Genomic DNA, 57,671 nt, shown 5'->3' on the forward strand with positions numbered 1-57,671 from the left:
AACAGTGCCAAACCTCTGTGATCCCACCGGATCAGCGGCTGTAGCCGTGCGGACTAGTACTTGCCGAAGAGGACCGCGGCGTTGTGTCCGCCGAATCCGTACGAGTTGTTCATGACGTAGTTGACGTCGGTGTATCGGGCTTTGCCGCTGACGATGTCGAGGTCGATCTCCGCGTCCTGGTTGTCGAGATTCAGGGTCGGCGGGATCACCCCGTCGCGCAGGCTCAGCACCGAGATCGCCGCCTCGAGCGCGCCGACCGCGCCGACCGAATGTCCGAGCGCCGACTTGGGCGCGTAGACGGCAGGATGCTTCCCGATCGCGGCGACGATGCCCTTGGCCTCGGCGATATCACCGAACGGTGTCCCCGTCGCGTGCGCGTTGACGTGATCGACCTCCGCACCCTCGACACCCGCGGTCTCCAATGCGCGCCGCATCGCGCGAGCATTGCCGCGCCCCTCCGGATCCGGCGCCACCAGGTGGTAGCCATCGGCGGTGAGGCCTGCGCCGAGCAACCGGGCCAGCGGCTTGGCCCCGCGGGCCAGCGCGTGCTCTTCGGATTCGAGCACGAGCAGCGCCGCGGACTCGCCGAAGACGAAACCGTCCCGGTCGCGATCGAACGGCCGCGAGGCCTTCTCCGGTTCGTCCACCCGCGCGCTCAGCGCACGCATGTTCGTAAAGCCGGACAGCGCAAGGGCATTGATGCGGCCCTCGACGCCGCCGGTCACGATGATGTCGGCCTCGCCGAGAATGATCGACCGCCAGGCATGCACCAGTGATTCGCAACCGGACGAGCACGCCGACACCGGCGTGACGACGCTCGCCCGCGCACCGAGCTCGAGCCCGAGCACCGCGGCTGGCCCGTTCGGCATCGCCATCGGAATCGCAAACGGCGAGACCTTGCGATACCCCTTGTCGCGCATGATGTCGTTCGAGTCGACGATGACCTCGGCGCCACCGACGCCGGTGCCGATGCAGATACCGAGCCGGTCGTTGTCAACGGTCGGGGCGCCGAGGGTGTCCCAGATGCGTTTGCCCATCACATAGGCCACCTGCTGGACATAGGACATGCGGCGCTTCTTGACTCGATCGAGTTCGGCGGTCGGGTCGGTTTTGAACTTCGCGCCGATGGTGATCGGCAGTTGATTGCTGTCGACTTCGGGATCATCGAGTGGCCGGACACCGCTCTCGCCCGCGAGCAAGCCTTTCCAGGTGGACTCCACATCGGCGCCGAGCGCGGAGGAGACCTCGACCGCAGTCACCACCACGCTGCGGAAACCTCCGTTGCGAGTGGAGAACTCGGTGATATCACGCATCTCTGTCGCGTGTCCTTTCATCTAGCTGTACCGCTGCAATGCCGCGAGACCGGCGTCGACCCCCGACGGTCGCGCACTGCCTCGGCAGCGGGCCTCGCTCCCGATCCGGGTTGGATGGCCTGTCCTGCAATCTATTTGGCGAGTCGGCGGTTGCGACATGTACGGAACTCTCACAGCGCACAGTCGTGCGTTGTGGGAATATGCCAACGACGCGAACGGGTTTGCCCCTTAAGCTGTGCACCTGACCCGCCTACCAGCATGTTCTCGACAAGCATCGGCGGCGACCCAGACACCTTCTGTCGGAACCCGACAATCGCCCGAAGGCGAAATCAGTTCTCGGGCCGCTCGGTAGGCCGCAGCAGCGACTCGGCGGCGACCTCCCGCGCGGCGTTGCGGAACGCGGTCAGCACGGCGCCGATGGCAGGCGAGCGCGCGGCGTGCGACCGAGTGGCCAGTTCGTAGATGCGGGCGGCGCGCACACCGGTGAGGGGCAGGCTGGACAGCGCCGGGTTGACCACCGAGTAGCGCGGCATCAGCGCGACCGCGTAGTTGGTCGCGACCATCGCCTCGATCAGCCGGAAATCGTTGAGACGCTGCGCTATTCGAGGCTGCACGCCGGTGACGGTCGCGATCGAGCGGAGCACGTCGTCGACCGGGAAGCCGCCGCGGACGCTGAGCCAGGTCTCGTCGGCCAGTTCAGCGGGGGCGATCGAGGTGCGGCCCGCGAAGCGATGGGTCGGGGCGACGACCACGTCGATGGGTTCGCGCATGAGCATCAGGCTGGTGCTGCGCGGGTCCGCGGTCGGCGGCGACCGTTCGTCGCGGTGGGTCAGCACCACGTCGTAGTCGGCGAGCAGCCGAGGCACCTCGCTCGGCGGCAGGTCGACGTCGCCCGCGAGGATGTCGACGCCGCTGTCGGCCATGGCGGGTAGCACCCTGGGCAGCAACAGGGCACCGCCGGACGGGAAGACCGCGACGCGCACGCGGCCGCGCGGCGAACCGCGATAGTGCGCCATCTCGATCATCGCCCGATCCATCGCGGCGAGCACCTCGTCGGCACGCACGACCAGGGCACGGCCCGCGTCCGTGAGCCGGATGCGACGGCCGTCGGGCTCGAGCAGTGCGACACCAGCCTCCTTGGCCAGCACCTTGAGCTGCTGCGAGACCGCGGACGGCGTCATCGACAGTGCGGCGGCGACCGCGGCGATGGTGCCGCGATCGGCGAACTCGCGCAACACCCGCAGCCGCTCGACCGACATCGGCGGGCCGATCGGCTGGTCAGCCACGACCGCGTCCGACAACGGAAGCGTCAATCATGAAGGAAATCTACAGTAATACTGCACATTAATTCGATTTTCCTGATGTTTCGCAGCCACCACGATTGAGGACGTGACCACTCGCGACCGCCTGCTCGGACTGACCGTCGTCCTGCTCTGGGGGCTGAACTTCCTCGCCCTCCGAGTCGGGCTCGACCACTTCCCGCCGTTCTTCTTCGCGGCGCTTCGCTTCGCGGTCATCGCACTCCCCGTACTGCTGTTCGTGCCGCGCCCGAAGGTCCGGTGGCGCTGGATCCTGCTGTACGGCACCGGTTTCGGCATCCTGCAATTCGCGTTCCTGTTCACCGCGATGCGGGTCGGCATGCCGACCGGGCTCGCGTCGCTGGTGCTGCAATCCTCCGCACCGTTCACCGTGCTGCTCGGCACGCTGTTCCTGCGCGAACGGATCCAGCGGTGGCAGCTGGCCGGTATCGCGGTCGCGATGTTCGGCATGGCGGTCATCGGCTGGGATCGGCTGGAACACGCCACCCTGCTTCCGGTGCTGCTCACGCTGGCGGCCGGATTCGGCTGGGCCCTCGGCAATATCGGCGTCAAGCAGGCGACGATCGAGTCCCCCGGGGTGAATACGCTGCACATGACGCTGTGGATCGCCGTCATACCGCCGCTGCCGATGTTCGCGCTGTCCGCCGCCACCGAGGGCCCGACCACCGGACTGCGTGCGCTCAGCGATTCCTTCTCCGGCAGCGGCTGGCCTGGCCTGGTGGCGCTTGCCTACACCGCGGCGCTGGCAACCTGCGTCGGCAGTGGGCTGTGGACCTACCTGATGAGCCGCTACCCGGCCGGGATCGTCGCGCCGCTGACGCTGCTCGTTCCGGTCGTCGGGATGACCGCCGCGTGGGCGTTTCTCAGCGAGACACCCACGCCCATGTCACTGGTCGGCGGCGTCATCGTGATCATCGGAGCCTTCGCCGCGACCTCGACCAAGCGCCCGCGGGTCATCGATCCGGTCTCCCCGGCACCCGAAGCGGAACAGGCCCCGCCCGAGCCCGTCAAACAGCTCGCCAACGCCTGACTCGGGCCCGCTGGTCGGCGAGACCGCGACGAAGCACCGTCGCGTCCCGCTGACCGTGGCGGCTTAGGGGCTGCGCCCGGTCGCGGAACGTGATATCTAGTTGCGAGCATGTTTTGTTGCCCGGTAATCCGTTGCGGCGCGATGGGTTCGCGTTGCGACGCGACGGAATCGCGCTCGGCCGAGCGGAAGTTCGGGTAGGGCGGGTACAGCTGGGTCGGCCTGCCGCTTTACAGTAGTGACAGCTTGTAACTAAGGGTCTCGAGGCAAGACACAGAGCGGCGCATGGCAAGAAATCGATGGACCGTATCGCGGAGAACAGCACTCCGGGGCACGGTCGCGGCGGGGGTCGCGGTAGCAGGGGGCCTCGTTGGTGGTGCGCTGAGCGCGACACCCGCCATGGCCGGACCGGAGGGTAGACGGGTCGCGGTGCTCGGCGGCGGTGTCGCGGGCTTGACCGCGGCGCACGAGCTGAGCGAACGCGGCTTCCAGGTCACGATTTTCGAGCGCCGCGCCTGGGGCGGTAAAGCGCGCAGCGTGCCGGTGCCTGGCACCGGTGCCGGCGGGCGCCCCGATTTGCCCGGCGAGCACGGTTTTCGCTTCTTCCCCGGCTTCTATCAGCACCTGCCCGACACCATGCGGCGAATTCCGTTCCCCGGCAATCCGAATGGCGTGTGGAACAACCTCATCGCGGTGCCGGAGGCGCGGTTCGCCCGGCGCGACGGCGACGACTTCCGCCTACCGGTCGGCCCACTCGCCCGAATGCCGTTCTCCCCGGACAGCTTCCGCGAGACGCTCGGCGCCGCACTGGCCACCTCGCTGAAGATGCCACCCAACGAGGGCATCTACTTCGCCGACCGCCTGCTCGTCTTCAACAGCAGCTGCGATGCCAGGCGTTACGGCCAGTGGGAGCACACCTCCTGGCACGACTACGTCGACGGCCACGCCCGCTCGCACGAATTCCGCGCGCTGCTCTCGCGCACGCTGACCAGCATCATGGTCGCGGCGAAGGAAGACGTCGCCAGCGTCCGCACCATCGGCACCATGGGCGAACAGTTCCTCGGCAACCCGGCCGAGGTCGGCAACGACGGCGCGCTGGACCGCGTGCTGAACGGGCCGACCAATGCCGTCTGGATCGAGCCGTGGCTGCAGCGGATGCGCGAGCTCGGCGTTCGCTTCGAGCTCGGCGCCGAGGTGCGCGGGCTCGACATGCGCGGCGGGCGGATCGCCGCGGCCAGGATCGTCGACCAGGGCGGCGCGGCGCGCACCGTCGAGGCCGACTACTTCGTGGTCGCCATGCCTGCCGAGCAGGCGCGGGCACTGTGGTCGGCCGATGTGCTCGCGGTGCGCCCCGAATTGGCCGCGATGAACCGGCTCTACTCCGACTGGATGAACGGCATCCAGTTCTATCTGCGCAGGCCTGCCGCCATCTCGCAGGGCCACACCGCCTATATCGATGCGCCGTGGGCACTCACCTCGATCACCCAAAACCAGCTGTGGACACGCAAACTCACCGAATTCGGCGACGGCAGCGTCCAAGACTGCCTCTCGGTCGACATCTCCGACTGGAACTCGCCGGGCCTGCTCTACGGCAAGCCTGCCAAGGAATGCACCCACGAGGAGATCGCCCGCGAGGTCTGGGCCCAGCTCACTGCCCATCTCAACGATCGCGGCGACGTGCTGCGCGATGCCGACCTGCACTCGTGGTTCCTCGACCCCGGCATCACCTGGCAGCCCGACCAACGCCGCAACGCCAACGCGGATCCACTGCTGATCAACACCGCAGGCTCGTGGGACTACCGCCCCGAGCCGCACGGCGCGCTCGAAAACCTGTTCCTAGCCGGTGATTACGTGCGCACGAACATCGACCTCGCCACCATGGAGGGCGCGAACGAGTCCGCACGCGCCGCGGTGAACGCGCTGCTCGAGGTGGCCGGCTCGAATGCCGAACGCTGCCAGCTGTTCACCCTCTACCGCGCGGCCGAGTTGGAGCCGCTGCGCCGCATCGACGCGGATCGCTACGCCGCACGCCAACCCAACATGTTCGACGTACCGGTCTGAGGTGCTGGACGGCGAAAACCTCTGCGGTGCAAGCCCCAGCGTTACACGACCGCCTCACCCAACCACCACGGAGCGAGTCTTACGAGCGACCCGTTCGCGGCCGTCTCGCGTCTCAGCGGTCGAAGCGCATGCGCCGCAGGCGCGAGTCTCGACCGCTGAGACGCGAGACTAAGGGGCCGCGAACCACGCCGCGGCCACGCGGCCAATAATGCAGGGTATGGGCGAGAGTACCGACACGATCACCGATCCGGCCGAACTGCGGGCACTGCTCGGTGAGGTGGGATCTCGCGCCGCCAGCAAGGAGCGCGTCACGCTGCACCCGAGGGATCGCGACTGGATCGCCGCGTCCCCGTTCCTCGTGATGAGCACCAGCGACGCCGACGGCAACTGCGACGCGTCACCGAAGGGCGACCCGGCAGGCTTCGTGCGGGTGCTCGACGACCGGACCGTCGCGATCCCGGAACGCCCAGGCAACCGCCGGGCCGACGGCTACCTCAACATCCTCGCCAATCCCCATGTCGGCCTGCTGTTCGTCATCCCTGGCCGCAGCCAGACCTTGCGGATCAACGGCCGTGCCCGGCTCGTGCGCGACGCACCGTACTTCGATGACATGGTGGTGCGCGGCCATCGCCCGATCCTCGCGGTCGAGGTCGACATCGACCAGATCTTCTTCCACTGCGCCAAGGCTTTCCTGCGCAGCCACCTGTGGCAGCCGGACGAGTGGCCCGCCGACAACCTCCCGAGCTGGGCCCGCCTGGTCAAGGAGGTCCAGACGGACACCACCGAAACCCTGGAGGAACTCGAACGCCACTACGCCCCCGCGAACTACAACGCGAAGCTTTATCAGGGCTGAGCCATCCAGCGGATCGGCCCCGACCAGGTGCGCAGCCGACGGGAGATACCGGCTCGATACCGCAAGACCTGGCGAGTGGGCTACGCCACTGGACCGGACCGCGCTCGTCGTCGGCCGCGAACATAGACTCGCGGCGTGGCAGACATTTCGGTGCGTGGGCGAATCGCGCTGCGGGCCGCGGCGGCAGCGTCGTGGGCCTCGCAAAAAGCGGGACGCGGCAAGGGATCGATGATCGGCGGGCTCATCGCGCTGCAGATCGACAAGACGATCATGAAGCAGCTCGGCCGCGGCCGCCGCACGGTGCTGATCACCGGCACCAACGGCAAATCCACCACCACCAGGATGACCACCGCGGCGCTCAGCACGCTCGGCGCGGTCGCCACGCAGGCCGACGGCGCCAACATGGACGCGGGCATCGTGGCCGCGCTCAGCGCGCATCGCGGCGCGCCGCTCGCCGCGATCGAGGTGGACGAGCTGCACCTGCCGCACGTCACCGACGCGCTCGACCCGGCGGCGGTGGTGCTGCTGAACCTGAGCCGCGACCAGCTGGACCGGGTCGGCGAGATCAACATGATCGAGCGCAGGTTGCGCGCGGGCCTGGCAAAGCACCCGAACACCGTGGTGATCGCCAACTGCGACGACGTGCTGGTCACCTCGATCGCCTACGACCACCCGAATGTGGTGTGGGTGGCCGCGGGCAGCGGCTGGTCGATGGATGCGACCAGTTGCCCGCGCAGTGGCGAGCCGATCGTGTGGGAGGGCAGTCACTGGCGCAGCACCGGCGCGGATTTCGCACGGCCGGAACCGAATTGGTGGCTCGACGGGGACGATCTCGTCGGTCCTGAAGGACTGCGTCTTCCGCTGACACTTGCGCTGCCAGGCCGCGCCAACCGCGGCAACGCCGCGCAGGCGGTGGCCGCAGCCGTCGCACTCGGCGCCGAACCCGCACAGTCCGCCACCGCGGTGGGCACTGTGCGCGAGATCGCGGGCCGCTACCGCACGGTGCAGGTCGGCGAGCACGCCGCCAGGCTGCTGCTCGCGAAGAACCCGGCGGGCTGGCAGGAAGCGCTGTCGATGATCGAACCCGGCTCGGCCGGGCTGGTCATCGCGGTGAACGGGCAGGTGCCCGACGGCGAGGACCTGTCCTGGCTCTGGGACGTGCGGTTCGAGCATTTCGAAGGCGTCCAGGTGGTCGCCGCCGGCGAGCGGGCCACCGATCTCGCCGTCCGCCTCACCTATGCGGGCGTCGAGCACACCACGGTGCCGAATCCGTTGCGCGCCATCGCCTCCTGCCCGGCCGGGCATGTCGAGGTGCTGGCCAACTACACCGCGTTCCGCGATCTCAACCGCGACCTGGAGGAGCGGACGGCATGACCGAATCGACTGTGCGCATCGGGCTGGTGCTGCCCGATGTGATGGGCACCTACGGCGACGGCGGCAACGCACTCGTGCTGCGGCAGCGGCTGCGGCTGCGCGGCCATGCCGCCGAGATCATCGAAATCACCCTGGCCGACCCGGTTCCCGATTCACTGGACATCTACACCCTTGGCGGCGCCGAGGATTCGGCGCAGCGGCTGGCGACCAGGCACCTGCAGCGCTACCCTGGCCTGCAGCAGGCTGCGGCCAAAGGCGCACCGGTGCTTGCCATCTGCGCCGCCATCCAGGTGCTCGGCCAGTGGTACGAGACGTCGTCGGGTGAGCGCGTCGACGGCGTCGGCATGATCGACGTCACCACCTCGCCGCAGCAACAGCGCGCGATCGGCGAGGTCACCACAACGCCGCTGCTGCCAGGCCTCACGGCCGCGCTGACCGGATTCGAAAACCACCGTGGCGGAACCAAACTCGGCGGCGAGGCGACCGGGCTCGCGCGGGTCACCCGCGGGGTCGGCAACGGCGTCGGCGACGGACTCGAAGGCGTAGTACAGGGTTCGGTGCTCGGCACCTACATGCACGGCCCCGCGCTGGCACGCAATCCCGAACTCGCCGATCTGCTGTTGGCACGGGCACTCGGCGTTTCGGAACTGGCTCCGCTGTCCATGCCCGAAGTCGAGCAATTGCGCCGCGAACGATTGCGCGCGTAGTTACCCGACAGCGCACGATGTGCGGTGCGTGCGAAACCGCGCACCGCTACTCGCACTATTGCATTGTTTGTCGTGCGTAACTAGGTCCGCACTGGACAGCGACACCGCCACGTCTGCGGACAGAACGCGACTCGACCGGCTCGCTCCGTGGTGCGGAGCAATTTGCACGCTACGCTCCCCGCTATGACGACGATCACGCCGGGATTGCCTGCCGAATCATTCGAGCAGCCGATACCGCCACGCCGTCCACCGGCCTGGACGCGCTGGCGCAGCATCCTACGTCCCAGGCCGCTATATCTGTCGTTGATAGTTTCCGCCGTTGTTGCGCTCAAAGCGTTCGAGATGTCTTTTGTCGCCCTGCATCACCTAGCGGTGCGCAATCTGGTCGAGGCCGACCTGGCGGCGAATGTGCCGATCGCTATCGACGGCTTGGTGGTCGGCGCCATCGTTGCCACCGCGTCATTTCCGAAACGCAGCGCGGGCTGGTGGTATGCAACAGGGCTTTTCGTCGTTTCGACGCTGGTTTCCGTGGCCGGAAATATCGAGTACGCGCGCGAGATCGGCGGCGGGCCAGTGTCCTTGATCATCTATGCAGGCATGCCGCTCACGTTGCTTTTCGCGGTGCACCTGACGCTGATCCTGCTGGCGCGCAGCACCGCTGAGCGCCGGGCGGCCTTGCAGGCGGACGTGGCCGTGGTCGCCGTACCGGAAGTTCCGGAGATGGTGACATCGCCGCAGCTCAACGGCCATGACCTGGTCAAGCCGACGCCGGTGGCCGCGCCCGCTGCCGCCGGACCGAACACACCGATGCGCTTCAACAGTTTGGACGGCGCGAACGGCCACAAACTGGTTCCACTCAAACACCGATAGGCAGGCGTTCTTCAGGCATAACCCTCACCCACCCTCGACTACTTCGTTGGAGAAACCATGTCTCTCACTGTCTGGCAAGACCAGGACGTAGATCAGTTCCGTGAAGTAGCGAGCAGGCTAGCGTCGGTGATCCAGACAAGTGTCGACCGGTCCGGAGCACTGAGCCAGCTCACCGACTCGGTGGAAAGTGGGGACGCGTTCACCGACCTGCTGATCGAATTCGCCGGGCGTTGGTTCCACGAGACCGGCGGGCAATCGGTGTTGATCGGTCCGGAATTGTTCTGGCTGCTGTCGGAACCGAACCTGCGCAAAGGCATTGCCAGCTCGCTGCGCGGGCCGGAAACCGCGCCGGATCTCGAGTACTCGGTGAGCAGGCGTAGCCGAAAACTCCTGCTGATCTGTGTTTTCGAGACATTGGCGCAGAATCAGTGGCTGGCAGGAAACATCGGCGAGCATGTCGTGAACGGATCCGTCAACGGCATCGGCTGAGCCGCATCGCCGCACGCGGCGAATTATGTTCACGGCGTTCTTAACTCTCCCCTCGAGCCGGTGACCACCGATAGCGTCGAGTGTTGCCGTTTGTGAGGAGAGTGCCGTGTCCGACGTGGGCCCTGCGCGGAGCGCTACATGACCGCGATCACCACGCCGGGCACGCAGCAGGTCGGTGCCGAGGCGCCCGTCGCCGCACCGCGGCGCACCAGGACATACCGCCGCGTGCTCGGCCCGGCACTGACCCGCCTTGCGGCGCTGGCGCTCGTCCTCGGTTCCTGGGCGGCGATCACCGCCGCAGGCCTGGTCGATCCGCTGTATCTGCCGTCACCGCACGCGGTGTGGGACGCGTTCGTGCGGGCCAACACCCGGCATCAGCTCGCGGCGGGCGTTGATCGCACGGTGATCGGCGAGCAGAACTACTTCCTGTGGGAGCACCTGGTCGCCAGCCTGCAGCGGATCGCCGCCGGTGTCGGCGCCGCGATCGTGGTCGGCCCGCTGGTCGGCTTCGTGATGGGCATGCTCACGCCGGTGCGGCTGATCACCGAGCCCATCCTGAACTTCCTGCGTTCGCTGCCGCCGCTCGGCTACATCGGTCTGCTGATCGTCTGGTTCGGCATCGGCGACCTGTCGAAGATCTGGCTGCTGTTCCTCGCCGCGTTCCCGCCGATCGCCGTTGCCACGCTGAGTGGCGTCACCGGGGTGAAGCAGGACTATCTGAACGCCGCGCGTTCGCTGGGCGCCGGTCGGGTGCAGGTCATTTCGCGGGTGGTGTTGCCTGCCACGCTGCCCGAGGTGATCGGCGGCATCCGGATCGCCACCGCCTTCGCATGGACAACGGTGGTCGCTGCCGAACTCAACAACGGCATTCCCGGCATCGGCGGCCTCGCCTATATCGCTGGCACTCAGCTGAATACGCCGCTGACCATCGCCTGCATCATCGTGATCGGCTGCGCCGCACTCGTGCTCGATTCGGTCATCAAATTTCTTGGCGCCAAAGCAGTTCCGTGGAAAGGCAAGGTATGAAATCCGCAGTCCGTCGAGTGGTCACGGCCGGTCTGGCACTGGCGGCCATTGTCGCCACCGCCGGGTGCGTGGAATCCGGACGCGGCGACACCGGGTCCGCGGCCGCGGCATGCCCCTTCGCCGCGGATCCCAGCGTCACCACGCAGGCGCGCATCGGCTATCAGGCCATCCCCAATGCCGATCTCCTGGTGAAGGACCGCGGCCTGCTCGCCGCCTGCCTGCCGAACGCGAAAGTCGAATGGAGCCAGTTCTCCTCGGGCGCGGATGTGGTGCAGGCCTTCGGCGCAGGCAGCCTCGATATCGGCACCATGGGGTCGAGTCCGGCGACCAAGGCGCTCTCGGCGCCGCTGAACCTGCCGGTGCGGGTGCTCTGGATCCACGATGTCATCGGCGCCTCGGAATCGCTGGTGGCCAAAGACAAGTCGATCAACTCGATCGACGGGCTTCGCGGTAAGCGAGTCGCGACACCGTTCGGCAGCACCGCGCACTACAGCCTGCTCGCGGCGCTCGGCCGGGCGGGGATCGCCGGCGATGTCCAGTTGATCAACATGAAGCCCGACGCAATTCCCGGCGCATGGAACGGCGGCCAGATCGACGCCGCTTGGGTGTGGGATCCGACGCTGTCGAAACTCCGTGAGGCGGGCGGGCACATCGTCACCTCGAGCGCGGACACCGCGGCCGCAGGCGCGCCCACCTTCGATCTGGCGGTCGCGAGCACCAAGTTCCTCGACCAGAACGCGCGGTTCGCGGTGGTCTGGGCCAAGGTGCAGGACTACGCGGTGCGCCAGCTGCGGACCAAGCCCGAGGACGCGGCGGTCTCGCTCGGCGCGCAACTCGGCATCGAGCCCAAGCTGGTCGGCCCGCAGCTGGCCGGATACACCTACCTGGACGCCACCGAACAAGCCGACGCGAAGTATCTCGGCGGCGGCTTCGGCGGCGATCTGCGCAAGACCGCGGAATTCCTGGTGAGCCAGGGCGGCATCGACGCGGTCGGCACCGAACCCACCTATCGCACCGGCATTTACGCCGAGGCGGCCAAGGGGGCAACCGCGTGACCGCGGTCGTCGACGAGCGCGTCCGGCACCGGGTCACCCTCACCGGGGTCAGCCTGAGCTACCCGGGCGACGACGGCCCAACCCAGGTGCTCGCCCCGACCGACCTGACCATCGAGCCCGGCGAATTCGTCTGCGTCGTCGGACCTTCCGGCTGCGGCAAGTCGACCTTGCTGAACATCCTGGCCGGGTTCCTCGCGCCGACCGAAGGCACGGTGCACGTCGGCGGCGATCCGGTCACCGGCCCAGACCCCGACCGCGGCGTCGTCTTCCAGCAGCCGACGCTGTACCCGTGGCTCTCGGTCCGGCGCAACGTCGAATTCGGCCCGAAAGTCCGTGGGGTGGTGCGCAATCGGCGCACCGCCGAGGCCGCACGCATGCTGGCGCTCGTCGGCCTCGACCATCTCGCCGACCGCCGCCCCTACGAACTGTCCGGCGGCCAGCAGCAACGCGCTCAAATAGCCCGCGTCCTGGTCAACGACCCGCAGATCATCCTGATGGACGAGCCTTTCGGCGCGCTGGACGCCCTGACCAGGGAAAAGCTCCAGGGCGAGCTGCTCACGCTGTGGCGCGACCGCCGCAAGACCGTCCTCTTCGTCACGCACAGCATCGATGAGGCGCTGCTTCTCGGCACCCGAGTTCTCGTCATGGGCACCCGCCCCGGCCGCATCATCTACGACAAGCCGACCCGCTTCAAGGCTGGCCTTGCTGACCCGTCGTTCTCGAATCTCCGTGCCCAGCCCGGCTTTTCCACCATGCGCGACGAGGTCTCGGCCAACATCTACGCCGCACACGCCTGACGCGGCCTCACGCCACGAGCACCGACACCTCGTACTGCCTGCACCAGCTGTCGCGAGTGACGAGCGTCAGATCTTCACATTGCGCCTGTGCCACCAGCATTCGATCGAACGGATCCCGATGGATCGGTGGCAGCCGACCGGCCACGACGGCATGGTCGAGGCCGATCGGCAGGTCGATGAACCCGCCCTTGGTGAGGTAGTCCGCGAGCCCGACCGGCCCGGCGAGCTTGCCGAGGGCCTGCTTGATGGCGACCTCCCAGATCGTTGCCGCGCTCACGCAGATGTCCGGGTCGTGTGTGATCCGTTCCTTCAGCTCATCGGAGAGGGCGGGATCATCGGTCAGCCACCACAGCACCACGTGCGTGTCGAGCAACAACCTCACGGCGCCATGCCGAAGTCGGCGGCGATCTGGGCATTGGTCTCGTCGGAGTCCCAGTCCGGGGCGAGCACGAGTCGGCCGCGCAGTGACCCGCGCCCGACCCGATTCACGTCCCGAGTCAGCGGAACCACCTTGGCGACCGGGTGCCCGGCGCGGCTGATGATGATCTCCTCGCCGCGCTCGACGCGCTCGATGATGCGCGACAGATTCGTCTTCGCCTCATGGATATTGAACTGCTCGGCACCCGCGCTTGACATGACGACCTCCTTAGCTAAGAGGTTAGCCCACTCAGCCGTCGCGCGCTAGCCACCACGGCCCGCCCGGCTCAGCGGGCGGCGGCGGCGCAGAGTTCGTGGGTGAGCCGCATCTTCTCGAGGACGCGGTCGGGCAGGACGAAGGGATAGAGGTCGGGGTGGCCCATCGAGCGGTTGACCATGTTCAGCGACCACGCCAGCGGCAGCCAGAGGTCGATGATCTTGTCGAAGCCCGCGCGGCCGACCTGGGGCCGGTCGAGGCTGGCCCCGGCCGGCGCGATGCCGAAAGCCGCTGCGGTGTCGAGAGTGTCCCGGATGTGCAGGTAGTGGGCAAAGGTCTCGGCCCAGTCCTCGGCGGGGTGCATGGTGGCGTAGGAGGAGACGAACTCCGACTCCCAACCGGACGGAGCGCCTTCGGAATAGTGCCGGTCGATCGCGGCCTGGTAGTCGGCGGACGGATCGCCGAACAACTCGCGGAACCGGCGCTGCGCCTCGGCGTCGGCGACCAGGATCATGTAGTAGTAGTGCCCGATTTCGTGGCGGAAATGACCGAGCAGGGTGCGGTAGGGCTCGTCCATTTCGATCCGGAGTTGTTCCCGGTGCGGGTCGTTGGCCTCGGCGAGGTCGAGGGTGATCACGCCGTTCTTGTGGCCGGTGATCACCCGATCGGCGCCGCTGGACAGCAGGTCGAAGGCGAGGCCGCGGTCCGGATCCTGGTCGCGGGCCACGATGGGCAGGCCGAGTTCGGTGAGCTCCGCGATCAGCCTGCGCTTGGCCGCCTCTGCGTCGGCGAACGCGGAGAGTCCAGCGGGGTCGAGGTCGTTGGGCCTGGTCCTGGTGAGGCGGCAGGACGCGCACAGCAGGCGCTTGCGCTGCTCGGCGTCGGGCGCATCACCAGTGCCCGCCGCGCCACTGTCCGGCACCTCGACCAGCCAATTACATTGCGCCACATGAAGGTTGTCGCACAACCGAAAACGCTTGGCGTCCACGACGCCTGCCATCGGATCGACCGAGTCGGCGCCGCGCGGAACGCCGATCACCACCAGTGCCAGGTCGGCGAGGCTGAATCCCAGTGGGCTGGAACAGGACAGACACACCGAGTTCTCGAAGGCCAATTGCTGGCCGCAGTTGGGACAGGCGAAATCGCGCACGCGAGTTAAACCTCCACCGGAGAGACATCGACCGAGACGGTAATTGTGCTCTCCTTGGCGTCGGTGTAGATGATGCCGCGCAAGGGCGGCACATCCGCATAGTCGCGACCCCAGGCGACTGTGACGTAGCGCTCGTCGCCGAATTGGTCGTTGGTGGGGTCGAAGTCGATCCAGCGACCGGTCCGATCCTGGTCGGTGCCCGGCACCCACACCGCGGACCAGGCGTGGGTGGCGTCGGCGCCGACCATGCGCTCCCGGCCCGGCGGCGGATCGGTGGCCAGGTAGCCGGACACGTAGCGCCCGGCGAGACCGTGGGATCGCAAGCAGGCCACGCCGATTCGCGCGAAATCCTGGCAGACGCCGGTGCGGGCCGCGAACACATCGGCGACCTTGGTCGAGACAGTCGTCGAGCCGGACTTGTAGGTGAAGTCGGCGTGGATGCGGTGGTTGAGTTCGGTCACCGCCTCGAGCAGTGGCCTACCGGGGGTGAACGATTCGGCCGCGTACGCACCGACCTCGGGGGTGATCTCCGGTGGCCGCAGGTCCAGTGCGAACTCCACGGCGAGCGGGCCGTTCGCGCCGGTGGGCCGCGCGATCTCCCACGGAAGCAGCTCGGGTCCGGACCCGCTCAGGTCGGGGCGATCGACCTCGACCAGCGATTCGCCGGTGACCACCAGGGTGCGATGTTCGGCGGTGACGTGGAAGTACGACGTGGTGTTGCCGTACACGTCCGAGCCGATCGACTGATCCGACGGCACCGGGTCGATCGAGATGTCGTGCGAAAGCAGCCGCTGCCCAGGGAATTCGCGCGGCGTCAGATAGGCGCGGCCGTACGAGCTGGTGACCTCGTCGGAGTAGCAGTAGGTGGTGCGATGGGCCACGCGATAGCGCCGGGCCGAACCGTTGCGGCCGATCATCCAACGATCCTCGTGCTACCCCACAGCGGCTGGAAGCCCGCGGGCAGCGACAGTTTCGAGGTCTCGAACGATTCGGACAGCTTGCGCAGCCGCAGGTCCACGCCCTCGAGCAGCTCGGCCAGTTCGGTACGCCGACCGTCCTCGTCGACGACCTCCAGATCGTCGGGGTCGACCCGGCGCAACATCCGTTGCGCGTCGGCCAGCAAGCGTTGCGGGCGTGACGATCCCGACGCGCCCGGCAGTGCCTGCAGGTCGGCGTCGAGGCGATCCAGTTGATAGGCGAGCGAGCGCGGGTTGCCGGTATCGAAGAGCAGCAGACTGGCGACCGCGGCGATCCGGACCGAATCCCGGTGCCGCCGACGGTAACTCACCTGCGACTCGGTGGCGCGCAGCACCGATTCGGTGACCACTCGCTCCGTCTCCTCCGGATAGGTCTCGGTCAGTGCCGACGACATCAACGCGGTCAACGCCAACCCCCGCTCGATCCGTTTGCCGATATCCATGACGTACCAACCGGAGTCGCGCACCAGCGATTCGGCACCGATGCCGGACAGCGACAGCAGTGCCGCCAGGGTGAGCGAATGCACCGCGGACAGCGCGGTCTCTTGGTCGCCGCCGGTGAACCGGTACTCGGCAAGCGCGCGATCGACGGCGCTCAGGATCATCCAGGTGTCGGCGGAGAGTTGGTCGCGCACCGCACGCGCCGCGTTCTCGTACCGATCGATCGCGAAGGCCAGCGAACCGGGCAGGTCGCGGTCGATCGTCAACGCCACCAGGTAGTCATGGCCCTCGCGGGAGGCGCCCGCCACCGGCGCCTTGCCGACCGGAGGGACCTCCGGCGCGTCCGTCATCTCGGCGGCGTCGGCTGCGGCAGCAATGGCCCGATCGAGCACTCCCTGCCCTGTCGTCGCGGTCATGTCACCGGCTATACCCTGGTCGGCGTCGGCCAACCTCGGTTCGCCCGCCGAGTCGGATGCGGCGTCCGCAGGACTCGTCGATGAGCCGCTCGGCTCGTCGGCTGGAGGGTTCGCCGAGTTCGCTTGCGCCGCAGGTATGCCCGGCATGGACTGCGACATCGAGCCCATCGTCTGAGTCATCGAGCCCGTGGTCTGAGTCATCGAGCCCGTGGTCTGAGTCATCGACCCCATCGTCTGCGACTGCGCGGCGACCGCCGCCGACTCCGCACCGGTCGGCGAATCCTGTTCAGCCTCAGTATCTTCGGCCGCGTCGGCGCCGAAAACCACCGAGTCGGGCGGAACAGTCGCCGTCGCGCGCCCGAGCGCAGCCATCAGCACCGGCACCGCCTCGGCGCCCTCCAACCACGGCCGGTAGCGATAGTCCCGATACTGGTCGTGGGTCGCGATGAGCAGCCGTGCCGCCGCCTCGGCCCGTTCGCTGTAGCGACCCATCCAGAACAGATCGTTGAGCACGCGAGGCGAGCTGATGGCCTCCACGATCGGCAGATGCCTGCGTTCACGTTCCTCGTGCGCAGGCTCGGTGGCGATCGCGGGCGCGGGACTCGGCGCCGCGCGGACCCAAATGTCTTTGGCGGCAACCCTGATCACCGAGTTGTCCGGCGATATCCGCTGGTGCAGTTGGCCGAGCCCGCCCGCCATCGCGGTATAGCCGCTGCGCCGCGCCATGGAGAACAGCCGCATGCCGACCGGCGCAGGCGTCAACCCGCCGTACCCCTCGACCGCGGGCGCGACCGAGAACTGCGCGGGTTCCTGGCCGACCCACTGCCAGCCGCGCTGCTCGATCCTGGCCCGCAGGTCGGCGCGCTGGCGGATCGACAATTCCGGGCCGAAGATGGTGGAGCCGTCGACCGAGGACCGAATGATCAACCGGTGCAGGTTCTTGGTGAGATGCGCGCGCTCCTTGTCGTCGCCGCCCCAATAGGTCGGCGCGCTTTCCAGCAGCAGATCCTCGCCGAGCAGCGCCCTGGTGATGCGCGGAAGGAACCCGGGCAACGCCGGATTCTCCAGCAGCCCACTGCCCAACGTGTTCACCACGGTCACCGCGCCCCTGCGCAACACCTCGACCAGTCCGACGACGCCGAGCCGGGAGTCCGGCCGCAGATCCAGCGGATCGGAGAACTCGGCGTCCACCCGGCGCAGCACCACGTCCACCCGGCGCAGCGTGCCGAGCGAACGCATCCACAGCGCGCCGTCCCGCACCACCAGGTCGGCGCTCTCCACCAACGGAAAGCCGAGCATGGACGCAAGATTGGCCTGATCGAACGCGGTCTCCGAATGCACGCCAGGGCTCAACACGACAACGACCGGGTCGTCGGCGTCCGCGTCTTGTGCCGACTCGATCAACATCAACCGCATCGCCCTGGCGAACGGGGTCAGCGGACGCGGGTTGGAATGCTCGAACGCCTCCGGGATCGCCGTGGACACCACCCGACGGTCGGCCAGCGCGTACCCGGCGCCGGACGGCGCCTGCGCCCAATCGGCGGTGACGCGGAACTGACCGTCGCTCCACCGGCTGATATCGCACGCGTGCAGGAAGAGCTGATGCCGTCCCGGCACCGTAATCCCATGCGCGGCACGGACATAGCCGCTACTGCCGAAGATCAGCTCCGGTGGCAGCAGTCCGTTGGTGAGCGTGCGCCGCGGACCGTAGACATCGGTGAGCACCTCGTCGAGCACCCGTGAGCGTTGTACCAGACCCGCCTCGAGCCGGGTCCAGTCGTCCGCGGAGATCAGCAGCGGGATCGGATCGAGCCGCCATGGCGTCGTCACCGCCTGCTCGGCGCCGGTGAGCTCGGTGTAGGTGATGCCGTCGTCGTCGATCAGCCTGCGCACCCGGTTGTCCAGCCGACCGAGACCGGTGGTGCCGAGCTCGACGAAATCGGCGGACAATTCCGTCCACATGCGACGCACCTTGCCGCCAGCGTCGACGAGTTCGTCGTAGTACCCGTCGGTCGGCTTACCGCATTCGTCGTAGGGCGCGATCTGGCCGCCGGTGCTTCGATAGCGCGCGAACTGCGCCGCCACCTGCTGGCGCAGGTCTTGGCTCGGATCCGTCCTTCGCACCGCGTCCTCGCGCATGGTCACAACGCGTCCCCTCGAAACCTCACAGCGCCGACCTCACTTCCGCTGCAGACGTGCTAACGGTCGCTGACCAATCCCCAGACGGTCCGCGCTCTGCGCAGATCGAGGATGCCCTGCACACCGCCGTCCGTGGATTGTGCTGCCATTTTCGCACGTAGCTCCCCCAGGTCCACGCGCGCCGTGGTGTGCCCTGCCGCTTCGAAGCGCCGGTTGCGCCGCGATTGCGCGACCACCGCGTTGACCGGCGGCTCCGCGTAGGCCATGCCACCAGGGTGCGCAACGTGGTAGGTACAGCCGCCGCGGGACAACCCGGTTTCGGTGTCGATCAGGTCGAAGACGAGCGGCACGTCGACGGTGATCGAGGGGTGCAGCGCGTTCGGCGGCTGCCACGCCCGATAGCGCACGCCTGCCACCTGCACGCCTGCCTTGTCGGTGGCCAGCAGCGGGACCGGCATGCCGTTGCACGTCAGCACCTGCCTGTCGCGATCCGCGCCGACCAGCCGCACCTGTAGCCGCTCCACCGACGAGTCGACATACCGCGCGGTGCCTGCCGCGACGGTTTGCTCGCCGAGCGTGTGCCACGGTTCGATGGCGCCACGCAGCTCCAGCTCGACATCGCCGAGCAGCACCGTGCCGATGCGCGGAAACCGGAACTCGGTGAACGGATCCAGCCAGCTGACCTCGAAATCGACGCCGTGGTCGCGCAGATCGGCGGCGACCTCGGCGATGTCGGCGAGCACGAAATGCGGGAGCAGATACCGCCCGTGCAGATTCGCACCGTGCCGGATCAGCTTCGCCCGCAACGGTTCCGACCAGAACCGGGCGACCAGGCCGCGCACGAGCAGCGACTGCACCATCGCCATCTGGAAATGCGGCGGCATCTCGAATCCGCGCAACTCCACCAATCCGAGCCTGCCCCTTGCGGTTTCGGGGCTGTAGAGCTTATCGATGCAGAACTCGGCGCGGTGCGTGTTGCCGGTGAGGTCGGTCAGCAGGTGGCGCAGCGCACGATCGACCAGCCACGGCGCGTGACCCGCCTGCGCACCGAGCCTGGCGATCTCGGCGAACGCGATCTCCAGCTCGTACAGCGCTTCTTCGCGTCCCTCGTCCACCCGGGGCGCCTGCGAGGTCGGGCCGACGAACCGCCCGGCGAACAGGTACGACAGCGACGGATGCCGTTGCCAGTAGGTCAGCATCGACACCAGCAGATCCGGGCGGCGCAGCAGCGGCGAGCGCGCGGGCGTCGCACCGCCGAGCGTGATGTGGTTGCCACCGCCGGTGCCGCTGTGCGTGCCGTCGACATCGAACGATTCGGTGCTCAACCTGGCCAGCCGCGCCTGCTCGTACAGCGTCGACAGCAACTCGGCTTGATCGGCGAACGAGACGGTCGGCTGCACGTTGACCTCGATCACCCCAGGGTCCGGGGTCACCGAGAAGGTCCGCAGCCTGGCATCGACCGGTGGCGCGTAACCCTCGAGCACCACCGGGCTCCCCACCGCCACCGCGGCGGCTTCGACGCGGCGCACCAGGTCGAGGAAAGCGTCGAGTTCCTCGACGGGCGGCAGGAATACGTGCAGTCTGCCGTTACGCACCTCGGCGACCAGCGCGGTCGTCGGCTCCCAGTCGGCGGGTGCGACCACGGCGGGCGGCTCGGCTCGGTGCACCGTCAACGGCTCGGCGATCAGCGGATCGCTGTCCGGGCGGCGGCGCGGAGTACGCCAGGACACGGAATCGAGCGGCAGCCGCAACCCGGCCGGAGAATCCCCCTCGGTCAAGACAATTCGGCCGCCCGGCTGATCCGCCGATGCGCCGCGCCGCATCCGCCAGTCCGAACTTGCCCAGCCGGAACCGTCGTCGCGGCGAAACAGCGAAAGCACATAAGCGGTTGGTTCGCTGACCTCGGTGTCGAGCCGGGTCAGCAGTTCCTTGCGCGCCTGCGCGGAGTCGAGCCCCGGCTCGAGATCGTCCTCCGGGTCGACCGGATCACCCACTGGGGCACGGACTTTCCCGGCAAGGCGGAGCAGCGGATCCTCATACACCGGGCGGACCTGCTCGTCCGGCAGGTCGAGGCTCGCCGCCACATGCGCGATCACGGCTCGGGCCGAGTCGGGTTCGGCGACCTGCGCCCGCCGCGGCGCCGCGGCAAGCCGTGCGCCGCCATCCACCGGCGCGGCCGCCTGACTGGCAGGCTCCGGCGACAACGTGGCTCGGGTCGGCGCATTGTTCGGCACCGATCCCTGGTCCGGCGCTGTCGCCCCGTTTTCCCCAGTTGTTGTGGCACTTGCTCGTTGCGGCTCGGGAGCAAGCCCGGTAGCGACAGGCTCCTGACCCGGCGGTGTATTCCGTTCGGCCGCCGCATATCCGAGCGGCGTCCACGGGTCGGCGAGCAGCTCCTGATGTGTCCACACCGGTTCCCCGTCGGCGCGCCACGCCACGGCGATCTCCCAGCGCGGCAACGGTTCTCCCGGATACCACTTGCCCTGCCGGTACTGCACCAGCCCGGTCGGCGCATAGATCCGCCGCAGCCGATCCACGAGATCTACCGCGCGCTCCCGCTTGTGCGTGCCGTCGGCCTCGGTGGTCCACTCCGGCGCGGTCTGATCGTCGATCGACACGAAGGTCGGTTCGCCGCCGACGGTCAGCCCCACCTCGTCGGCCGCCATCCTGGCGTCGACCGCGGCGCCTGCCGCGGTGATCCGCTCCCACTGGGAAGTGGTGTAGGGCAACGTAACCCGCGGGTCCTCGTGGAACCGTCGCACGGTGTTGGAGAAATCCATGGTCGCGCCGGTCGGCCCGGTCGCACCGGTGATCGGCGCGGAGGACACCGGATGCGGCGTCGCCGCCAACGGAATATGCCCCTCCCCCGCGAACAGACCGGACGTCGGATCCAACCCGACCCACCCTGCGCCGGGCAGATACACCTCGGTCCACGCGTGCAGATCGGTGAAGTCGGCCTGCGGTCCCGACGGACCGTCCAGCGACGGCACATCCTGGGCGAGTTGCACCAGATACCCCGACACGAAGCGTGCGGCCAGCCCCAACTCGCGCAGGATCGACACCAACAGCCACGCCGAGTCCCGGCACGACCCGAGCGCCTCACGCAACGTGTGATCAGGCGACTGCACCCCGGGCGCCAGCCGAATCGTGTATCCGACGTCGTGCCGCAACGCCTGATTGACGGTGACCAGATAGTCGATGGTGCGTGGGTTGCCGACCGCCTGATGTGCACGCACCCACGCCCGCACCAGCTCTCCCGGCCCCGAGCCGGGCCCCGATTCGTCCACCGGACGCAGATACGGCTCCAGATCCGCGAGCAATTCCGCGCTGTACCGGAACGGATAGTGCTCAGCAGCGTCCTCGACGAAGAAGTCGAACGGGTTGATCACCTCGAGGTCGGCGACCAACCCGACGGTGATCGACAACTCCCGCGCGGGCGACGGAAACACCAGCCGCGCAAGGAAATTCCCGAACGCATCCTGCTGCCAATTACAGAAGTGCTCGGCAGGCGTCACCCGCATCGAGTACGCCTCGATCTTGGTCCGCGAATGCGGCGCAGGGCGCAGCCGCACCACATGCGGATGTATCTCCACCAACCGATCGAAGGTGTACAGCGTCCGGTGCTCGAGCGACACCTTGATGCCCATCCCTCCATTAGACAGCATCCTTGAGCTGCCCGAACGGTTTGCGGCCCGCCCGCGACCCTGGCCGCCATTACTGAGGCGGTGAGGGCGGTGGCAAACCGAAAGCGTCCCGTGATCGGGTTCGATCACGGGACGCTTCGGCGAGAAGGGCGATTTTGTTAGGGCTGCCACCATGGGCGCAGGGGGACGGTCCAGTCGCCGTCGGAGGGGAGTTTGACACCGAGGACCTGGTGGAGCTGAATGACGTTGCGCTGGAAGCCGAGTCGGCAACCTGCCATGTAGAGGCCCCACACCTTGGCGGTGCCCTCGCCGACCTCGGCGACGCAGGCATCCCAGTTCTCCACCAGGTTCTTGCACCACTCGTGCAGGGTGAGGGCGTAGTGCTCGCGCAGGTTTTCTTCGTGCAGCACTTCGAGTCCGACGTTCTGGATCTCGGAGATGATCCGGCCGGAACCGATCAACTCGCCGTCCGGGAACACGTAGCGGTCGATGAAGTCACCGGCCTTGGTGGTCCTGGTGTTGTCGGGCCTGGTGATGCAGTGATTCAGGAACAGGCCGCCGTCGCGCAACTTGCTCTGGATGTACTCGAAGTAGAACGGGTAGTTGTGCACACCGATGTGCTCGGTCAACCCGATCGAGGACACCGCATCGAAGTTGCTCTCCGGGATATCCCGGTAATCGGAGTGCCTGACCTCGGCGAACTCGGACAGCCCCTGCTCGGCGATCTTCTGCTGCGCCCACTCCGCCTGCTCGGCCGACAACGTCGCACCGATCACCTTGACGCCGCGCTTGGCCGCGTAGCGGACCATGCCGCCCCAGCCGCAGCCGATATCGAGCAGCCGGTCGCCTTCCTTCAGCCGCAGCTTCTCGAAGACGAGCCGGTACTTGTTCTCCTGCGCCTGCTCCAGCGTCCAGTCCTCGTCGCCGTAACACGCACAGGTGTAGGCCATCGACGGCCCGAGTACGTACTCGTAGAAGGTGTTCGAGACGTCGTAGTGATGGTGGATCGCCTCGGCGTCGCGAGTCTTGGAGTGCCGCAGGCCTTCCAGCGCGATCCGGCGCCACCGCGGCAGCGTCTCCTGCGGCGGCGGCGCGATCGGCTTGAGCCGCTCCCATCCGAGCGAACGCGCGATGGTGACCAGCGCCAACGCGGACGGGCGACGGAACTTCAGGCTCTCCATCGCCTTCAAGATGTCGTACGGGTCGCCGGGGTGGACGCCGGTGGCGGTCATGTCGCCCGCGATGTACGCCCTGGCCATGCCGAGATCGCCGGGTGCTGTCGCCAGGTAGTTGATGCCGCGTGGCGTCTTGATGTCCAGCGCGTACTTCGAGTCCTCGGGCCCCGTCGAGCTGCCGTCGTAGGCGGTCAGCCGGATCGGCACCTCACCATCGACGAGTGTCTCGAAAATCTCGGCAATGCTGAGTTTGGTCCCGAGATCAGCTAAGACATCGGAACGGTCCTTGAATGTCGTCATTTGCGTTGCACCGCCTTCGAATACAAATCCAGCAGCCGCTGGTCTGGGTCGTAGCGTTTCTTCAGTTCGGTGTAGGTATTGCCGCCGTACAGCGCCGCGAACTCATCTTTGTCGTAATAGGAATCCGAGTACAGCGACTTATGACCGTCGAAGTCGGTCACCGTGCGTTCGATCGCACGGTTGGCCGCTCCTTCCTGCTGCCCCGGCGTCGTGGGGACGGCCGACCAGAAACCGACGTTGACGTACGTGCGGTTGGGCTCGAGGGGGTACAGCGGCCAGGTGCGCTCGGTCGATGCGGTCGCGGGCGCGCCGGTCTCGCGCAACCGCAGCGGGCACAGCCAGAGCGGCTCGATCGGGATCTCGCGCAGGAACCATTCGACGAAGTCGGCGGTGCGTTCCACCGGCACCTCGATGTCCTGCACAACCCGTTCCCGCGGCGGGTTGCCCTTGCGGGCCTCCAGCTTGTCGGCGATGTCGTACTTGTGGTCGAGCGCGATCAGCTTCCAGTAGAAGCTGCTGCGCCGGTAGCGTTTCGGCCAGAACCGGCGGATCTTCGGGTTCTGCGTGCCGAAGGCGCGCGAGCACCAGAACCAGTCGGTGTCCCAGCGCCACAGGTAGTCGAGGATGGTCAGCCGATCGCGCTTGGGCTGCGCCGCATCGTGCTGGATGGACCGGTAGAAGACGTCCATGCCGGTGTAGTCGCTGACCGGGCCCGGCTCGTCGGTCTGCCGTCCGAGGGTCAGGTAGCTCTCGTCGGCGGTGAACACCACACCGTCGAGGTAATCCACCTGCTCACCGTCGTACGACCGCTCGGTGACGATGGCGGCGAGCGTCCGCTCCAGCTCGCGCAGGTCGTGGAAGCGCACATGCCGCAGTGCGACGTACGGCTGCACCGTCTCCAGCTCGATCTTCAACCGCACCGAATAGCCCAGGGTCCCGTAGGAATTCGGGAAACCGCGGAACAGGTCGGCGTGCTCGTTGTCCGGCGTCGCGGTGAGGATCTCGCCTGCCCCGGTCAGGATGTCCATCTCCAGCACCGATTCGTGCGGCAGACCGCTGCGGAACGACGTCGATTCGATGCCGAGTCCGGTGACCGCGCCGCCGAGCGTGATCGTCTTGAGCTGCGGCACCACCAGCGGCGCAAGCCCGTAGGGCAGCGTTGCGGCGACGAGGTCCTCATAGGTGGTCATCCCGGCCACGTCGGCGGTCTTGGCCACCGGGTCCACCGCGATCACCTTGGCCAGCCCCGACACGTCGAGGCCGGGAGCGGGATTCTTGGCCCGCGCCCGGAACAGATTGGAGGTCTTCTTCGCCAGCCGCACCGTGGCGTCTCCGGGAATGGCGCGATAACTCGCCAAGAGGCGTTCCACTCCGGCCCGATGCGCGGGAAATCCGGATTCGTGTGCGACCGATGCGTGTCCGGCCTTCCCCAACAGACTCACTGCCACCCCTCGACGCTAGTACGCACCCCAGTGTGAGACCACCGTGAGGGCACCGTGTGGGGAGAAATGTCACGCATATGTTGCGAAGTGGAATACCGGCGCCGTCGGAGAAGTTCGCCACACGTTTCGACCAGTATGGGCCTGGGGGCGGCCACAGGGCAGGATAGACACCGATCGAGTCGAAGCACTTGCGAGAACGAAGGCTCGAGGCCATCGGAGTGTTCGCGAGAAGCGAAGGCTAGAGGCCACACAACGTACCCGGGACAAGGAGCTCATTGTGGGACAGGTCAGCGCCAGTAGTTCGATCGCCGTTGCGGCGGATCCGCAGCGCACCCTCGAGGCCATCGCGGACTACGAGGCGGTGCGGCCGCGGATTCTGTCGTCGCACTACCGCGACTACAAGGTCGTCGAAGGCGGCAAAGGCGCGGGCACCGTGGCCGAATGGACGCTGCAGGCCACCGAGAAGCGGTCGCGCAACGTGCACGCGGTCGTGACGGTGTCCGATTCGATTGTCACCGAGCGGGATTCGAATTCCACCCTGGTGAACACCTGGTCCGTCACCCCGGACGGCGCAGGCGCGCAGGTCACGCTGCGCACCACCTGGAAGGGCGCAGGCGGCGTCGCGGGCATCTTCGAGGGCATCTTCGCGCCGCTCGGGCTGAAGAAGATCCAGGCCGAGGTGCTCGGTAATCTGCAGCGCGAACTCGCCTGACGCACAGACAAAGTAGAGCCCGGCACTGTGTGCCGGGCTCTACTTATTTGCGCCAGTGTCTATTTCGCGCCGATATCGAACAGATTGCCCTCCGGATCGGCCAGCGTTGCCCACTTCCCGCCGTACTCCTCGAAATCGCCGACGTGCTTGGCGCCCAAGCTGACTGCACGATCGATCTGCTCCTGCCAGTCGTCGGCGGCCAGGTCGAGGTGGATCACGTTCTTGCCCGGCGTCTTGTCCGGCACCTTGATGAACATCAGCACCGGGGTGGCCTCGGCCGCGCGCCCGACGGTGGCGAAATACTCGCTCGCCTCCGCGTCGACCGGCACATCCAGGAGCGCGGACCAGAATCCGGCCAGTGTGGCGGCGTCATGACAGTCGACGGTGACATGGGCGATGGACAGAGTCATGGGTTCTCCTCATTCTCAGAGCAGGCCGATCGGCCAGCAGACTTCGGTGCGGTAGGTGTCGGGATCGTCGTTGTCGCCGGGGCTGACCAGGTAGCGCTCGCGGACCGGTTCGGCAAGCGCGCCACCGTGTTCGGCGACATGGCTGCCCAATGCGCCGTAGGTGCGATCGAAGTCGTCGAGCGGGCCGAGGTGCATGGCGGTGGCGAAGCGCCGCGCGGGCAGCTCGACGATCGAGACCCGATCGAACGGTTCGATCCACGCGGTCGCCGGGACAGGCACGTAGGCAATCACTTCGCCGATGTCGTTCTCGAAGAAGTCCATCGAATAGGTGGCGCCGTCGACACCGTCGGGGGCGATGCCCGCCGCGATCAGCGTCTGATGCAGCAGCGGGTACGAGGCCGCGCACCACGGGCCGATATCGGCCCTGCTGACCGTCTCGGTAACCGCAAGGGCAGGGAAGGCGAGCATCGAGCGGTATTCGACGGAGATCGGCGCGGCCGGGGTCAGCAGCGAGCGCAGCGACGCCACCACCGCACGGGTGCGCACCAATTCGGCCTCCATGCGGGCCAGATGCGCGCGTAAAGCGGCATCGCGGGAATCGGTGTCCGGGGCGGCGAGCACAGCCTTGATCTCGGGCAGTGGCATATCGAGCTGGCGCAGGCGCCGGATCAGATGTGCCTGGGCCACTTGGTCGGTCGAGTAGCGCCGGTAGCCGGAGCCGGTGTCGACCGCGACGGGTTCGAGCAGTTCGATGTCGTGGTAGTGCCGCAGCGTCTTGACGGTGAGATACGTCAGCCTGGCGAACTCCCCGATGGAGACGGTCGCTGTCATGTCACTCAGCGAACACCCTCCAGCGGGGGGAGAGTCAACTTTTCGGGTAGTAGCTCAGGTCAGCACAAAGGTCAGCAGGATGACGTCCTGGACAGCGCCACGCCACCAGGAGTAGCCGAACCACACGCCAGGGGTGATCTCTCTGATCTCGTCGTAGATCTGCGGCACCGGCGACGGCGCGTAGTCCAGTGCCCAGGTCGGTGCGCCGTCCAGCTTGGCGGGCGCGCTGTACACGTACGCGGGGAAGGCCTCGTAACCCGCCGCGGTGACGCGGTTGGTCAGCAGGCCGCCGTCCGGCCCGGTGTAGAAGACCTTGCCGATCCACAGCCCGGCGGAGATCCCCTGGATGTTCGGCGGTCTGGTCACCCAGCCGTCCTTCACGCCCATCGGCGCCGCGCCGCGCTCCGCGTCGTGGAACACCGCGTCCTGCTGTGCCGCCGAACATCGGAAGCGCAACGCGTCGATGGTGGCGGCCCGGTTGTCGGGGTAGAGGACGCAGCCGCCGCCGTAGTCCGCGGCGACGGCGGTGACGCCGGCATCGGCGAGCGCCGAAGGGCCGGTGACGCCGAAGACGAAGCCGGGGACCCCCAGGGATAGCACCACTATGCGCAGGAAACGTGCTCGGATTGCCATTGCTGTACTCCAGAATCGCCGCACCGGTCTCCCGACCTACCTCCGATGGTAAGGCGATCTTGTGGCTCTGAAACCGGACGTACTCAACCTGTTACCAGTCATGCAACAAACACATAACGACCGGTCGGGAAGGTTGCGGGCGGAGCAGCGGGCCGCAGGGCGATCGTGGTGGCTCCCGGTCGCGCGCGACCGAAGGACTAGGCTGGCAACGAACACTTTCCCCAGAGAGGAACATGCCGTGCAACCCGGTGGTCAGTTCGACATGCAGCAATTACTCGCCCAGGCACAGCAGATGCAGCAGGCGGTGATGGAAGCCCAGGCCGAGATCGCCGCGGCCGAGGTGGAAGGCCAGGCGGGCGGTGGGCTGGTCAAGGTCACCATCAAGGCGAGTGGTGAGGTCGTCGCGCTGACCATCGATCCGAAAGCGGTCGATCCGGAAGACGTTGACACGCTGCAGGACTTGGTGATCGGCGCGATCAACGACGCGATGGCCTCTGCGCAGCAGCTCGCGGCTGATCGGCTCGGACCGCTCTCGGGTGGGCTCGGCGGCGGCTCGCTGCCCGGGCTGCCGGACTTCTGATAGTTACGAGGACATAGCCGTTGTACGAGGGTCCGGTTCAGGATCTGATCGACGAGTTGGGCAAGCTGCCCGGCGTCGGTCCGAAAAGCGCGCAGCGCATCGCCTTTCACCTGCTCCAGGTGGAACCGCCGGAGATCGACCGGCTACAGGCTGCCCTGCAGAAGGTGCGCGACGGCGTGCAGTTCTGCGTGTCCTGCGGCACCGTTTCCGACGGCGAACTGTGCCGCATCTGCGCCGACCCGCGCCGCGACCGCACCATGATCTGCGTGGTCGAAGAGCCCAAAGACGTGCAGGCGATCGAGCGCACCCGTGAGTTCCGTGGTCGCTACCACGTGCTCGGCGGTGCGCTCGATCCGCTCAGCGGGATCGGGCCGGACCAGTTGCGGATCCGAGAGTTGCTGGCGCGCATCGGCAATCAGCAGGACGGCGTCGACGTCACCGAGGTGATCATCGCGACCGACCCGAACACCGAGGGCGAGGCGACCGCCACCTACCTGGTGCGGATGCTGCGCGACTTCCCCGGCCTGAGCGTGACCAGGCTGGCGTCTGGGCTGCCGATGGGTGGCGACCTGGAATTCGCGGACGAGCTGACGCTCGGCCGCGCGCTGTCGGGACGGCGCGCGCTCTAGCGCCTCGTCCGGAGCGAGCCCCGAATCCACGGGGCTTGCGATATCTCAGGCGCGGGTTACTGTGCGGGAGATGAGCATCGAATTCATGCTGACCACGCTCGTCATCGTCGCCACCCCCGGCACCGGCGCGCTGTACACCTTGGCGGCCGGCCTGGCGCGTGGCACGAAGGCCAGCGTGATCGCGGCGTTCGGCTGCACGCTCGGCGTCGTCCCGCACATGATCGCGGCGATCACCGGCCTTGCCGCGCTGCTCAATACGAGCGCGGTCGCCTTCCAGACCTTGAAGTACCTAGGCGTCGCCTACCTGATCTACATGGCGTGGAGCACCTTTCGTGACAAAGGCGTACTCGCCGTGCCCGAAGACACTGCGGGGCAGGCGCAGTCGGCCCGCAAGGTGATCACCTCCGCGGTGCTGCTCAACGTGCTCAACCCCAAGCTGACCATCTTCTTCTTCGCCTTCCTCCCGCAGTTCGTGCCCAACGGATCGCCGAACGCGTTGGCGCGCATGCTCGAACTCAGCGGGATCTTCATGCTCGCCACGTTCGTGGTGTTCGCCATCTACGGGGTGTGCGCGGCCGCGGTCCGCAGCCACGTCATCTCCCGGCCCGCGGTGGTGACCTGGATGCGCCGGGTGTTCGGCGCCTCCTTCATCGCGTTGGCCGGGCGGCTCGCGGTGCAGAACCAGTGATTCAGAGTTCCACGCGGGACCAGGGCAGCGTCTGCATCCTGGTGCGGTCGTCGGTGGCCCAATCCCAGATGAGCGCGGACACCGTCGGCGCGTCGAGCACCGTGGTGCCGAAGTGCTTGTCCGGGGAGCCATCCCGGTACTCGAGGGTGAACGCGCCGGTCTTCTCCCGGTAAGTCTGCATGTAGACCTGCTCGTCCCGTTCCACCACCAGATACGGATTCGGCGGGGACAGTTCGGAAACCCACTGATCGGCAAGGGTTTTCGTCAGATAAGGGAATTCGCCTGCGCCGCCGTGGGTGACCGTGGCAGGCACATGCCCGGCCGGATCGATCAACCAGGTCAGCTGCGGGTCGTAGACCGCGTAGCCGAGCGGCGTCGCGATCGAGAAGACCAGTTGCCGGACGAACCCGATCGCGTCGTACGGGCACGGCACCTCGAGCACCGCCCCGGTCGGGGCGCCACCCAACGGCGCGACGCTGAGGAAGCTGTCCGCCTCGGGCACGGCATCGTTGTGCTTGTTCAACTCCGCCGCGATCTGCGCGACCGCTCCCTCCTGGGGCAATCCCATCTGCGTACTCAAATAGGCGTCGACCTCGGTGATCGATGACGCGACACCGGACGGCAGCAAGATGTGGTCATAGCTCACCCGGATAGGGTACGGGGCTGGTCAGGCGCGGCGGCGGGCCACGTCGGGCTCGGCACACCCGCACCCGCCCGCGACGTCCCCGCACTCGACCACAAAGGTATGCCGCACGTAGTCGACGTCGACACAATCCCCGTCAGTGCATTCCGTCAGCCTGCCCGCATGCACAACGAGGGTGCCATGGCAGTGATCGACAGCGGATTCGCAGGAAGCACAGTCCAGCGCACGCATCAGAACCTCCCGATGAGATCGGTTCGTTCCCTCCCTGTCTATCACTCCCCCCATCCCCACAGTGGGATCTCACCACCGTGTGTCGCACCCGGAACATCCTGCACGCGAACGATTCTGGCCGGTCTCAGGCGAGCCACCGATCGATCAGTTCCCGCCGTGGCGCCTGTCGACCACGTTCGCGGCGTTCAGCTTCCGGCAACTTGCCACGGTCTCGGGGTTCGGTGAGCCACTGATTCATCCGTTGCGCGAGCAGAGCGACCGCATGCTGCCAGGGAATGCCCAACTGGTCGGCGAGCACGGCGGCGCGACCATGTGCGACTTCGTCGCTCGCCACCTCCGGATCACTGAGGATCGCGTCCAGTTCCATCCCGGCGAGTGCTTGAGCGAAGGTCAGCGTCCGGTCAGGCAACCAGCTCAACCGCCAGGCGTCGGGTTGCCTCGCTATCCGGGACGCGAATTCCGGTGAGACCGAACTGACCATCATCGCGTCGGTCACCTGCACGCTCGGATGGACGGAATCGCCTGCCCCTTCGCTGCCCGGAGCTGGTTCGGCAGCGGCGTCGGACTCCGTCGCGACCCGCCTCTTGAGCTCGGCCAGTCCGGCTTCCGTGTCGTAGGTGTAGGCCGCATCCCGCTCGGCGAGGTAACCGTCCAGATCGGTGAATGCCCGGGTGACCGGTACGGGCTCGGACGAGCGGTCGTTCTTGTCAGTACTCATGCCGGCGTCACCCCTTTCGTCCGAGTATCCCGGCCCCGATTCTCCGGCGGGCGCGACGACATCGGCGCCATCAGCGTGTCGACGTCATCGAACGTGAGGTGCGCTCGCTCACCGTTCATGATCGCCTCGATCTTCTTACGGGCCCTGCTCTTGTGAGACTGCACCGTCGAGACCGTGCAGTCCAGCACTTCGGCAGTCTCGCGGTCCAGCAGCCCGAATTCCCATGCCATGATCGCTACCCGGTACTCGGTCTCGGTCAGTCCGTCTTCGAGTACCCGCCGAAATGTTTCGAGATCGGCATCATCGATGATCCGCAACAGCGGGTCTCGTTGCCCCGGTATCGGTCCGAGCATCGGCGTATCGGTGTCGAGGTACTCGCTGACAAGCACCTCGGACCTGGTGTTCTTCCGCCACGCATCGATCACCCGCCGCGCCGCTATCTTCATGATCAGCCGAATGGCGTCGAGGATCGACGTGTTCTTGAAGTCTCGGTCGTATTGCCGCCACACAGCAATGAATACCTGCTGGACAATCTCCTGTGCCTGATCGCTGTCCCCGCGGAATGCCCGCAACGCGAACCGGAACACCGCGGGCGAGTACAGCCGGAATATCTCGTCGAACCGATACTCCTCGGAAGGGGCTTCGGAATCGCTCATCTGGCTCGGATCTCTCGTGGTGGCGCCACGGGCTCCGGTGGTAGGCGCCGGGGCCCGTCGCCGACCTCGACGACAAGAGCCGACACCGCATTGCCGCGGCGGGTGACACTCCTGACCACGGTGCCGACCGGCGCTTCCCGCACGATCATCCGAGCCATCAAGTGCCGCTGCCAGTCTCGCACACAGTCGATGAGCCGATAGAGGATCAAGGAACATACCGGCGCCACCACAATGACCCAACTCGCCACGGTGGGGCCATCAGCGGCCGAGAACATCGTCATGCCAGGTAGTCGCCGCGGACACGCTGGTTCTTGAGACCGCGACAGTGCCATTACGTGGGAGGCAAGCGGCAATACCGACCGCTCGCCTTGATCGACGACGTGTCGGATTCAGCCGAGGAGTTCGTCCAGGAAGCGGGCGGGGAGTTCGATGTCGCCGGTGTGGGCTGCGGCGGTGGGCATTTCGGCGTGCAGGACGCGGAGGATGGAGACGACGCCGGGGCCTGCGTCGAGGAGTGGGCGGGTCCAGCCGAGGTCGGCGCAGGTGGCGGCGGCGGGCAGGAGCAGGCCGGTGGCCTCGCCGACCCAGCCGGAGGCGGCCAGGCATTCGGCGAGGAGCAGGGCGGCGTCGAGTTTGGCTCGGGGGCGGCGCTTTTCGAGCATGCGGCCGTGCAGCGCGCGAGCCCGGCGGACGGCGCGATCGTCGGCGCCGAGCCGACCTTCGCCGAGCAGGGCGCGAATGCCTGCGATTTCTTCCGCTTCCGCGGCGAGCACGGCTGCGCCGGTGATCCGTTTCAGTGGCGCGGCGGGTTCGGCGGCCTCGGGGATGGAGTCCGCGGGGTCGAGGGGAAGGCCGAGGCGGAGGCGTTCGGCGCGGATGTGGGCCGCGAGCCGGTACAGGCGGTTGTCGGCGGCGATGCGAGCGCCCTCGTCGAGCCGTGCTGCGGCGGTGAACAAGTCGCCGCGCACCGCTTTGACGCGGGCGCCGATGACGAACGTCGAGATCAGGAAGTCCGGCGGGCCGACACGGGCGACGAGCTGGTGACTTTCGTCGAGCAGTTGGTCCGCGGCGTCGAGATCGCCTCGGCGGTAGTTCAATTCACCGAGCAGCGCGGCGGACACCCGGACCGCATGCGAGCGCGGACCGGACCGCGACTTGGCGACTTCCCACGCCTCCTGGAAACACGCTGTCGCGGTAGGGATATCGAGCTGCTCGTAGGCGGCGGCGCCGCGCCCGCACAGCCCGAAGACCGCGCCGAGCGGATCCTTCGACCTGGCGTGGTATTCCGTGGCCCAGTCCTGGATCTCGCGGGCGCCGTCGAAGTCGAACTCGCACAGCCGGACGAAGGACGTCAGGTTCGCGGCGGTCGACACAGTCCAGGCGGGGAGCTCCTCGGGGTTCTTCAGGCAGTCCGCGATCCGTTCGAGCACACCGTCGGTGTGATCGCGCGCGATCTGGTCGGCGGCGCCGAGCACGGCGGCCTGACACCGCTGCTGATCGACGTCCTCTTCGGTGCCCGCGCCCCGCGCGAGCAGGTTCGACAGGCGACCGAGTGCGGAGCGCGCCGCGCCGGACTGCTGCAGGTTCACGTTGGCCCGCGCCACCGCCATCAGCAACTTGGACCGCGAAGCCACCTGCTGCATCGGCAGTTTCGAGACGGTGCCGAGCAGGGTCGCCAGCCTGGACCGGTCGATGAGGTCCATGCCGCCACCCTCGAGCAGGTCGAGCGCCATCTTCAGGTCGGTGGCCGCGAGCGCGTGATCGACGGACTTGCGCAGCAGTTGATGCTCGGCATACCAGCGGGATGCCTTGCGGTGCAGCGCCTTCAAGCGGCCAGGATGCTCGCGGTCGAGCCGCGCCCGCAGATGTTCGGCGAACAGTGGCTGCATCCGGAACCACTCAGGGTCGTGCTCGATCCTGCGCAGGAACAGTTCGCGCTGCTCGGCCTGCTCCAGCAGCTGTCCCGCCTCCTCGTCTTCGGACAGTGCGTAGGCCAGCGACGCGCTCACCCGCTCGGTCACCGAGATCGACATCAGGAACTCGAGCATCCTGGGTTCCAGTGTGTCCAGCACGTTTTCGGCGAGGTACTCCCGCAGTCCGTGATTGCCCTGGGACAGATTGGCGATCAGCTGGGCCGGGTCGGGGTTGCCCCGCAGCGACAGGCTGACCAGCTGGATCGCGGCGGGCCAGCCGTCGGTGGCCGCGTGGATCTCGGCGACCTGCGCTTCGGTGACCGGAAATCCGTGCCGCTGCACCAGGACCTCGCTGATCTCCTCGACGGTCAGGCGCAGGTCCGCCGAGCAGATCTCGACCAGCTCGTCGTGCACCCGCATCCGGCCGGTCGGCAGGCCGGACTGCTCCCGGCTGGTCACCACGAACCGGAGATGGTGACATCCGTTGTGCAGCAAGGCATCCATCGCGCGGTGCGCGCCTGCGTCGGTGACCCGATGCCAGTCGTCGACCACGACGACGAGCGGGCTACCGCCGGCATGGATCTCGTCGATGAGCGTCGTGATCACGAAAGTCGCCGCGTCGGCGGGCCTTTCCTCGAGCACTTGATCCAGTCCGGTGCCGACGTCCGGTCGGACGCGGCGGATCGCCTGGATGAGATGCGCGAGAAACCAGATCTCGTTGTCGTCATCGTGATCGACGCTGATCCAGGCCACCGGGATGCCACGCTCGGTCAGGTCGGTCCGCCACTGCGCGGCCACCGTGCTCTTGCCGAAACCGGCGGGCCCGTGGATCACCGCGAGCCTGCGGCGACCGCCAGCGCGCAGGATGTCCAGCAGCCGGGGGCGCGCCATCGGCTCGCGGGCCGGGGTGGGCGGACGGAATTTGGTGGCCGCGGTCGGCGGCAGGGTGGCGGCCGAGCCAGTCGCCCCGGTGTGCTGGGACACGGCGGGCCGCAACGTCAGCGGCCAGCTGCGCCTGGCCGTCACCGCGGGTTTGGATTTGGTGTCGGTCGAGGAATCGTCGGAGTGCTCGATCGGTTCCGGGGCGGCCACGGTTTCCAGCAGCGCCATCTCGTCCGGCATCTGCTCGTGGTCGCGCTGCACCGAGCGCAGCAGCTGGCCGAAGTCGTAGGCCGTCGGCGGGCGGTCGTCGGGGTCGGGGGACATGGCCTGCTGGATCGCGTCGGCCACGTCGGGCGGGATGTCGTGCTCGCGCAGATCGGGCACCGGCTGGGTGGTGATCCGCAGGAACTGCGCAACCACCTTCTCCCCCGCCTGCCTCTCGAACGCGGCATGCCCGGTGAGCAGGGCGAACAGCGTTGCGCCGAGGCCGTACACATCGGAGCGGACGGTCGGCTCGTCGCCCTTGAGCACCTCGGGCGCGGTGAAGGCGGGCGAGCCGGTGATCAGGCTGCTCGAGGTCTGGAAGCCGCCGGGGATCCTGGCGATGCCGAAGTCGGTGAGCTGTGGCTCGCCGTAGCCGCTGAGCAGGATGTTGGCAGGCTTGACGTCCCGGTGCAGGATCTGGGCCCGATGCGCGCTCTCGATCGCACCCGCCAACTTCACTCCGGCCCGCAATGAGTCCGACCAGGTCAACGGCCCTTGGTCGCGGATAACCTGCTCCAGCGAGCCGCGGGTGCAGTACGGCATCACGATGAACGGCAGTCCGGTCGCGGTCACATCGACCTGCAGGATGTCGACGATGTTCGGATGGCCGGACAGCCTGCCCATCGCCTGTTCTTCGCGCAGAAACCGTTCGCGGCTTTCCAGTTCGATTTCCGAGGAGAGCACCTTCACCGCGACGACCCGCTGGATTGCCCGCTGAATGCAGCGATAGACCACCCCGAAGCCGCCTCGGCCGATCTCCTTCGCCTCCGAGAGGCCCATCGCCTCCAGTTCGTCGGCGATTCCGATGGGTCCGTGGCGCTGGGTGTCCGAGTCAGTCGAGGTCGTGTCCGGGCTGACCTTCCCCGAACGCGTCCGTGGATTCATGTGACCACCTCGAACTCACATCGAATCGGCGTCACCGGCGACCAACAGGTGCGCCGACCTCCGGACACCCCGGTTACCCTCGCGATGTCCGATATGTCTGCGCATACTCCAACGTAGCGCGGTGCGGCATCCGGTGGGAGAAGTTTCGAAACAGCTTGATTTCCCACCTCTACCCTCCGGAAAATTCGGCCGGTCAGCGCTCGGCCGCCGGCCTCGTATCGGCGCGAACAGGAACGAGATCCGCTCCATTACATTCTGCCGCTTGGTGTTGTGGAAGGCCGCGATTTGCCAGCGACCGTCGGTGCGGACCAGCGGGTAGGTCTGCGTCTTCGACAGGTCCGACGGCGACTTGCGCTCGCCCTTGTCGGTGTCACCCCTGCTGGTCACCGCGCCGGCGTCGGGACCGTGTCGTTGCTGCGCATGATGTCCTCCGTGCTAGATTTCTTCTTAGAAGATCTTTCTTCATATAAGAAGTTTATTCGTATAAGAAGAGATTCGGAGCTGGAGGTATCCCGTGTCAACACCCCCCATGCGTTCGGATGCGAGCGAGGTCTACCGGCGCTATCTGAGCGCGGTCATGCTGCACGGACAGGCAGGCGCGCGGGCCGTCGACCTCGGCGCAACCGATCTGTACGCGCTGAACATCCTGGAATTGACCGGGCCGATGACGCCGGGCGAACTCGGCGCTCGCAGCGGACTGACGACGGGGCCGACGACACGGCTGATCGATCGCCTGGAAGACGCGGGGTACGCGCGGCGCGTCGCCGTGCCGGGCGACCGCCGCAAGGTGCTCGTCGAATTGGTGGGCACGCCAGCGGAATTGGACGCGGTGCTGGCTCCGGCCCGCCGCCGGATCAGCGAGATCATCAGCGAATACACCCCCGAACAGCGGGAGATGCTTTTCGACTACTTCAGCCGCGCGGCCGACGCGTTTCGCGAGGCAACAGAAGACTTGCGCACCAACTGATTACCGGGGATCCGGAGTGCCTGGTCCGAAACATGGTCGCGAACCTGATGCCACATCCGGGAAGGTCGCGCCGACGTTCCCGGACGGGGCACTAGCGCACCGCGAGTGCGATGAACTGGGTGATCTGGTTGTCCGCGAAGTTGTTGTCGCTCACCAGGATCAGCGTGCGCTCACCGGAGGACAGGCGCGGACCCCATGTCATGCCCTCGACATTGTCGATGGCGGACAGGCCGACGTCGGACAGGTCGACGAGCAGACGTTTGGTCGCGGGGCTGGCCGTGCCGATCGGCGCGTCGAGGATGTTGGTCGCGGCACCGAGGTCAGCCTCGTACACCTTGATCTTGTTGCCGACCCCGGCGACGAAAGACCGTTCCAGCACCAGGATTTTCGTCGGGTCGACCGGGTCGACGGCCAGCACCGAGGTGATGCCGTTCATGCCGGTACCCGGTAGCGGGCTCGACTCGGCGAAGACCGGATCCATCGGATAGGCGTACTGAGCCAGCAGCTGACCGGTCCTGGCCTGCACCGTGATTCGCGAGGTGGCGCCCGCCGTCGTGGTGGCGAGCGGACCGTCCGGCAGCAGCGGACCCTCCACCGCCGTGACGAACAGCGAACCGCCCGCGGCGAACGTCGCTCCCTCCAAGGCCATGTTCTGCCGAGGACCCGAATTCGGCCGCATCCGTTCGTTGTCCGGGATCGGCAGCTCGGCCGCGAACGCGCCGTCCGCCCGAGCGATACGCACCGAGGGATCGGCGAGCACGGTGTCGGTGCGGTCCCCCTCCTGCGTCCAGAAGTAGTCACCTGTCCACGGATCGACCCGAATCTCTTCTGGGTCAACCGACTTCGGCGCGTACGCGGCGCCTGCGGCGGTCAGCAGCGGTCGGGTTCCGGTGAATTCCACCGGGCCGACGCCCTTCTCGTCCACCGTGAAGCGCGCGGTGTAGAACCGGGCCGGGTTGCGCTCCGAGCGATCGTCGCTGATCAGCACGTAATCGCCGGTGCGCGTGTCGAAGTCGATCCCGGACAGGCCGCCGACCGAGGTGCCATGGAAATCCAGGTTGTTCGGGACGACCCGCTCGCCGAGCAACCGCACCGCGGATCCCGCCGCAGCCGCACCCTGATCCGGCACCGCGGTCGCCGCCGGCGTCACACCGAGCGCCACCGCGACGGTCGCGACCAACAGCGTTTGCCCACGTCTGACCTGTCCACGTCCTCGCACCCGCGATACGCTAACCACGATGCGGTACCGGCAGGTGAACAACACCCCAACGCGCCGGACAACGCGCCCCGAAACGGCGAAAGCCCGCCACCGCGAATCGCGATGGCGGGCTTTGCCGTTGGTGCCTTACTTACGCAGCGAAGCCGGAGCCTCGAAGCGCTCGCCGTAGGTCTTGGCGAGGTAGTCGGCGCGCTCGACGAACGCGGCCTGCCCACCCGGGTAGCCGACGATGAACTGGTGCACACCACCGGTCCAGGCCGGGAAGCCGATGCCGAAGATCGAGCCGATGTTGGCGTCGGCGGTGGTCTCCAGCACGCCCTCGTCGAAACACTTCTGGGTCTCGATCGCCTCCGCGAACAGCATGCGGTCGATCAGATCCTGCAGCGGCACACCGAAGTCCGCCGTCGTCTTGAAGTGCTCACGCAGGCCGGGCCACAGACCGGTGCGCTTGCCCTCTTCGTCGTACTCGTAGAAGCCCGCCTTCTCCAGGCGGCCAGGACGACCCTCGCCGACCATGTAGTCGATGACTTCCTGCGCCGGGTGCTTCTTGGCGCCCATCGTGGTGTCGCCGTGCGCGGCAGCCTCGATGGTCTCCTTGGCGATCTTCTGCATGAGCTTGAGGTTCAGCTCATCCGACAGCTGCAGCGGCGCGGCCGGGTAGCCCGCCTGCAGACCGGCCTGCTCGATGGTCGCGGGCTCGATGCCCTCGGTGAGCATGGCGATCGCCTCGTTGACGAAGGTGCCGATCACGCGCGAGGTGAAGAAGCCGCGGCTGTCGTTGACGACGATCGGGGTCTTCCTGATCGCGAGGGTGTAGTCGAACACCCTGGCCAGCGCCTCGGGCGAGGTCTTCTCGCCCTTGATGATCTCCACAAGCGGCATCTTGTCGACGGGCGAGAAGAAGTGGATGCCGATGAAGTCTTCCTGACGCTTCACGCCGGCCGCGAGGCCGGTGATCGGCAGGGTCGAGGTGTTCGAGCCGAGCAGCGCGTCGGGGGTGACGATGTCCTCGATCTCCTGGAACACCTTGTGCTTGAGCTCGGTGTTCTCGAAGACCGCCTCGATCACGAAGTCGACGCCGTCGAAGTCCTTGGCGTCGGCCGACGGGGTGATCAGGTCGAGCAGCGCCTTGGACTTCTCCGCCGTGGTCTTGCCACGCGAGAGGGCCTTGGCCTCGATCTTCTCGGAGTAGTTCTTGCCACGCTCGGCCGCCTCGATGGTGAGGTCCTTGAGCACGACCTGGTAGCCGGCCTTGGCGGAGACGTACGCGATGCCGGCGCCCATCATGCCCGCGCCGAGCACGCCGATCTTCTTGATGTCCTTCTTCGGGACATCCTTGGGCCGCGAACCACCGTTGTTGATGGCCTGCAGGTCGAAGAAGAACGCCTGGATCATGTTCTTCGCGACCGGACCGGTCAGCAGGTGCACGAAGTAGCGCGACTCGATCAGCGACGCGTTGTCGATGTCGACCTGCGAGCCCTCGACCGCGGCGGACAGGATCGCCCGCGGCGCAGGCATGTTGGTGCCCTTGAGCTGCTTACGCAGGTTGGCAGGGAACGCGGGCAGGTTCGCCGCGAACGCCGGGCTGGACGGGGTGCCGCCGGGGATCTTGTAGCCCTTCTTGTCCCAGGGCTGCACGCCGCCCTCGGGGTTGGCCTTGATCCACGCCTTGGCGGCAGGGACCAGCTCCTCCACCGTGCCGACGACCTCGTTGACCAGGCCGATCTCCTTGGCCTTGGTCGCGTTGAACTCGTTGCCCTGCAGCAGGATCTGCATCAGCGCGTTCTGCAGACCGAACATACGCACGGTGCGGGTGACACCGCCACCGGCAGGCAGCAGGCCGAGCTTCACCTCGGGCAGGCCGATCTTCAGGCCACGCACGTCGGCGGCGATCCGGTAGTGGGTCGCCAGCGTGATCTCCAGGCCGCCACCGAGGGCGGCACCGTTGATCGCGGACACGACCGGCTTGCCGAGGGTCTCCAACCGACGCAGCGCACTCTTGATGGTGCCGAGCTCGTCCATGAGGGCCTGGCCGTCTTCCGGGCCGACCTTCATCATGTTCTTCAGGTCGCCGCCCGCGAAGAAGGTCTTCTTCGCCGAGGTCAGCACGACGCCGGTGATGCTGTCCTTCTCGGCCTCGAGCCGGTCGACGGTCGCGGACATCGACGTCTTGTACAGCTCGTTCATCGTGTTGGCGCCCTGGTTCGGGTCGTCCATCGTCAGAGTGACGATGCCGTCCGAATCCTGCTCCCAACCGATCATGTTGGTTTCGGTGCTGGTCACAGCTCTGTGTCTCCTGTGTCTAATTGGCGGCATTCACGGGCCCTGCGTGGTTACGCAAGCTTCCGCCTCCGGGCCTGACGCTCATGCCGCCGTGATTCTCAGCTGTCGGTTGGGGTTAGACGCGCTCGATGATGGTGGCAACGCCCATGCCGCCGCCGATGCACAGGGTGATCAGCGCGTAGCGGCCGTTGCGGCGCTCCAGCTCGTCGACCATGGTGCCGGTGATCATCGCGCCGGTGGCGCCGAGCGGGTGGCCCATGGCGATCGCGCCGCCGTTGACGTTCAGCTTCTCGTCCGGGATGTTCAGGTCCTTCTGGAACTTCAGCACCACGGAGGCGAACGCCTCGTTGATCTCGACCAGGTCGATGTCGTCGAGGGTCAGACCCGCCTTGGCCAGCGCCTTCTTGGCGGCCGGGGTGGGGCCGGTGAGCATGATGGTCGAGTCGGCGCCGCTGGTCGCGGTCGCGACGACGCGCGCACGCGGGGTGAGGCCGGACGCCTTGCCCGCCTCTTCGGTGCCGATCAGCACCAGCGCGGCACCGTCGACGATGCCCGAGCTGTTGCCGCCGTGGTGCACGTGGTTGATCTTCTCGACGAAGTAGTACTTCTGCAGCGCCACCGCGTCGAAGCCACCCATCTCACCGATCACGGCGAAGGACGGGTTCAGCTTGGCGAGGTCCTCGGCCGTGGTGCCCGGCCGCATGTGCTCGTCCTTGTCCAGCACGACGATGCCGTTCTGGTCCTTCACCGGAACGATCGACTTGGCGAAGTAGCCGCCGGTGGTGGCCTTGGCGGCCAGCTCCTGCGAACGCACCGCGTAGGCATCGACGTCATCGCGGCTGAAGCCCTCGATGGTCGCGATCAGGTCGGCCGAAATGCCCTGCGGCACAAAGTAGGTGTCGTAGTTGGTGGCCGGGTCGAGTGCCCACGCGCCGCCGTCGGAGCCCATCGCCACGCGGGACATGGACTCGACACCACCGGCGATGACCAGGTCGTCGAAGCCGGAGCGCACCTTCTGCGCGGCCAGGTTGACGGCCTCGAGGCCGGAGGCACAGAACCGGTTGAGCTGGAAACCACCGACGGTGTCCGGCAGGCCCGCCACGGTGACCGCGGTGCGGGCGATGTCCATGCCCTGGTCACCGACGGGGCTGACGACGCCGAGGATCAGATCCGAGATCCGGTCTTCGTCGAGGTTGGGGAAACGGCCGCGCAGCTCCTGGACCAGACCAACAGTCAAGTCGATCGGCTTGACCGAATGCAGCGAGCCGTTCTTCTTGCCGCGGCCGCGCGGAGTGCGGATGGCCTCGTAAATGTAGGCCTCTGTGGTCATATCGGAGTGTTCCTTCCTTAAAGGTGCGGCGGCCGGACTTCGTCCGTCCGAGCGCTCTGTGCTGCGACACCGCCACTGCGGTGCGGCTGCGGGTAACCTCGCCGACCGGCCATGCGACCGACCGTCCTGACGCTGTACAAAACGCGGCATGCGACGGCGGACGCAGGAACCAAGTCGCCCATACGCCTGGGCATACCATAGAACCTCGTCGTACCGGAGCTCACGGCCACCCGTTCATACTACCGTGGTGTGCGAACTCCGGTTAACTTAACGTCGTGGCGGCGGTGGTTGTCAACCACCCAGTCGTGTGGCCCCCAGCTCACTCTTCAGCAATTCGAGGGCGACCTCGTCGGGGTCGCGACGATCCTCCGGCGCCACCGGAACCGCTGCGGCGCGGATCATCTCTTCCTCGTCCTCCGGCGTGGTCGGCGGCACCGCCCGGTCGGCGGCCCAACCACCGCTGTTGTCTGCCTCGTTGCCGACCGCCGGCTGCGCCGACTCGGGCGGCGCCGCATCAAAAGGGCCGGGATCGTCCGGTAGATCGGGAAAATCGGGCGGGGGAATGTCGTCATCGCCACCGAACGAGCGCGGTTCGGCACCGCCTGCCCGAGCCTTGCCCGCACCGGGAGCCTCGTCCGCGGCCGCCTTCTTGGCCTGACTCGGCCGGGAGAACCGCGGCGGCGCAGGCGCATCCGCGCTGCGCCCACCCGCGTTGCCGGATTCACGCCCCGGCTGCTGCTCCGCCCCCCGTTGGCGGTTTCCCTGGCCGCCCGCCCGCGGCGCCGCCGCAGGTCGTTGCGCCGCACCGCCGGCTTCCCAGCGCACATCGTGGTCTCGCCCGAGCACGGCCTTGACCGCGGAGCGCACCGCCTCCAGGTTGCGCGGATCCGAGAGCCGCTGCGCCAACGGCGCATGCTGATGCGCGAAGACGATGACATCGCCCTCGATCCGCGCCACCGAAGCACCGGCCAGCATCGCCTGCACCGCGGCCCCGAACTCCCGCACCTTGGCGCGAATGTCACCCCAGGCCGCCTCGACCTCACGCAACAGGTCCGTGCTCGCTCCGGCAGACGCGGCCGCAGGCTCAGGCTGCGCGGCAGCGGGAGCCGGTGTGGCAGCAGCGTGTTGCTGCGGTGCGGGTGCCGCCTCCCGAGCCGAGTCGGGCTGCGCGGCAGCAGGGCTGCCGGTAGGGGTTGCCGCCGGATCACGGTTTTCTCCGGCAGCCTCATCGACCGCGTCCGGCGCCGTGGCGGCGTCCGGCGGTGCGGCGACAGTCGGCTGCGGGGAAAAGGCGAAGGCCTGCGCGGGCTCAGCAACCGCACGGTCAACTGACTCGTCCGGGGAAACCGCCTGTGCGACTTCCTGTTCCGGAGCGCCGACACTCGACGCCCGCTCGCCGGAACTTGCCGGAACTTGCCCGGCCGCCGAAGCTCCCTGCGCCGATGCAGCAGCACTCGGGGAGCCCGCCGACTCGGACTCGCTCGGCTGATCGCTCGATCCGCCTGGCGCAGTAGATCGGCCCGCTCCATCGAGTTCCGCCCCGGCATCGCCGGTGCCCGCGGTCTCGCGGCGGATGGCCGCCAGCGCCTCCGCTCCTCGTCTGCGGTTGGGATCAGACGGTGGCGCGGCCGCCGGTCGCGGTGTCGACGCGGCGGACGATGCCGCAGGCGCCGCGCCCGACGGGGCCGCTGCCTGCACTGCGCCGCTCGCGAATCCGCGCTCCAGCCGTTCGAGGCGCTGGAGGGTTGCGGATTCCGCGTCGGAGACCGAGGGCAACAGCATCCGGGCGCAGACGACTTCGAGGAGCAGGCGCGGCGAGGTGGCGCCGCGCATTTCGCCGAGTGCCTCGTGCAGGAGTTCGGCATAACGGGTGAGCGTGGCGGGGCCGAGGCGTTCGGCTTGGTCGCGCATGCGGTCGAGCACGTCGCCGGGGCCGGAGACCAGGCCACGGTCGACGGCGTCGGGGACCGCGCGCATCAGGATCAGGTCGCGCAGCCGTTCGAGCAGATCGACGGCGAAACGGCGCGGGTCGTGACCCGCCTCCATCACTTGATCGACGGTGCCGAACAGGGCAGCGCCGTCGTCGGCGGCCAGCGCCTCGATCGCGTCGTCGATCAGCGCGACATCGGTGACGCCGAGCAGCGAGACGGCCCGTGGGTAGGTGACACCTTCGGGACCGGCACCGGCCAGCAACTGGTCGAGCACGCTGAGGCTGTCGCGCGGCGAACCACCGCCTGCGCGAATCACCAAGGGGTACACCGCCTCGTCGACCGGCACCTGCTCCTGCTCGCAGATCTTGCCGAGCAGCCCGCGCATGGTGGCGGGCGGTAGCAGCCGGAACGGATAGTGATGGGTGCGCGAGCGGATGGTCGGCAGCACCTTGTCCGGCTCGGTGGTGGCGAAGATGAAGATCAGGTGGGCAGGCGGCTCTTCGACGATCTTCAACAGCGCGTTGAAGCCCGCCGTGGTGACCATGTGCGCCTCGTCGACGATGAACACCCGGTATCGGGATTCCGCAGGGGCGTAGAAGGCACGATCGCGCAGTTCACGAGTGTCGTCGACGCCGCCGTGACTCGCGGCGTCGAGTTCGATCACGTCGAGATTGCCCGGACCGCCAGGACCGAGTGCGACGCAGGAGGAGCAGACCCCGCACGGCGTCGAAGTCGGACCGTCCGCGCAGTTCAGCGACCGCGCGAGGATGCGCGCCGAGGAGGTCTTGCCACAGCCTCTCGGTCCGGAGAACAGGTAGGCATGACTGATCCGTCCGGTGTCTAGTGCGGTGCTCAGCGGGTCGGTGACGTGCTCCTGACCCACTACCTCAGCGAACGTTGCCGGTCGGTACTTCCGGTACAGAGCCACGGCCAGAGGTTACCGGCGCACACCGACAAAGAACATTCCCGCTCCGCGCGGGGCCCGGCGCGCCGGAACAGCATCCGAGGCCGACTCGAATATGTGACGTAGATCACAAGATTCCCCATCCCTTGTTAACCCCCGCCGACCCGAGACAGTGGCGGCAACGCACGAGCAATCGCCAATGAAGCACCGGTCGAACCGGGAAAACTACCGCCCAATTCCCCTTTGTGGAGCGGAAAATCGGACTTTCGCCCCGATTTACCTCGGATAAACGGAAATAACGAAAGCGTCAACAGAGATGACATGTACGCAATCCGCTGGCTACCGTGGCAATCGGCAACTTCGGTAGCCAAACCTTCATCAGGTTGGTTGCCCCGGCCGGTCCCTCATCCCGACCGGGGCACAACCGAAGACACTGCCCATTCGCTTCAGAACCCGCCGCGCTCCGAGGTCCAGCGCAAAGTTCCAGCACAACCGAGTTGCACATCTATCGGAGGAACTGCTCATCGTGCCGTCGCCCGACGACATCGCCACCGCGTTGCTTTCCAGCACCGACTTCGCCGGCGACCGCTCCGCTGTCGATCTGTTGAGCCGTGCGATCAGCCCGCAGGACTTCGCGATCAAGCGCGACTCCCTCCCGGTGGCCGCCGCGGCCGATCCCGCGACCTCCGCCGCGATCCTCGAACTCCTCGAACGCGGCCAGGTCCCGACCATGGCTGCGATCCGCACCCTCACCGCGCAGAACGAGATGCGCCGCGAGGCCGAACGCATCGAGCGGCTCGGTCGCCGCGCCCAGCGCAGCATCGACGACTTCGGCCGCGCGCTGGCAGCCCTGGCCGACGCACACTGGACCGCGCACGGCATCGGCCCGACCCGTCGCGACGTGCTCTCCTCCGACGAGGTCATGTCGCTGATCCGGACCCGCATCGGCGACATCGCGCCGTCGGCGGTCAAGCACCTCTGGCTGATCGAGCGCGCCCAGCGGGCAGGCTGGATCGCCTCCAACGCCAACGCCGGATCCCTCTGCGCCGGAAGGCGTTTCCACTCCGACCAATACGGCAACCGGGTCTCGTTGCGTCCGGTGAACACCATCGGCACCGCCGTGGCCACCTTCCTCGCCGACTACCAGACCGAGCACGGCCGCGCGCCGCGCTGGTCCACCGTCGCGCAGGACCTCCGCGACGATCGCGGCCGCCGGGTCTTCCACAACACCGCCGATGCCCGCGCGCAGGAACTGTGGCTGTGCACCGCCGAATGGGTCGCGATCCAGGACGAACTCCCGGTGCCAGGCAAGCGTGGTCTGCGCGCCATCGCACGCAAGGCTCGCGGCTGACGACGTAGCCGTACGACGGCCGTCCGCCCTGGTCATCCCATGACTCGACGCCGGACCGAGGCGCGCCCGACGCACCGACCAGCGCCGATCGGACGGCGTACAGTCGGCTATTTTCCTTCCAACGCACTCAGCGTGGAAGGAGACACCGTGTCCACAACCCTCGATCCCGCGGCCACCGCCTGGCTGCTCATCAGCACCGCCCTCGTGCTGCTGATGACGCCTGCGCTTGCGCTGTTCTACGGCGGGATGGTGCGCTCGACCGGCGTGCTCAACATGCTGATGATGAACTTCATCGCGATCCCGCTGGTCACCGTCGCCTGGCTGCTGTTCGGCTACAGCCTCGCGTTCAGCGACGACGCGGGCGGCGGCCTCATCGGCGACCTCGACCACATCGCAATGGCGGACATCGATCCGAGCACCCTGCACGGCGCGGTGCCGGAGTTGCTGTTCGCCACCTTCCAGCTGACCTTCGCGATCCTGACCGCGGCCCTGGTCAGCGGCGCCATCGCGGACCGCGCGAAGTTCGCGGCGTGGATGATCTTCGTTCCGGTGTGGGCGCTGGCGGTGTACGCACCGATCGCGCACTGGGTGTGGGGACCGGACGGCTGGCTCGCCTCCTTCGGCGCGCTGGACTATGCGGGCGGCCTCGTCGTCGAGATCGCTTCTGGCGCTTCGGCGCTCGCGCTCGCGCTGGTGCTCGGCCCACGCATCGGCTTCAAGACCGACGCGATGCGGCCGCACAACCTGCCTTTCGTGCTGCTCGGTGCAGGCCTGCTGTGGTTCGGCTGGTTCGGCTTCAACGCCGGTTCCGCGCTGTCCGCGAATGGTGTTGCGGCAGCGGTCTTCCTGAACACGCTGGTGGCAGGCTGCCTCGGCATGCTCGGCTGGCTCGCGGTCGAGCAGATCCGCGACGGCAGGCCGACCACCTTCGGTGCGGCGTCCGGCGTGGTGGCCGGTCTGGTCGCGATCACGCCGTCCTGCGGGTCGGTGAACACGCTCGGCGCGTTGGTCGTCGGGCTCGCCGCAGGTGTGGTCTGTTCGTTCGCGGTCGGCTGGAAATTCAAGGCTGGCTATGACGATTCGCTCGACGTGGTCGGCGTGCACTTCGTCGGTGGCGTCGTGGGCACGGTGTTGATCGGCCTGCTCGCCACCCAGGTGATGACCGGCGGCGTCGACGGGCTGTTCTACGGCGGCGGGTTCGCGCAGCTCGGCAAACAGCTGGTCGGTGTGCTCGTCGTCGCGGCGTACGCGTTCGCGGTGACGTTCGCGCTCGGCAAGCTCATCGATCGCCTGATCGGCTTCCGGGTGAGCAAGGAGGACGAGTCGGCGGGCATCGACTTCGCGCTGCATGCCGAGACCGCGTACGCGGAGGGGGTGCACGGGCACTCGCCGCGCAGGCTCGGCGATGGCCCCTTCGGTCACAACTCCGGCAGTGACCGGGATCACTGAGCGAGCTGGGACACCCCCTACCCGCGCAGACCTAACAGCGTTACGCTAACGCCGTTAACATACTGCGCCGAGCAAGGGAGCCCGAGCATGCTGATTCGGATCGCGCAGATCTCCACCCGGTTTCCCCGGGCCATCTTGCTCGCCGCGGCCGCGCTGGCCATTCTCTGCGGAGTGTTCGGCGCGACCGCGGCATCGCATCTGAAGTCTGCGGGATTCACCTCGCCCGACGCGGAATCCTCCAAGGTCGCGCAGCTGCTCGCCGACAACTTCGACGGCGCTGCACCGAATTACGTGCTCCTGGTCAGCTCGGACAGCGGTGCCGACGCGCCGGCCACCAAGGCGGTCGGCCTGCGCCTGGCAGACACACTGCGCGCTCGTCCCGACGTGAAGGGCGTGCAGTCCTACTGGACCGCCCCGCCCGCGATCGCGTCCGCGCTGCGCAGCACCAGCGGCAAGGAAGCGCTGGTCATGGCCTACCTGACCGGTGACGACACCGCCGCGCAGCGCGCGGCAGGCGAACTCACCGAACAGCTCACCGGAACCACCGACGGCGTCACCGTCCGGCAAAGCGGCGTCGCCTCGGTCTTCCACGACGTGAACAAGCAGATCACCCATGACCTCGCGGTTGCGGAAGGTGTCGCGATCCCGGTTTCGCTGATCGTGCTTGTCCTGGTGTTCGGCAGCCTGATCGCCGCGGCGCTGCCGCTGGCCGTCGGCATCTTCGCGATCCTCACCACCCTCGCCATCCTTCGGCTGTTCACCCTGGTCACCGACGTCTCCATCTATGCGCTGAACATGACGACGGCCATGGGTCTCGCGCTGGCCGTCGACTACAGCCTGTTCATCGTCAGCCGCTACCGCGAGGAGCTCACCAACGGGCTTGCGCCGATTCCGGCCACCATTCGCGCGGTGCAGACCGCGGGCCGGACAGTGCTGTATTCCGCACTCACCGTTGCCCTTTCGCTGTCGGTGCTGGTCATCTTCGACATCTACTTCCTGCGCTCGTTCGCCTACGCAGGCGTCGCGGTGGTCGCGGCGGCGGCTGCGGCGGCGATCGTGATCCTGCCCGCCGCGCTCGTGCTGCTCGGCGATCGGGTGAACGCGCTCGATATCCGAATCCCGCTGCGGCGCTTGTTCGGCAGGCCCGCACCCGATCCGATGGCGCGACAGGTGCCGGAGGAGAGCTGGTGGTACCGGACCGTCGGCTGGGTGACCCGGCACTCCATTCCGGTCGCCGTGCTGCTCGTCGCCTTGTTCTTGGCGCTCGGATCACCGTTCCTCTCGGTGAAATTCGGCTATCCGGACGATCGGGTGCTGCCGACGAGCGCGGCGAGCCGGCAGGTCGGTGACGTGTTGCGCGCCGAGTTCCCTGCGGCCAACTCGGGCAACAACACCACCATCGTGCTCGACGGATATCACGGCGACCCAGGGCAGGTCGGCACGTACGCGACGGTATTGTCGCGGGTCGACGGGGTGTCGGCCGTGCTGTCCAGCGCCGGTGTCTACCTCAAGGGTTCGCGGGTGGCCGCGGGACCGCCGGGATTGACCAACGGCACCGGCGAATACCTCACGGTCGCCACCCGCACCGACCCGTTCTCCCCTGCGGGCGAGGCGCAGTTGCTCGAGCTGAAGGCGGTGCCGCCGCCTGCGCCCGCGCTGTTCGGTGGTGCCGCGGCGATCAATGCCGACGCCCTCGATTCGCTCGAATCCAAGCTGCCGCTGGCCATCGCGCTGATCGCGCTCGCCACCTTCGTCGTGCTGTTCCTGTTCACCGGGAGTCTGCTGCTACCGCTGAAAGCCATTGTGCTCAACACGCTTTCGCTCGCGGCCGCGTTCGGTGCGATGGTATGGATCTTCCAGGACGGCCATCTGTCCAACCTGCTCGGGTTCACCCCCGTCGGCTATATGACGCCGACGATGCCGATCCTCATGTTCTGTCTCGCGTTCGGCATGTCGATGGACTATGAGGTCTTCCTGCTCTCCCGCATCCGCGAAGAGTGGCTGGCCTCCGGCCGTGTCGTCGACGGTGTCGTCGTGCGCACCGCAGAGGACAACGTGCACGCGCTCGCCGTCGGCGTCGCCAGGACCGGCAAGATCTACACGGCCGCAGCACTTCTCATGGCCATCGTGATGGGCGCGATGGTCACCTCGAAGGTGTCGTTCATCCAGCTGATGGGCCTCGGCCTCACCTTGACCGTGCTCGCCGACGCCACCCTCATCCGCACCATGCTCGCGCCGGCCCTGATGAAACTGATGGGCACCGCCAACTGGTGGGCGCCGAAACCGTTGGCCCAGTTGCACGCTCGGATCGGGTTGCGTGAGCACTCCGATTCGGATCCGCAGGATCGCGTGCTGGCCGACCACCGATGATCGGTGGACGTTCCAGGTCGGCGCGCGGTTCCGGCGCCGGTCTGCGTGATGAAATTCTCACCGCGACAAGGGAATTGCTGTCACGGACCGGAAACGCCGAGGCGGTGTCGATCCGGGAGATCGGCAAGCGGGTCGGTGTGAGCGCCCCCTCGATCTATCGGCACTTCGCCGACAAGGACGAGCTGATCGCCGCCGCCGTCGCGCAGGTCTTCGAGGAATTGGATGCCGCCATCGAGGCGGTGACCGCGCAGACGGATCCACCGATCACCCGGCTGCAGGAGCAAGGGCTGGCGTATGTTCGGTTCGCGCTGGCGCATCCGGAGCAATATCGGCTGGCGACCGTGCCGACCGAAGCGCTTGGCGCGGTGGACATGGTGCTGACCAGCGGTGCGTTCCAACGGTTTTCCGACACGGTGCGGGATTGCATGGCCGCCGGCGTGATCACCCCTGGTGACCCGACGCCGGTCGTTCTCGCGCTGTGGGCCGCAGCGCACGGCATCACCTCGCTGCTGATCGCGAAACCGTTCATCCCATGGGGTGATCCGGAAGAGGCGGCGAATCGTGTGCTGTGCGCGGCGCTGGCGGGCTACGTCGTGATCGACACGATCGGCCACGATCCGACGCCGGAAGAATTTACGGCCTGGCTGACGGACCTACGCCGATAGCGCTGCGCAACGCGTGCGTTGCCCGCAGATAGCACCGTTTGGAATCTGCCTGCGTTTTTCCCTCGTTCTGCGGTCCCTACTCCCCGATGCTTTGCGGCGAAGAGTGTTACCTAGATGAGGGATTGCTGTACATGAGGATCAGGAAGCTAGCCGTGGTCGCGGCGCTTGTGACGATGGCGACAGGAGTCGCCGCAGGCACGTCAGTCGCCACCCCGACCGAGGACGCGGTGAACTTCACCGCGCAGACCGTCGACGGGTCGTCGATCATCAGCACCGACGCCGGATCGCTCGTCGTCGAAGACGGCATCTTCAAGATCAAGGCCGCCAACGGCGCCACCGTCGCAGGCACCGAGCTCAAGCTCCGCCTCGACGAATTCGAGTTCCCGATCGCCGCCGACATCTCGGGTCGCACGGCCACGCTGACTCCGCAGTTCGACATCACCAAGGCGACCTACAAGCCCGTCGCCCTGCCCTACGAGGACAAGGCGCCGTGGAAGACCGACTACGACCGTGAACAGGCCGCTTGGAGCAGGCTGACCAGCACGATCAGCATGGGCGCCACCATCGGCACCCTCGTCGGTGGTCTCGGCGGCGCGGCCGTCGGCTGCGTCCTCGGCGGCATCATGGCCCCCATCGCCGCGATGGCGACCATCGTCGGCCTGTTCGGCGCGTTCCTTCCAGCCGCGGCCGTCGGCTGCTTGTTCGGCATCGTCTCCGTCGGTGCCCTCGGTGTGGTCGCGGGCCAGATCCTGGTCACCGCACCGGTCGCGATCGGCGCGGCGATCCAGTACTTCACCACCATCAACCAGCCGTCGATCAACCCACCGCCTGCCGCGAAGTAAGTTCACCGCAGTTGCCGCGAAGGCCCCGCCCAGTTCTCGATCGGGCGGGGCCTTCTGCCGTTGCCGCCACCGACCTCCACGGCCGAGGCACCGGGTCCACAGCGAAGACACCGTCGCAACCTCGAGCTCTGAGCTGGGGAAACACTGTGTGGGAGAACACAGCGGCGGTTTGAGGGTTGGTGAGTCGCGGTGGGCGGTGTTAACTTCGTTTACATGTCTGCCAGCCGATCGAACGCACTGCGGGTCACCTACGTGACCGCTGCGCTCGGCCTTCGGCTGCCGCTGACTCGCGAACTGTGTTGTCGCCCTTGCTGCAGCTGAGCTGCCCTTTCGGCTCGTTTGCTGCCTAGTCGCCCCTGTAGGCACGTCCCGCCTCGGCGCGGGACCTCGGCAAGGAACCTCATATGTCCCTCCCTACCCTAGAACGATCCGTCGCCAGGGTTTCCTCTGGTCGTGTTCGCGTCCAGCGTCCCGTGGTTGCCCCGGAACTCCGCATCGCCGACAACCCGGCCGCCGCGGTACTCCGCGCCGCGACCGGCGGACCGGTTTCCCGCGACAATGCCGCGCGCACAACGGGTTTGAGCATCGCGACGGTCAACCGGCAGGTGTCAGCACTGCTCGCCGCAGGTCTGTTGCGCGAACGGCCGGACCTGACGGCCTCGGGTGCGGTCGGACGACCGCGAGTGCCCTTCGAGATCGACCACGAGGCGTACCTGACCCTCGGCATCCACATCGGGGCCGCGGTCACCAAGATCGTCGCGGCCGACCTGCGCGGGCGCATCCTCGGCGGCCTCGCCATCGCAACGCCGCAGACCGGTCAGGATTTCGCCACCACAACGGTGGCCCGAAGCGCCAAGGCGTTCCTGCAGCGCTGGCATCGCCGCAAGCCGCTGTGGGCAGGCGTCGCCATCGGCGGCCGGGTCGATCCGCTCACCGGCGTCGTCGACCACCCCAAGCTGGAGTGGCAGGGCGCGCAGATCGGCGCCGTGCTCGGCGAGGTGCTCGAGCTGCCGGTGTCGGTGGCGCCGCACGTCGAGGCGATGGCGGCCTCGGAGTTGTTGCTGCCGACCCTCGATGCCCGCGACACCGGGACCCGGGTCGGCAATCCGGAACGCGGCAGCAGCCTGTACTTCTACGTGCGCGAAACCGCCGGTGTGGCCGTGACCTTGGACGGCCGCGTGCACACGCCGAGCAACGGGCCTGGCTCGATCGCGCACTTGCCGACCGGCTCGGATGTCGAATGCACCTGCGGCAGGCGCGGTTGCCTCGAGGTGACCGTCGGGGATCGCTCGCTGCACTCGCGGGCCGTCGGACGCGGAATCATCCCCGCGCACAACGGAACCGCTGGCTCGACCATCGTCGATGTCTATCGCGCGGCCGAGGCGGGTTCGGAACCGGCCCGTGCACTGCTCGCCGAACGCGCCACCATCCTCGGCAACACGGTGGCGATGGTCCGCGACATGCTCAACCCGGATCGGGTGATCCTCGGCGGGCAGGCGTTCACCGGGTACCGTCCCGCGGTCTCGCACGTGGCTCGTGCCTTCAACCAGGGCTCCACCCTGCCGCCCACCGACATCCGGATCAGCGGATTCGGCGGCAAGGTGCAGGAATTCGCCGCCGTGGTCACCTCGCTGAGCGTGCTGTACGCCGACCCGCTCGCCGCGATCCGCCGCACCACCCTCGGCGACTGATCACGCATCGAAACCTCCTCCCCAGGAGGGGGTTTCGGCGGCCAGATCAGCGGTGCGGGTCACCTGCCTTGGCGAAGATTCCTTCCATGGCCGTGATGAAGAACGGGAAGTGGCTGGCGAACCGGTGCATATTGGGGTCGCGGTCGAAGCCGCCGAACCAGTAGAGACCGGGCTGGGAGTCGGCGGACGGATTCAGGTCGCGGAAGGCGCGGATCCAGTTGTCGGCGCGCCCACCGATCACCATGAACGGCAGCGCACGGGAGAACACCGTCTCCTGGTCGATCGGCGGAATCTGTTCCCGCCGAATTGTTTCCAGACCACGCTGGAGCGCACGAAGCTGCGCGGTCAACTCGAGGCCGTGCACGGTCCGCACCGGTAGGTACTTCGGCACCAACACGGTGGCCACACCGGCCAGCGCGATCGCGACACCGACGAGCGCGTGACCCGAGGTGGCGGCGAGCGCGATGGTCGCCGCGACACCGCCGAGGATCAACGCGCCACCCAACCAGATTGCCAAGCCCGGCCGCCGCTGGTTGCCAAAAGTGCCGCGCGACACCGCATCAGCGAGCAGCGCGGAGCGCACCGGCCCGGACTGCACGCGCCCTGGCGCCCGGAGTTCGGTGATGGTGACGGCGTCGGTGCCATCGGGCAGCAGCGCGAGATACACGGCCCGCTCGTACTCGCGCAGCTGATCGTCGGGCGCGTTGACCCGGGTGATCCGCCAGTCGGTGTCGCTGAGCGGGGTCACCCAGATGTAGCGGCGCACAGCGAGATCCACCACGGTCGCGGCGATGTCGACCGGATCGACATGCTCGTCGAGCAGCAGCCCTGCCTCGCCGGGCAGCACCCCGTCCGGCGAGGTGAACTGCACCCGATCACCGTCGCGCAGCAGCGGGTCGAGCGTCTCCGATCCTGTTGCGGCAGCGTCGTTCCTGCGCCGGGCCCGGAGCACGAAGGCGACCAGCCCGACCAGCCCGACCAGCAGCACGCCGAACGCGACGAGCACCGGCGTGGTGATCGCGAACAGACCGGAGTTGCTGGTGTCGCGGATATCCGCGTTGCTCGGCACACTGCCAGGCGGCAGCTGCAGTGTCAGGTCGATGGCGTCGCCCTTGCGCAGATCGGTCTGCTCCAGATGCAGCACGCCGTCGACTTCGGTCTTGACGTCGGCACACGGCCTGGTGTTGCCCGGCGGCCCGAGTTTGCAGTCCACGATGCCCATTTCGAAGCTCGGGCTGATCAACGTTGCACTGATCGAGGCGATATCGGAGCCCATCACCCCGAGCCAGTGGAACACCTGGCTGCCGGGGGCATCGTTGACGAGGTTGTGCAGCGAATAGGTGAACGTGGACGTGCCCGGTTTCGCCTCGATGGTGAACTGATCGTTCGCCACCGTCGCGGTGCCGTCGCCCTTGGTGTCGACATCGGTGACCTTGAAGTAGCGCTCGACGTCGTCGCCGACCTTCAGCCGCAACGGCAGTGCCATCCGGAAGGTGCCGTCCGCGGGCACTTCGACCTGTTCGACGACCTCGAGCACGCCTTGGCGACTGAGTTTCAGATCAGCGGTGATGTGCACGCCGTTCGGCGCGGGCTGCGGGTGCGCAGCCGGAGCGGTCGCGAGGATTCCCGCTGTGGCGAGAAGCAGCGCGCCAACGGCGGCCCCCCGAAAAGTCAGCATGGCAGCCTACTTTAGACAGCTTGCTATTCTGCGTCATCGGCTGTCGGCGATCATCGAGACGAGGGGGTACGGGGGCGTGACACAACCACCGTACGGATACGGACCTGTTCCCCCTGGTGGGCGCCCGGTTCCGCCACAGCCCGGGTACGGTCCGCCGCCGGGCTATGGGCCACCGCCCGGATATCGTCCACCGCCCGGCCATGGCGCACCGCCCGGTTACGGCGCACAGCCGGGATATGGTCCGCCGCCCGGATATTCGCCGCCGGGATACGGCCCGCCGCCCGGATATCGCGCGCCGGTGCCGCCGCCGATGCCGTACGGCCCGCCAGGCAGGCCGCCGTACCCGCCGCGCCGCCGTTCCGGTCGGAGTGGTGGGTGGATCGCGCTGCTGGTGGTCGTGGTGTTCCTGATCGCGGGTGGCCTGGTGCGCAACGCGATTAACACCGGAAGCAACGCCAACGACGCGTCCGGGCCGACACCGAGTCTCACCTTCGCCCCCGACGGCAAGACGGGTCCGGCCGAGACCGGCGCCAACCCGCTGCTTGCCGATCCGAACGCGACCCTCGTCCCCGATCGCTGCGCGTACTCCCCGTGGGGCACCCAGGTGGATGCCGCACGCAAATTCTTCGAAAGCGCCGCGAGCTGCCTCGAGGCGGCCTGGAAACCAGTGCTGCAGAAGGCGAATCTGCCGTTCCAGCCGCCCGCGCTGAACGTCAGCGCGACCACCGCAGGCATCACCACCCCGTGCACCGGCTCGACCAGTAACTTCGCCGCCTTCTACTGCCCGGCGAACAAGACCATCTACATGCCGATCAGCCAGCTGCAGACCGACTTCTTCAAGAACAACTGGGTCGTCTACCTTTCGGTGTTCGCGCACGAGTACGGACACCACGTGCAGGCCATGTCCGGCATCCTGCGCAAGGCCAACAGCGACCGCGCCGACGCGGGCCCGCGCAGCACCCGCGGCCTCGAGCTCTCGCGCCGAGTCGAGTTGCAGGCCAACTGTTTCGACGGCATGTACCTGTCTTCGTCGTCGAATGGTGGCTCGCTCAGCGACGCCCAGCTCACCACCGCACGCAAGGACGCCTACGGCCGCGGCGACCAGACCGGAGACATGCGCGACCACGGCACGGCCGAAAACGGCGGCCAATGGTTCGAAGCCGGCCTCGACCACAACCGCGCCGCCCGCTGCAACACCTTCACCGCCCCCGCCTCCGCCGTCAGCTGAACCTGTTCCGCCGCAACACTTGCCGGTCTCAGGCACTGGACGAGCCTGCGCCACGCCTGGACGAGTAGGTCTGCAGCCTGGTCGGCTGTGGTCAGGAGTTGAGGTAGTGCAGTACGGCCAGCACTCGTCGGTGATCCTGCGGCCCGGCCTCCAGTTGGAGTTTGAGGAAGATGTTGGTGCAGTGCTTCTCGACCGTCCGTTCGGCGATGATCAGTCGCTGCGCGATCGCTTGATTGGTGCGTCCCTCCGCCATCAACGCGAGCACACTGTGTTCGCGCTCGGAGAGTTCGGTGAGGGGATCACCGGCCTTGTTGTGTCGTCCGACCAGCTGATCGACCACGGTCGGGTCGATCGCCGAGCCGCCGGAGCCGACGCGGCGGATCGCCGAAGCGAATTCGGCCAGATCCGATACGCGGTCCTTGAGTAGATAACCGACCCCTTCCGCGCCGCCTTCGAGCAACTCAACGGCGTAGCTGACGCGCACGTACTGCGACAGCACCAGTACCCCGACCGCTGGATGCTGTCGCCGCAATGTCCGAGCGGCGCGGAGTCCTTCGTCGGTGTGAGTGGGCGGCATGCGGATGTCGACGATGGCCACCGCTGGTCGGTGCTCCGCCACTGCGGCAAGTAGCGCCTCGGCATCGGCGACAGCGGCGACGACGTCGAGCCCGGCCTCGGCCAGCAGCCGGGTCAGTCCCTCGCGCAGCAGTGTGGAGTCTTCGGCGATCACTACTCGCATGGCAACTCCACTCGCAGCTGGGTACCCCGGTTGGGTGGGCTGATCACGGTGAGCGTTCCTCCATTGGCTTCCACCCGGTCGGCGAGTCCACGCAGACCCGAACCCAGGCTCGGATCGGCGCCGCCGCGACCGTCATCGGAAATCGTCAGTACCAGTCGGCCGGGATCGGCGCGGATCGTGATGTAGGCGTGCTGCGCGTCGGCATGCTTGGTGATGTTCGTCAACGCCTCGGCCACAATGTAATACGCGGCCGTCTCGACTTCCGGTGGCACCATCTCGGTCAGTTCGGTGGTGAGCTGGACGGGGATCGGGACCAGCGTGACCAGCTCCCGCACCGCTCCGGACAGACCGCGTTCGGTCAGCACCGGCGGATGGATACCGTGACATACCGCGCGCAGCTCCTCCAGCACGGTCAGCACCGATGCCTTGGCCTCACCCATGAGCGCGCCGCGGCGATCGGGATCGGTCAGCTCGGCCAGGCCGAGGAGCATCGCGACCGACAGCAACCGCTGCTGCACCCCGTCGTGCAGATTCCGTTCCAACCGGCGGCGTTCGGCCTCGGTCGCCTGCAGCACACGGGTTCTCGATGCGGCCAGCTGTCGGAGCCGCGCCCGGAGTTCCGCGGCAAGTCGCTGGTTCTCCAATGCCAGCGCCGCCGCCGCGCAGGCCGCCTCCACCAGCTTCGGTTCCGCCCGCAACGCCGGGTCGTGGATCAGCACCGCGACGTGTCTGCCGCCGCGATCCACCCTGGTCACCCTCGGCTCCGAGTCGGGCACCGTCATCGCAGTGCCATCGGCGTCGACATAGCGATCCTGTTCCGGCAGCCAGTAGCCGATCACCAGGGTGGGATCGTGCAACGCGTCCGCCAGCGCGGAGCACAGGTCCTGCTCTGTCCGCGGCGCGTTGAGCCGCACCACCAGGTCCGCCACCCCGGCCCGGTCGAACCGCCGAAGCACCAGACTGATCAGATAGGCCACCGGGATCGCGGTCAACGCCAGCCAAATCGCGGCGCTCGACACTGATTGAGCCACACCCAGTTTCAGGATCGGCTTGCGCACGGCGAGCACGATCATGGCTACGGCTGCACATCCGAGCAACGGGGTGAGCAGGCGACGCTCGACACTGGTGCTGTACCGCCAC

The 57,671-nt window shown here is 67.5% G+C and carries 46 protein-coding genes (1 of these 46 running past the window's edge); 22 read left to right on the top strand and 24 right to left on the bottom strand.

Features of this window, described 5'->3' with window-relative positions:
* Positions 1 to 53 precede the first annotated feature (53 nt).
* On the bottom strand, positions 54 to 1,313 hold the full coding sequence (locus tag NA11_RS31585; protein WP_069165749.1) for a KasA/KasB family beta-ketoacyl-ACP synthase: 1,260 nt from the start codon (positions 1,311 to 1,313) through the stop codon (positions 54 to 56).
* A gap of 329 nt (positions 1,314 to 1,642) precedes the next feature.
* A complete protein-coding gene (locus tag NA11_RS31590; protein ID WP_069165750.1) occupies positions 1,643 to 2,572 on the bottom strand; it encodes a LysR family transcriptional regulator in 930 nt (309 codons plus the stop codon).
* A 130-nt stretch (positions 2,573 to 2,702) separates the two neighbouring features.
* On the opposite strand from NA11_RS31590, the gene NA11_RS31595 reads away from it, so the two are divergent.
* The 10 genes from NA11_RS31595 (at position 2,703) to NA11_RS31640 (ending at position 12,891) form a co-directional block, all read left to right on the top strand.
* Entirely contained in the window at positions 2,703 to 3,662 is a 960-nt protein-coding gene (locus tag NA11_RS31595; RefSeq protein WP_084655223.1) for an EamA family transporter, read from the top strand.
* A gap of 282 nt (positions 3,663 to 3,944) precedes the next feature.
* Positions 3,945 to 5,720, top strand: a complete 1,776-nt coding sequence (locus tag NA11_RS31600) for a hydroxysqualene dehydroxylase (protein WP_069165703.1) — start codon at positions 3,945 to 3,947, stop codon at positions 5,718 to 5,720.
* 217 nt (positions 5,721 to 5,937) lie between these two features.
* Complete coding sequence (locus NA11_RS31605) at positions 5,938 to 6,573, top strand: pyridoxamine 5'-phosphate oxidase family protein (protein WP_069165704.1); 636 nt, start codon at positions 5,938 to 5,940, stop codon at positions 6,571 to 6,573.
* A gap of 135 nt (positions 6,574 to 6,708) precedes the next feature.
* Positions 6,709 to 7,947, top strand: a complete 1,239-nt coding sequence (locus NA11_RS31610) for a MurT ligase domain-containing protein (RefSeq protein ID WP_069165705.1) — start codon at positions 6,709 to 6,711, stop codon at positions 7,945 to 7,947.
* A complete protein-coding gene (locus NA11_RS31615) occupies positions 7,944 to 8,654 on the top strand; it encodes a type 1 glutamine amidotransferase (RefSeq protein WP_069165706.1) in 711 nt (236 codons plus the stop codon). Before NA11_RS31610 ends, NA11_RS31615 begins: the two co-directional genes overlap by 4 nt.
* Before the next feature lie 183 nt (positions 8,655 to 8,837).
* Positions 8,838 to 9,524, top strand: a complete 687-nt coding sequence (locus NA11_RS31620; RefSeq protein ID WP_084655224.1) for a DUF2637 domain-containing protein — start codon at positions 8,838 to 8,840, stop codon at positions 9,522 to 9,524.
* Between the two features lie 57 nt (positions 9,525 to 9,581).
* Positions 9,582 to 10,013 carry a hypothetical protein gene (locus NA11_RS31625; RefSeq protein WP_069165708.1) on the top strand — a complete coding sequence of 144 codons (432 nt, stop codon included), beginning with the start codon at positions 9,582 to 9,584 and terminating at the stop codon, positions 10,011 to 10,013.
* A gap of 138 nt (positions 10,014 to 10,151) precedes the next feature.
* A complete protein-coding gene (locus NA11_RS31630) occupies positions 10,152 to 11,039 on the top strand; it encodes an ABC transporter permease (RefSeq protein ID WP_084655225.1) in 888 nt (295 codons plus the stop codon).
* A complete protein-coding gene (locus NA11_RS31635) occupies positions 11,036 to 12,094 on the top strand; it encodes a taurine ABC transporter substrate-binding protein (RefSeq protein ID WP_069165709.1) in 1,059 nt (352 codons plus the stop codon). The genes NA11_RS31630 and NA11_RS31635 overlap by 4 nt, the downstream gene beginning before the upstream one ends.
* The gene (locus NA11_RS31640; RefSeq protein ID WP_069165710.1) at positions 12,091 to 12,891 is read left to right on the top strand and encodes an ABC transporter ATP-binding protein; all 801 of its coding nucleotides are present in this window, start codon (positions 12,091 to 12,093) and stop codon (positions 12,889 to 12,891) included. The genes NA11_RS31635 and NA11_RS31640 overlap by 4 nt, the downstream gene beginning before the upstream one ends.
* A 7-nt stretch (positions 12,892 to 12,898) precedes the next feature.
* Here NA11_RS31640 and NA11_RS31645 read toward each other — a convergent pair whose 3' ends face one another.
* The 8 genes from NA11_RS31645 to NA11_RS31680 form a co-directional block, all read right to left on the bottom strand.
* Positions 12,899 to 13,273 carry a type II toxin-antitoxin system VapC family toxin gene (locus tag NA11_RS31645; protein ID WP_069165711.1) on the bottom strand — a complete coding sequence of 125 codons (375 nt, stop codon included), beginning with the start codon at positions 13,271 to 13,273 and terminating at the stop codon, positions 12,899 to 12,901.
* The gene (locus NA11_RS31650) at positions 13,270 to 13,527 is read right to left on the bottom strand and encodes a type II toxin-antitoxin system Phd/YefM family antitoxin (RefSeq protein ID WP_069165712.1); all 258 of its coding nucleotides are present in this window, start codon (positions 13,525 to 13,527) and stop codon (positions 13,270 to 13,272) included. The genes NA11_RS31645 and NA11_RS31650 overlap by 4 nt, the downstream gene beginning before the upstream one ends.
* Positions 13,528 to 13,595: 68 nt before the next feature.
* A complete protein-coding gene (locus NA11_RS31655; protein ID WP_069165713.1) occupies positions 13,596 to 14,675 on the bottom strand; it encodes a zinc-binding metallopeptidase family protein in 1,080 nt (359 codons plus the stop codon).
* A gap of 5 nt (positions 14,676 to 14,680) precedes the next feature.
* Positions 14,681 to 15,592: a transglutaminase family protein gene (locus NA11_RS31660; RefSeq protein ID WP_069165714.1), complete on the bottom strand. Its 912-nt coding sequence runs from the start codon at positions 15,590 to 15,592 to the stop codon at positions 14,681 to 14,683.
* On the bottom strand, positions 15,589 to 18,648 hold the full coding sequence (locus tag NA11_RS31665) for a circularly permuted type 2 ATP-grasp protein (protein ID WP_069165715.1): 3,060 nt from the start codon (positions 18,646 to 18,648) through the stop codon (positions 15,589 to 15,591). Before NA11_RS31665 ends, NA11_RS31660 begins: the two co-directional genes overlap by 4 nt.
* 59 nt (positions 18,649 to 18,707) lie before the next feature.
* Complete coding sequence (locus tag NA11_RS31670) at positions 18,708 to 22,295, bottom strand: transglutaminase family protein (protein WP_069165716.1); 3,588 nt, start codon at positions 22,293 to 22,295, stop codon at positions 18,708 to 18,710.
* Between the two features lie 155 nt (positions 22,296 to 22,450).
* Positions 22,451 to 23,767, bottom strand: coding sequence for a class I SAM-dependent methyltransferase (locus tag NA11_RS31675; RefSeq protein ID WP_069165717.1), 1,317 nt, complete (start codon positions 23,765 to 23,767; stop codon positions 22,451 to 22,453).
* On the bottom strand, positions 23,764 to 25,209 hold the full coding sequence (locus NA11_RS31680) for an FAD-binding oxidoreductase (RefSeq protein WP_069165752.1): 1,446 nt from the start codon (positions 25,207 to 25,209) through the stop codon (positions 23,764 to 23,766). The genes NA11_RS31675 and NA11_RS31680 overlap by 4 nt, the downstream gene beginning before the upstream one ends.
* A gap of 277 nt (positions 25,210 to 25,486) precedes the next feature.
* Between NA11_RS31680 and NA11_RS31685 the strand changes: the two genes are divergently transcribed.
* Entirely contained in the window at positions 25,487 to 25,921 is a 435-nt protein-coding gene (locus NA11_RS31685; RefSeq protein ID WP_069165718.1) for an SRPBCC family protein, read from the top strand.
* Between the two features lie 59 nt (positions 25,922 to 25,980).
* Here NA11_RS31685 and NA11_RS31690 read toward each other — a convergent pair whose 3' ends face one another.
* Genes NA11_RS31690 through NA11_RS31700 form a run of 3 tightly spaced genes read right to left on the bottom strand, consistent with a single transcriptional unit; the run spans position 25,981 to position 27,795 of the window.
* Positions 25,981 to 26,331: a VOC family protein gene (locus NA11_RS31690; RefSeq protein WP_069165719.1), complete on the bottom strand. Its 351-nt coding sequence runs from the start codon at positions 26,329 to 26,331 to the stop codon at positions 25,981 to 25,983.
* A 15-nt stretch (positions 26,332 to 26,346) separates the two neighbouring features.
* Complete coding sequence (locus tag NA11_RS31695; RefSeq protein WP_069165720.1) at positions 26,347 to 27,162, bottom strand: MerR family transcriptional regulator; 816 nt, start codon at positions 27,160 to 27,162, stop codon at positions 26,347 to 26,349.
* A gap of 54 nt (positions 27,163 to 27,216) precedes the next feature.
* The gene (locus NA11_RS31700) at positions 27,217 to 27,795 is read right to left on the bottom strand and encodes a hypothetical protein (protein WP_069165721.1); all 579 of its coding nucleotides are present in this window, start codon (positions 27,793 to 27,795) and stop codon (positions 27,217 to 27,219) included.
* A gap of 238 nt (positions 27,796 to 28,033) precedes the next feature.
* Here NA11_RS31700 and NA11_RS31705 point away from each other — a divergent pair, with 238 nt between their 5' ends.
* The 3 genes from NA11_RS31705 (at position 28,034) to NA11_RS31715 (ending at position 29,692) form a co-directional block, all read left to right on the top strand.
* Positions 28,034 to 28,375: a YbaB/EbfC family nucleoid-associated protein gene (locus NA11_RS31705; protein WP_069165722.1), complete on the top strand. Its 342-nt coding sequence runs from the start codon at positions 28,034 to 28,036 to the stop codon at positions 28,373 to 28,375.
* 20 nt (positions 28,376 to 28,395) lie between these two features.
* Entirely contained in the window at positions 28,396 to 29,004 is a 609-nt protein-coding gene (gene recR / locus NA11_RS31710) for a recombination mediator RecR (protein WP_069165723.1), read from the top strand.
* Positions 29,005 to 29,074: 70 nt separating this feature from the next.
* Positions 29,075 to 29,692, top strand: coding sequence for a LysE family translocator (locus tag NA11_RS31715; protein WP_069165724.1), 618 nt, complete (start codon positions 29,075 to 29,077; stop codon positions 29,690 to 29,692).
* Position 29,693: 1 nt separating this feature from the next.
* Here the strand turns inward: NA11_RS31715 and NA11_RS31720 are convergent, their stop codons facing one another.
* From NA11_RS31720 to NA11_RS31740, 4 genes are all read right to left on the bottom strand, one after another.
* Positions 29,694 to 30,338: a hypothetical protein gene (locus NA11_RS31720; protein WP_069165725.1), complete on the bottom strand. Its 645-nt coding sequence runs from the start codon at positions 30,336 to 30,338 to the stop codon at positions 29,694 to 29,696.
* Positions 30,339 to 30,690: 352 nt separating this feature from the next.
* Positions 30,691 to 31,284: a hypothetical protein gene (locus NA11_RS46180; RefSeq protein ID WP_069165726.1), complete on the bottom strand. Its 594-nt coding sequence runs from the start codon at positions 31,282 to 31,284 to the stop codon at positions 30,691 to 30,693.
* The gene (locus NA11_RS31735; RefSeq protein WP_069165727.1) at positions 31,281 to 31,940 is read right to left on the bottom strand and encodes an RNA polymerase sigma factor; all 660 of its coding nucleotides are present in this window, start codon (positions 31,938 to 31,940) and stop codon (positions 31,281 to 31,283) included. The genes NA11_RS46180 and NA11_RS31735 overlap by 4 nt, the downstream gene beginning before the upstream one ends.
* A 389-nt stretch (positions 31,941 to 32,329) precedes the next feature.
* On the bottom strand, positions 32,330 to 35,884 hold the full coding sequence (locus NA11_RS31740; RefSeq protein ID WP_069165728.1) for a serine/threonine-protein kinase: 3,555 nt from the start codon (positions 35,882 to 35,884) through the stop codon (positions 32,330 to 32,332).
* A gap of 514 nt (positions 35,885 to 36,398) precedes the next feature.
* Here NA11_RS31740 and NA11_RS31745 point away from each other — a divergent pair.
* A complete protein-coding gene (locus tag NA11_RS31745; RefSeq protein WP_218023412.1) occupies positions 36,399 to 36,851 on the top strand; it encodes a MarR family winged helix-turn-helix transcriptional regulator in 453 nt (150 codons plus the stop codon).
* Between the two features lie 91 nt (positions 36,852 to 36,942).
* Here NA11_RS31745 and NA11_RS31750 read toward each other — a convergent pair whose 3' ends face one another.
* From NA11_RS31750 to NA11_RS31765, 4 genes are all read right to left on the bottom strand, one after another.
* Complete coding sequence (locus tag NA11_RS31750; RefSeq protein ID WP_218023413.1) at positions 36,943 to 38,070, bottom strand: esterase-like activity of phytase family protein; 1,128 nt, start codon at positions 38,068 to 38,070, stop codon at positions 36,943 to 36,945.
* Between the two features lie 126 nt (positions 38,071 to 38,196).
* Complete coding sequence (locus NA11_RS31755) at positions 38,197 to 40,332, bottom strand: 3-hydroxyacyl-CoA dehydrogenase NAD-binding domain-containing protein (RefSeq protein ID WP_245746310.1); 2,136 nt, start codon at positions 40,330 to 40,332, stop codon at positions 38,197 to 38,199.
* 136 nt (positions 40,333 to 40,468) lie between these two features.
* A complete protein-coding gene (locus NA11_RS31760) occupies positions 40,469 to 41,683 on the bottom strand; it encodes an acetyl-CoA C-acetyltransferase (RefSeq protein ID WP_069165731.1) in 1,215 nt (404 codons plus the stop codon).
* A gap of 291 nt (positions 41,684 to 41,974) precedes the next feature.
* Positions 41,975 to 44,542 (bottom strand): DNA polymerase III subunit gamma and tau, encoded by a 2,568-nt coding sequence (locus NA11_RS31765; protein ID WP_084655228.1) that lies wholly within the window; start codon positions 44,540 to 44,542, stop codon positions 41,975 to 41,977.
* A 502-nt stretch (positions 44,543 to 45,044) separates the two neighbouring features.
* On the opposite strand from NA11_RS31765, the gene NA11_RS31770 reads away from it, so the two are divergent.
* From NA11_RS31770 to NA11_RS31795, 6 genes are all read left to right on the top strand, one after another.
* Complete coding sequence (locus NA11_RS31770; protein WP_069165733.1) at positions 45,045 to 45,869, top strand: hypothetical protein; 825 nt, start codon at positions 45,045 to 45,047, stop codon at positions 45,867 to 45,869.
* Positions 45,870 to 46,016: 147 nt separating this feature from the next.
* On the top strand, positions 46,017 to 47,318 hold the full coding sequence (locus NA11_RS31775) for an ammonium transporter (RefSeq protein WP_069165755.1): 1,302 nt from the start codon (positions 46,017 to 46,019) through the stop codon (positions 47,316 to 47,318).
* A gap of 87 nt (positions 47,319 to 47,405) precedes the next feature.
* Positions 47,406 to 49,688 carry an MMPL family transporter gene (locus NA11_RS31780; RefSeq protein WP_069165734.1) on the top strand — a complete coding sequence of 761 codons (2,283 nt, stop codon included), beginning with the start codon at positions 47,406 to 47,408 and terminating at the stop codon, positions 49,686 to 49,688.
* Positions 49,685 to 50,353 carry a TetR/AcrR family transcriptional regulator gene (locus NA11_RS31785; protein WP_069165735.1) on the top strand — a complete coding sequence of 223 codons (669 nt, stop codon included), beginning with the start codon at positions 49,685 to 49,687 and terminating at the stop codon, positions 50,351 to 50,353. The genes NA11_RS31780 and NA11_RS31785 overlap by 4 nt, the downstream gene beginning before the upstream one ends.
* A gap of 131 nt (positions 50,354 to 50,484) precedes the next feature.
* Complete coding sequence (locus NA11_RS31790; RefSeq protein WP_069165756.1) at positions 50,485 to 51,195, top strand: DUF8020 domain-containing protein; 711 nt, start codon at positions 50,485 to 50,487, stop codon at positions 51,193 to 51,195.
* Between the two features lie 404 nt (positions 51,196 to 51,599).
* Positions 51,600 to 52,886: an ROK family transcriptional regulator gene (locus tag NA11_RS31795; protein WP_069165736.1), complete on the top strand. Its 1,287-nt coding sequence runs from the start codon at positions 51,600 to 51,602 to the stop codon at positions 52,884 to 52,886.
* 46 nt (positions 52,887 to 52,932) lie between these two features.
* On the opposite strand, the gene NA11_RS31800 is transcribed toward NA11_RS31795, so the two are convergent.
* Complete coding sequence (locus NA11_RS31800; protein WP_069165737.1) at positions 52,933 to 54,564, bottom strand: DUF2207 family protein; 1,632 nt, start codon at positions 54,562 to 54,564, stop codon at positions 52,933 to 52,935.
* A 76-nt stretch (positions 54,565 to 54,640) separates the two neighbouring features.
* Here NA11_RS31800 and NA11_RS31805 point away from each other — a divergent pair, with 76 nt between their 5' ends.
* Positions 54,641 to 55,792, top strand: coding sequence for a neutral zinc metallopeptidase (locus NA11_RS31805; protein ID WP_245746304.1), 1,152 nt, complete (start codon positions 54,641 to 54,643; stop codon positions 55,790 to 55,792).
* A gap of 91 nt (positions 55,793 to 55,883) precedes the next feature.
* On the opposite strand, the gene NA11_RS31810 is transcribed toward NA11_RS31805, so the two are convergent.
* Both NA11_RS31810 and NA11_RS31815 read right to left on the bottom strand, forming a co-directional pair.
* Positions 55,884 to 56,531, bottom strand: a complete 648-nt coding sequence (locus NA11_RS31810; protein ID WP_069165739.1) for a response regulator transcription factor — start codon at positions 56,529 to 56,531, stop codon at positions 55,884 to 55,886.
* Positions 56,522 to 57,671, bottom strand: partial view of a sensor histidine kinase gene (locus tag NA11_RS31815; protein WP_069165740.1) — the 3' portion only. It continues 503 nt past the right edge of the window; only the last 1,150 of its 1,653 coding nucleotides appear in the window; the start codon falls outside the window, past its right edge; it ends in the stop codon at positions 56,522 to 56,524. The genes NA11_RS31810 and NA11_RS31815 overlap by 10 nt, the downstream gene beginning before the upstream one ends.

The organism is Nocardia altamirensis NBRC 108246, from assembly GCF_001612685.1.
Taxonomy (GTDB): Bacteria; Actinomycetota; Actinomycetes; order Mycobacteriales; family Mycobacteriaceae; genus Nocardia; species Nocardia altamirensis.

Excerpts from the sequence above, each read along its gene's own strand:
- NA11_RS31585 (WP_069165749.1), bottom strand. The coding sequence starts at position 1,313 with ATGCGTGATATCACCGAGTTCTCCACTCGCAACGGAGGTTTCCGCAGC.
- NA11_RS31590 (WP_069165750.1), bottom strand. The coding sequence starts at position 2,572 with ATGTCGGTCGAGCGGCTGCGGGTGTTGCGCGAGTTCGCCGATCGCGGC.
- NA11_RS31600 (WP_069165703.1), top strand. The coding sequence starts at position 3,945 with ATGGCAAGAAATCGATGGACCGTATCGCGGAGAACAGCACTCCGGGGC.
- NA11_RS31605 (WP_069165704.1), top strand. The coding sequence starts at position 5,938 with ATGGGCGAGAGTACCGACACGATCACCGATCCGGCCGAACTGCGGGCA.
- NA11_RS31615 (WP_069165706.1), top strand. The coding sequence starts at position 7,944 with ATGACCGAATCGACTGTGCGCATCGGGCTGGTGCTGCCCGATGTGATG.
- NA11_RS31620 (WP_084655224.1), top strand. The coding sequence starts at position 8,838 with ATGACGACGATCACGCCGGGATTGCCTGCCGAATCATTCGAGCAGCCG.
- NA11_RS31625 (WP_069165708.1), top strand. The coding sequence starts at position 9,582 with ATGTCTCTCACTGTCTGGCAAGACCAGGACGTAGATCAGTTCCGTGAA.
- NA11_RS31630 (WP_084655225.1), top strand. The coding sequence starts at position 10,152 with ATGACCGCGATCACCACGCCGGGCACGCAGCAGGTCGGTGCCGAGGCG.
- NA11_RS31635 (WP_069165709.1), top strand. The coding sequence starts at position 11,036 with ATGAAATCCGCAGTCCGTCGAGTGGTCACGGCCGGTCTGGCACTGGCG.
- NA11_RS31650 (WP_069165712.1), bottom strand. The coding sequence starts at position 13,527 with ATGTCAAGCGCGGGTGCCGAGCAGTTCAATATCCATGAGGCGAAGACG.
- NA11_RS31660 (WP_069165714.1), bottom strand. The coding sequence starts at position 15,592 with ATGATCGGCCGCAACGGTTCGGCCCGGCGCTATCGCGTGGCCCATCGC.
- NA11_RS31665 (WP_069165715.1), bottom strand. The coding sequence starts at position 18,648 with ATGCGCGAGGACGCGGTGCGAAGGACGGATCCGAGCCAAGACCTGCGC.
- NA11_RS31670 (WP_069165716.1), bottom strand. The coding sequence starts at position 22,295 with ATGGGCATCAAGGTGTCGCTCGAGCACCGGACGCTGTACACCTTCGAT.
- NA11_RS31675 (WP_069165717.1), bottom strand. The coding sequence starts at position 23,767 with ATGACGACATTCAAGGACCGTTCCGATGTCTTAGCTGATCTCGGGACC.
- NA11_RS31690 (WP_069165719.1), bottom strand. The coding sequence starts at position 26,331 with ATGACTCTGTCCATCGCCCATGTCACCGTCGACTGTCATGACGCCGCC.
- NA11_RS31695 (WP_069165720.1), bottom strand. The coding sequence starts at position 27,162 with ATGACAGCGACCGTCTCCATCGGGGAGTTCGCCAGGCTGACGTATCTC.
- NA11_RS31700 (WP_069165721.1), bottom strand. The coding sequence starts at position 27,795 with ATGGCAATCCGAGCACGTTTCCTGCGCATAGTGGTGCTATCCCTGGGG.
- NA11_RS31715 (WP_069165724.1), top strand. The coding sequence starts at position 29,075 with ATGAGCATCGAATTCATGCTGACCACGCTCGTCATCGTCGCCACCCCC.
- NA11_RS46180 (WP_069165726.1), bottom strand. The coding sequence starts at position 31,284 with ATGAGTACTGACAAGAACGACCGCTCGTCCGAGCCCGTACCGGTCACC.
- NA11_RS31735 (WP_069165727.1), bottom strand. The coding sequence starts at position 31,940 with ATGAGCGATTCCGAAGCCCCTTCCGAGGAGTATCGGTTCGACGAGATA.
- NA11_RS31740 (WP_069165728.1), bottom strand. The coding sequence starts at position 35,884 with ATGAATCCACGGACGCGTTCGGGGAAGGTCAGCCCGGACACGACCTCG.
- NA11_RS31755 (WP_245746310.1), bottom strand. The coding sequence starts at position 40,332 with ATGATCGGTTGGGAGCAGGATTCGGACGGCATCGTCACTCTGACGATG.
- NA11_RS31760 (WP_069165731.1), bottom strand. The coding sequence starts at position 41,683 with ATGACCACAGAGGCCTACATTTACGAGGCCATCCGCACTCCGCGCGGC.
- NA11_RS31780 (WP_069165734.1), top strand. The coding sequence starts at position 47,406 with ATGCTGATTCGGATCGCGCAGATCTCCACCCGGTTTCCCCGGGCCATC.
- NA11_RS31785 (WP_069165735.1), top strand. The coding sequence starts at position 49,685 with ATGATCGGTGGACGTTCCAGGTCGGCGCGCGGTTCCGGCGCCGGTCTG.
- NA11_RS31790 (WP_069165756.1), top strand. The coding sequence starts at position 50,485 with ATGAGGATCAGGAAGCTAGCCGTGGTCGCGGCGCTTGTGACGATGGCG.
- NA11_RS31795 (WP_069165736.1), top strand. The coding sequence starts at position 51,600 with ATGTCCCTCCCTACCCTAGAACGATCCGTCGCCAGGGTTTCCTCTGGT.
- NA11_RS31800 (WP_069165737.1), bottom strand. The coding sequence starts at position 54,564 with ATGCTGACTTTTCGGGGGGCCGCCGTTGGCGCGCTGCTTCTCGCCACA.
- NA11_RS31810 (WP_069165739.1), bottom strand. The coding sequence starts at position 56,531 with ATGCGAGTAGTGATCGCCGAAGACTCCACACTGCTGCGCGAGGGACTG.